Genomic DNA, 55,067 nt, shown 5'->3' with positions numbered 1-55,067 from the left:
TTCGAAAAGCAGGTCAAGGAGGCGCCGCCGGCCGTACCCGGGCTGCCGCCCGAACTGGCCATACTGCTAGGGGCACTGCTGGAGAAGCGGCCCGAGAACCGCCCACTGGACGCGGCCGAGCTGTACCAGCGGCTGGAGCCGCATGCGGTGGGGCTGCCCATGCTGCCCGGGTTCCTGGCGCCCGACCCCAGTCCGGGCCGCATGTACGCCCGCATGGTCGGCCGCACCCTGACCCGCTGACCCACCCCCTGCTCGCCTGACCCCCTGCTTGCCTGGCTGACCCACTGCCTGGCTGACCTACTACCCCGGCTGCCCGGCTGACCTACTGCCCGGCTGACCTACTACCTGGCTGACCCACTACCCGGCTGACCCACTACCCGGCTGGCCCGTCAGGCTGGTGGGTCTGAATTGGGTCGCCCCGAGCCGCCCCGTCTGGTTACCGTGGCCTTCCGCTGCGGACGCCGACGATTTTCTGTCGGTGCCTAGGTCAATAGTGGTGTCCATCACACTCTCCGAGGAGATCCGCACCATGTCCGAACCGACCGTCAACGAACAGGGCGCGCGCTGGCTGCGCGGCCCGCTGCGCCCGTTCCAGCACGGCCAGTACCGTCTGCTCGCCGGCTCCCTGACCGCGTCCGTGCTGGGCGAGGGCCTGTGGCTGATGGCCATGGTGTGGCAGGTGATCGCCCTCAAAGGCCAGGCGGGCGAGTTGTCCGTCGTGGCGACCGCCTCCGCGGCGGGCATGCTGGCCACGGTCCTGCTCGGCGGGGTGATCGCCGACCGCGTCTCCCAGCGGCGCGTCCTGATGATCACCGAGCTGACCCTGACCGTCACCGCCACGGCCATCGCCGCCCTGTCCCTGACCGGCGTGATCGAGCTGTGGCACCTCGCGGTGGTGGCGTTCGTGCGCGGCGTGGGCAGCGGCTTCTACTACCCGGCCTATTCCGCGATGCTCCCGTCGATCGTGCCCGCCGACCACCTCCTGGCCGCCAACGGCGTGGAGGGCGTGCTCCGCCCGGTCGTCATGCAGGCCGCCGGTCCCGCCATCGCCAGCTTCCTCGTCTCCGCGCAGGGCCCCGGCGCGGCCCTCGCCGTAGGCGCCGGAACCCAGCTGGTGGCCATGGCCTTCCTGGTCTTCATGCGCCCCGTGCCACTGCGCCGCGACCAGTCGGCGGAGGAACCCCGCCACCCGGTCAAGTCCATGGCCATCGACCTGCGCGACGGCTTCGTCTACATGCTGCGAACCCCTTGGCTGCTGGCCACGCTCCTGTTCGCCTCCCTGATGATCCTGGTGATCATGGGCCCCATGGAGGTCCTGATCCCGTTCGCGGTCAAGGACGGCACCGGCGGCGGCCCCGAGGAACACGCGATGGTCATGACCGCCTTCGGCATCAGCGGCGCCGTGGCCTCTCTCTTCATGGCCTCCCGCAAGCTCCCCCGCCGCTACCTCACGGCCATGAACCTCATGTGGGGCGTGGCCTGCCTGCCGTTCATCTTCATCGGCGTGGCCGGCAACATCTGGCTCATCGTCGGAGCAGCCTTCCTCACCGGCGCCCTGTTCAGCGCCCCGATGGTCATCTGGGGCACCCTCCTGCAACGCCGAGTCCCCCCGGAGCTGCTGGGCCGCGTCTCCAGCCTCGACTTCTTCGTCTCGTTGGTCTTCATGCCCCTGTCGATGGCCCTGGCCGGCCCGGTGAGCGAACTGATCGGCCTGGCCCCGACCTTCATCATCGCCGGCATCATCCCTCTGCCCATCGCCATCCTGGCCATCGTCCTGGCCCGCATGCCCGCCGACGAACTAGCCCACCCCCTCGACCACACCGACTCCCCCGAGCCCGCCCAAACCCACCCCTGAACCCCACACAGTCCGCCGCCCCGGGCTTCCCCACGGGAGACCGCCCAGGGTGGGGAGGCGCGAGAAGAGCACCTCAACCCGGGCACGCGGGAAGACCGCCAACCCCAGGTCCGGCCGAACCGGGCCTGGGGCGGGAACTGGGGTGGCTGGGACGGGTGGCCGGGGACGGGCGGCTGAGGGACGAGGTGAGCCCGGGGAGAAGATCTGCCTCGGCCGAGTCGGTCGTAGACCGGATCGGGTGTGGGCGGATCGAGTGTGACCGGATCGGGTGTGGGCGGTCCGGGTGTGGGCGGTCCGGGTGTGGGCGGTCCGGGTGTGGGCGGTCCGGGTGTGGGCGGTCCGGGTGTGGGCGGTCCGGGTGTGGGCGGATCGGGTGTGGGCGGTCCGGGTGTGGGCGGATCGGGTGTGGGCGGTCCGGGTGTGGGCGGATCGGGTGTGGGCGGTCCGGGTATGGGCGGATCGGGTGTGGGCGGTCCGGGTATGGGCGGATCGGGTGTGGGCGGTCCGGGTATGGGCGGATCGGGTGTGGGCGGGGACGAGGTGAGCCGGAGGGGGAAGCTGCCCCGGGCCGGCTGGCCGGGCACCAGGTTGCCGGCCGCCGCGCCGCTCCACCAGCCCCGGCCCGGGGAGGTGCCGCGGTAGCCCGCCTCGGCGACCAGGTCGGCCGAGGGAAGGTGATCGGCCCAGGGGGCGGAGGCCAGGTCCGGAGGATGGTGGCCATCCGGGTGGGAGTGGAGTCCGGCCCCCGGCGATAGGCGGTTGGGTGACGGCCCCTGGACCGGGGTGATGGAGCCCGGGCCGAGGTGACAGAGCCGCCAGGTGGTGGGGGCTCCCAGCGGTCGGGGCCTCCCAGGTGGTGGGGGCTCCCAGGTGGGGTGGGGGCTGCCGGGTGATCGGGGCCTCCCGGGTGGTCGGTGCCTCCGGGTGGTCGGTGCCTCCGGGCGGTGGGGCTTCGGGCGGTGGGGCTTCGGGCGGTGGGGCTTCGGGCGGTGGGGCTTCGGGCGGTGGGGCTCCGGGCGGTGAAGGTTTCCGGGGGCAGTTGGTTGGCGTGGGTCCGGTCTTCTGGGGCTGTGCCGGACCGCTCACGGGTTTGGGCTGTGAGAGCGCTCCCAAAGGGCGGACACCCCGGGCTTCACCTGCGGGAACGCCTTGAGAGACATGAGAGAGCGTTCTCTCATCAGCGTCAGATCGTTATCTAAGTTCCGTTGACGAGCTGCGGTGAGCGGCGGGATAACTCTGAGAGAGCGCTCTCTCACCTAGTTCCCAGGAAAGCTTGGAGGGTTTCCCATGACCCCTCGTGTGCGACTGCTCGCCGTACCACTCGTCCTTGCCCTTGCCACCGCCTGCGGAGGCGGAGGCGCGACCGGCGGCGGGGGTGCCGCGTCCGCTCAGCCTGCCGAGAAGGTCAAGCTCACCATCGGCCTCTTCGGCGACTTCGGCTTCAAGCCGCTCTACGAGGAGTACAAGAAGACCCACCCCAACGTCGAGATCGTCGAGCAGGTCACGCAGTTCAACGACCACCACAACAACCTGGTCAAGCGGCTGGCGACCAACGCGGGGGCGGCGGACATCGAGGCCGTGGAGGTGGGGTATGTCAGTACGTTCACCGCGCTGCCCGGCAAGTTCCACGATCTCAAGCAGTTCGGGCTGGACAAGCGGCAGGGCGACTACCTCGACTGGAAGTGGCAGCAGGGGCTCAGCAAGGGCGGGCAGCAGGTGCTCGGGCTCGGCACGGACGTGGGCGGGCTGGCCATGTGCTACCGCAAGGACCTGTTCGAGAAGGCCGGGCTGCCCACTGACCGGACCGAGGTGGCGGGGCTCTGGCCCACCTGGGAGAGCTACATCGAGACGGGCAAGAAGTTTGCCGCGGCGAAGGTGCCGGGGGCCAAGTTCGTGGATGCGCCGGGTGAGATTTTCCGGGCGATGGTCAACCAGGCTCCGGTCGGGCTGTACGACGCCCAGGACGCGATCATCGTGGGGTCCAACCCGGCCGTGAAGAAAGCCTGGGATCTGGCCAATCAGATCTCCCAGAACGAGCTGTCGGCGAAGCTGGCCGCGTTCACGCCGCCGTGGAACACCGGGTTCGCCAAGGGGTCGTTCGCCACGATCATCTGCCCGGCGTGGATGACGGGCTTCATTCAGGAGCAGGCCAAGAACGCCTCCGGCAAGTGGGACATCGCGGCGGTGCCCGGTGGGTCGGGGAACAGCGGCGGGTCCCACCTCATGCTGCCCAAGCAGGGCAAGCACCCCAAGGAGGCGGCGGAGCTGATCGACTTCCTGACGTCCAAGGAGAGTCAGGCGAAGGTGTTCAAGGAGGAGGGCACGTTCCCGTCGATTCCGGCGCTCTATGACGATCCGTCGATCCAGTCGTTCACCAAGCCGTTCTTCGGTGACGCGCCGATCGGCAAGATCTACTCCGACGCCGCCAAGGCGCTCAAGCCCCAGCACCTCGGGCCGAAGGAGGCCGACGTGCGCACGGCGATCGGCAACGGGCTGGGCCGGGTCGAGCAGGGCAAGCAGACTCCGGACGAGGCGTGGGCCCAGGTGCTCCAGGACGTCGCGACGATCAAATGAGCGCCATCCCCTTGACGCTGCTCCGAAGGCGCAGGTACGCGGCCGGCGCGAAGGTGTCGCCCTACGCCTATGTCGCGCCGTTCTTCCTGCTATTCTGCGCCTTCGGGTTGTTCCCGCTGATCTACACCGCGTGGGTGTCGCTGCACGAGTGGACGCTGTTGTCCGACGAGCACACGTTCATCGGGCTCGGGAACTTCGGGACGCTGCTCGGCGACCCGTACTTCTGGAACGCCACCTTCAACACGCTGTCCATCGGGATCATCTCGACGGTGCCGCAGTTGCTGCTGGCCATCTGGCTGGCGCACCTGCTGAACCGGCCGCTGCGGCTGCAGACGTTCTTCCGGGTCAGCCTGCTGCTGCCGAACGTGACCAGCGTGGTGGCGGTGGTGGTGATCTTCAGTCAGCTGTTCGGCCGGGACTTCGGGCTGATCAACTGGGTGCTGGGCGGGTTCGGGGTCGGCGCGATCGACTGGGCGGCGGGTACGGCCAGCTCGCACGTCGCCATCTCGGTCATGATCATGTGGCGCTGGACCGGCTACAACGCGCTCATCTTCCTGGCGGCGATGCAGGCCGTACCCAGGGACCTGTATGAGGCGGCCACGATCGACGGCGCGTCCAGCTTCACGCAGCTGCGGAAGATCACGGTGCCGATGATCCGGCCGACGATCGTCTTCGTGGTGATCGTCTCGACGATCGGCGCGATGCAGATCCTGGCCGAGCCGCTGTTGTTCGGCGGCTCGCTGGTGACCGGCGGGCCGGATCGGCAGTTCCAGACGCTCTCGCTGTTCGTCTACGAGCACGGCTTCAGCAAGTTCGACTTCGGCTACGCCTCGGCGGCCTCCTGGGTGATGTTCCTCTTCGTGGTCCTCGCGGCCGGGGTGAACTACCTGCTCACCCGCCGGATGAAGGGAGGGCTGCGATGAGGTTGCGGTATCTGACGCTGATCGCGGTGGCCTTCTTCTCCGCCTTCCCGCTCTACTACAGCGTGGTGGTGGCCTCGCGGCACAACTCGGCGCTGGCCGAGGTACCGCCGCCGCTGCTGCCGGGCGGGAACTTCTTCGCCAACGTCCAGCGGGTCTTCGACACGGTGCCGTTCGCGCTGGCGCTGGTGAACTCGGTGCTGGTGGCCGGGGCGATCTCGGTGGCGGTGATGTTCCTGTCGACGCTGGCCGGGTTCGCCTTCGCGAAACTGCGCTTCCGCGGCCGCAACGCGATGTTGCTGATCACCGTCGGCACGATGATGGTCCCGGCCCAGCTCGGGATCATCCCGCTCTACATGCTCATGGTGAAGCTGGAGTGGACCGGCACGATGTACGCGCTGGTCGTGCCGGCGCTGGTCAACGCGTTCGGGGTGTTCTTCATGACCCAGTTCCTGGAGCGGGCGCTGCCCAACGAGCTGCTGGAGGCGGGGCGGGTCGACGGGGCCGGCACGTGGGGGCTGTTCTGGCACGTGGTGCTGCCCGTGGCGCGGCCGGCGATGGCGGTGCTGGGGATGCTGACGTTCATGTCGGCGTGGAACGACTATTTCTGGCCGCTGGTGGTGCTCACGCCCGACAACCCGACGGTGCAGGTCGCGCTGTCGACGCTGGCCAGCGGCTATGTCAACGACTACGTGCTGGGCCTGGCGGGGACGGCGATCGGCACGCTGCCGCTCGTCCTGGTCTTCGCGGTGTTCGGCAAGCAGATCATCGGCGGAATCATGCAAGGAGCTGTTAAGGGATGACTTTCCCGGAAAACTTCGTCTGGGGCGCGGCCACGGCCTCCTACCAGATCGAGGGGGCGGCGAAGGAGGATGGGCGCGGCCCGTCGATCTGGGACACCTTCTCGGGTACGGCCGGCAAGGTCCACAACGGCGACACCGGCGCCGTCGCCTGCGACCATTACCATCGCTACGCCGACGACGTGAAGCTGATGCGCGAGCTCAACCTGGCCGCCTACCGCTTCTCGATCGCCTGGCCGAGGATCCAGCCGGACGGCAGCGGCCCCATCAACCCCGCGGGTCTGGATTTTTACGACAGACTCCTGGATGAGCTACTAAAGGCCGAAATTTCGCCGTACGTGACGCTGTATCACTGGGACCTCCCCCAAGCCCTCGAAGACCGGGGCGGCTGGGCAGAACGCGACACCGCCCACCGCTTCGCCGACTACGCGGCAGCCGTACACGCCAGGCTGGGTGACCGGGTCGAGCAGTGGGCCACGCTCAACGAGCCCTGGGTCGCCGCCTTCCTCGGGTACGGCAACGGCGTCCACGCCCCCGGCCGCAAGGACGCCGCCGCCGCCATGCGCGCCGCCCACCACCTGCTGCTCGGCCACGGCCTGGCCGCGCGGCGGCTGCGCGAGCAGGGCGCCCGGAGCCTCATGCTGGTGGTCAACTCCGCCCCGGTCCTGACGCCCGCCCAGGTCGACGACCCGGCCGCCGCCCTGTCGGAGGAGGACGCGGCAGCCGTACGGACGATCGACGCGCTCCTCAACCGCCAGTTCCTCGACCCCGCGCTGCGCGGCGAGTACCCCGCGGAGGTGCTGGCGGCGGCCGAGCGCAACGGCGGCACCGCGCACATCCGCGACGGCGACCTGGCGATCATCAACGCCCCGATCGACCTGATCGGGGTGAACTACTACAACCCCTGCGTGGTCCGGGCCGCGCCGGGCACGCCCGCCGACCCCGCCTGGCCCGGCTCGGAGGACGTGGGCTTCGCCGCCGCCGACGCGCCGGTCACCGCGATGGGCTGGCCGGTCGTGCCCACGGGCCTGTCCAGGCTGCTGGTACGGCTCTCGCACGACTATCCGCAGGCCGGTTTCATGGTCACGGAGAACGGCGCCGCCTACGACGACGTGCTCGAGGGCGGCCGGGTACGCGACGCCGACCGGCTGGCCTATCTCGACGGGCACCTGCGCGCGGTCGATCTGGCCATCAAGCAGGGCGCCGACGTGCGCGGATACCTGGTGTGGTCGCTGCTGGACAACTTCGAGTGGGCCGAGGGCTACCGGCGCCGCTTCGGCATCGTGCACGTCGACTACGCCACCCAGGCGCGAACCCCCAAGGACAGCGCTCTGTGGTACCGCGACGTCATCGCCAGGAACGGACTGTAGATTCCTAGCGTGATAAAACGTCCGACGTTGGAGGCGGTCGCGGCGCGGGCCGGAGTGTCACGTGCCACCGCCTCCCGGGTCGTCAACGGGCAGACGACCGTGGCGCCGGGAATCCGCGACGCGGTGTTGCGGGCCATCGACGAACTCGGGTACGTGCCCAACAGCGCCGCCCGCAGCCTCGTCACCCAGCGGACCGACTCGATCGCGCTGGTCGTCTCGGAGCCGCCGTCCCGGGTCTTCGCCGACGACCCGTTGTTCTCCACAGTGATCAGGACGGCCAGCGTCGAACTCGAGGCGGCCGACAAACAGGTCGTGCTCATGCTGGCCTCCTCCCCCAAGAGCCACGCGCGGGTGGAGCGCTACATCGCCGGCGGGCACGTCGACGGGGTCATGCTCATCTCCATGCACGGCGCCGACCCCCTGCCCGCCGCCGTCTCCCGGCTGCGCGTGCCCGTCGTCTCGTACGGCAGGCCGGCCGTACCCGTCGACATCCCGTTCGTCGACAACGACAACGTGGGCGGCGCGGAATCGGCGGTCCGGTACCTCCTGGACACCGGCCGCAGGCGGATCGCCACGATCGCCGGCCCCCTGGACATGATCGGCGGCCAGGACCGGCTGACCGGCTACCGCAACGTGTTGCGCGAGTCGGATCGGCGCTCGATCGTGGCGGTGGGCGACTTCACCCGCGAGTCGGGCGCGACCGCGATGCGCCAGTTGCTGCGCGACGACCCGGAGCTGGACGCGGTCTTCGTGGCCAACGACCTGATGGCGGTCGGCGCGCTGCAGGCGCTGCGGCAGGCGGGCCGCCGGGTTCCCGGCGACGTGGCGGTGGTGGGCTTCGACGACATCGAGGCGGCCAAGTACACCGAGCCGCCGCTGACCACGGTCCGGCATCCCGTCTTCGACCAGGCGGCGGCGATGGTCCGGCTGCTGTTGTCGTTGTTCGAGAACGGCCCTCGGGAGCCGATCATCCTGCCGACCGATCTGATCATCCGGGAATCCGCGTGAACCGGGTGCAACCGGCGGGAGCCCCCCGGTAGCAGTGACGGATCTGACGAAGGGCGCGAAGGTGGTCGTCGCCGATTCCCGTTACGTGCATGACGGGTTCCCGCGGACGAGGCCCTGAAGCCGGTCTCCCCCGCGCCCTCTCCTTGCCTGACGGCGTTCGTCTAGACGCGGAAGACCCGCAGCTGGAGGGCCAGGGTGCGGTAGTAGCCGACCAGCGTGGTCAGCTCGAACACCACCTGCTCGGGCAGCAGCGCGTACTCCTCCTCGTCCAGGTCGCCCCTCGTGACCAGGGCGCGGACGATCCGGTACACGGCCCGCTCCCCCGCGTCGTCGAGGTCGGGCGGCGTACCGGCGCGCAGCGCGTCGAGCTGCTCGTCGGTGAAGCCGAGCGGCCGGGCCAGCGCCTCGTGGGCCCGCCGTTCGAAGGCGCTGTCCATCGAGTTGGCCACGACCAGCGTGGCCAGCTCGCGGCAGCGGTCGGTGAGCCGGGAGTGGTAGCGGACGGCCGCGCCGAGCGCCTGAAGGGCGTCGCCGAGCGGCGGGCTGAGCAGCATCGCGTTGAACGGGCCGATCAGCGTCCCGTCCGAGGAGGTCACCGAGGCGCCGCGCGGCCCCGAGGTGATCGTGTCGTAGACCGCGCGGGCCGCCGGATCCAGCCGGTCGGGCGGAAAGGGGATGAGTCGGGTCACGTTTGCCGATCGTAGAGCCAGGCGGTGGTGTCCGCAGGGAGGTGTCCATCGGTCAGCGGGCCGCTGGTCAGGACGGGGTCGCCGGGCGGGAGCCGGACCGGCTCGGCGCCGAGGTTGGTGACGCTGGTCAGGCCGGAGTCCCGGGTGAACGCCAGCACGCCGGGGCCCAGGTCCAGCCAGGTCATGGTGCCGTCGCCGAGCAGTTCGCGGCGCAGGCTCAGGGCCCGGCGGTAGAGGGTGAGCATGGAGCCCGGGTCGGCGCTCTGGGCCTCGGCGGTCAGCGCGGCCCAGCCCTCCGGCTGGGGGAGCCAGGTGGGCGCACCGCCGAAGCCGTAGGGAGGTTCGGCGCCGGACCAGGGCAGGGGGACGCGGCAGCCGTCACGGCCCCGGTTGGCGCCGCCGGAGCGGGCGTACATGGGATCCTGGCGGGCGGCGTCGGGCAGGTCCTCCACCTCGGGGAGGCCGAGTTCCTCGCCCTGGTAGACGTAGACGCAGCCGGGCAGCGCCATGGCCAGCAGCGCCGCCGCCCGTGCCCGGCGCACCCCGAGCACCGGGTCCGAGGGGCTGCCGTGCAGGGCGCCGCCGTGCGCGAAGGACGTGTCGGCCCTGCCGTACCTCGTGACCGGGCGGGTGACGTCGTGGTTGGCCAGCACCCACGTCGGCGGCGCGCCGATGGGGGTGTGCGTGGCGAGGGTCAGGTCGATGACGCGGCGCAGCTCGGCGGGCTCCCACGGGCAGGACAGGAAGTCGAAGTTGAAGGCGGTGTGCAGCTCGTCGGGGCGCAGGTAGCGGGCGAAGCGCTCCTGGTCGGGCAGCCAGAGCTCGCCGATGAGGATCCGGTCGCCGTACTCGTCGGCGATCTCCCGCCAGCGCCGGTAGACGTCGTGGACCGGGTCGAGGTCCTCCCAGCGCGTCTCGTCCTTGACCAGCAGCGCGGCCGAGTCGACGCGGAAGCCGTCCACCCCGCGCTCGAACCAGAAGCGCAGCACGTCCTCGAAGTCGGCGCGCACCTCGGCCGAGTCCCAGTTGAAGTCCGGCTGTTCCGGGGCGAACAGGTGCAGGTACCACTGCCCGTCCGCGACCTGCGTCCACGCGGGGCCCCCGAAGATCGACTGCCAGTCGTTCGGCTCGTCGCGGAACCAGAACCGCTCCCGCGCGCCCGGGTCCGCGAGCGCCTCCTGGAACCAGGCGCTCGCGGTGGAGCTGTGGTTCGGCACCACGTCGATGATCACCTTGATGCCCAGCCCATGCGCCTCGGCGATGAACTTCTCCGCCTCGCCCAGCGTCCCGAAGACCGGCTCGATCCCGCGGTAGTCGGCCACGTCGTAGCCGCCGTCGGCCATCGGCGACGGGTACCAGGGGTTGAGCCAGATCGCGTCCACACCAAGGTCCTTGAGGTACGGCAGGCGTCCCCGGAGCCCGGTGAGGTCGCCCGCCCCGTCCCCGTTGCCGTCGGCGAAACTACGCAGGTACACCTGGTAGATCGCGGCCCCCCGCCACCACGCTTGCGACATGTGGTTACCCCTTGATGCTTCCGGCGGTGAGGCCCGCCATGATGTGCCGCTGGAACAGGAAGAACACGATGACGGCCGGGATGCTGGCGATGACCAGGCCGCCCATGATCGCGTTCTGGGTCACCTGGCCGGCCGTCTGGGACAGGCCCACGGAGACCGTCATCTTGTCGCTGTCGGACAGGACGAGGAACGGGTAGACGAAGTCCCGGAAGACGTTGACCACGGTGAAGATGGAGACGACGCCGAGGATGGGCCGCGAGACGGGCAGCACGACCGACCACAGGAGGCGCAGCGGGCCGCCGCCGTCGATTTCGGCGGCTTCGAGCAGCTCGCGAGGGATCGAGTCGAAGAACCGCTTGAGCAGGAAGATGTTGAACCCGTTGACCGCGGCCGGGAGCCAGATGGCCCACGGCGTATTGAGCAGGCCGAAGTCCACGACCGTGACGTACAGCGGGATGAGCACGACCATCGGCGGGATCATCAGCGTGGCCAGCATCGCGCCGAGGATGAATCCGCCGAACACCGGCCGCAGCTTCGACAGCGCGAACGCCGCGGTGACGTCGATGACCATGGTGAAGGCCCAGGCGCCGAGCGCGTAGACGCCGGTGTTGCGCAGGAGCGTGCCGATGTCGAACAGCTCCCACGCCTCCAGGAAGGCGTCCAGGCTCGGGCTGGCCGGGAAGAGCGTGGGCGGCATCTGGGCGATCTCCTCGCCCGTCTTCATCGCCCCGGTGATCATCCAGTAGAGCGGGAAGACGAACGCGAGCGTGAAGGTCACCAGCACCGTGATCAGGACCAGCCAGTACAGGCGGCGGCCCCACCGGGAGTTGAGCTGGAGGGGCGAGATGATCGTGCGCGTCGTCATCGCCGCTCCTGGCGGGTGAGACGCAGCTGCACGACGGCGAAGGCGAGCAGCACGGTCATGAGCATGAGGCCGAGCGCGCCGCCGGCGCCGTAGTTGCCGCCGTAGACGAAGGCGTACTGGTACATGAGGTAGGCGACGGTCAGCGTGGCGTTCTCCGGGCCGCCGAGTGTGAGCATGAACGGCTCGATGAACACCTGCATGGTGGCCACGATCTGCAGCATCAGCATGAGCAGCAGGATCAGCTTGGTCTGCGGGATCGTGATGTGCCGGATCCGCCGCCAGATCCCGGCGCCGTCCAGTTCGGCGGCCTCGTAGAGCTCGCCGGGGATGTTCTGCAGCGCGGCCAGGTAGATGAGCGTGCCGCTGCCCAGGTTCATCCAGGTGGAGACGATCACCAGCGAGATCAGCGCGGTGCCGGTCGAGTCGAGCCAGGCCGCCCCGGGGATGCCGAAGACGGCCAGGATCTGGTTGAACAGCCCAGGCCCCGGGTCGAAGAACCACCGGAACATCAGCACCGAGACGATCGGCGGCAGCATGACCGGCAGGTAGACCACGAAGCGCAGGTAGGCGCGGGCGTGGCGCAGCTCGTTGAGCACGATCGCGATCGCGAACGGCACCACGTACCCGCACAGCAGGGCCAGGACGGTGAACTCCAGCGTGTTGAGCCAGGCTTCGCCGAAGGCGGGGTCGGCCACCACGGTTCGGAAGTTCTCCAGCCCCACCCAGGCCGGCTCGTCGATGAGGTTCGTCTGCTGGAAGCTCAGGATGAACGTGCGCACCATCGGATACCAGGCGAAGACCGCGAAGCACGCCAGGGCGGCGCACAGGAATCCGTAGGCGGTGAGGTTGCGCCGGAGGGAGCGGCCGAGGCGCGACGGCACGTGCGCCCGCCGCCGCGTCCCGGCATCGGCGATCAGCATCAGTTCTTGGCCAGGATCGTGTTGGCCTTGCTCGCCGCGTCGGCCAGCAGCTTGTCGATGTCGGCGTCCCTACGGCTGAGCACGGCCGACATGGCCACGTCCAGGATGGCGTAGAGCTCCTGCGCCTTGGGCGGCTCCAGCTTGGCGGGAATGGCCGCCGAGCCGTCCGTGAACGGCTGGAAGTTCGCCACCGGCAGCGTGGCGAACTGCTTCTGCAGCTCGGTGATCTTCTTGCCGGAGGGCGAGTCGCCGAAGAGCGTGTTGTTGGGCAGGCCGACGGGGTTGCCGATGGTCTTGGCCCGCTCGTAGTCGAAGACGCCCCGGCCGGGCGTGGTCCAGTAGAAGTCGATCCACTGCAGCCCGGCCTTGGCCTCTTCGGGGGTGGCCTTCGGGTTGATCATGAAGCCTTCGCCGCCGGACAGCGACGCCTTCCCCTCGGGGAAGGGCCCGATGCCGTAGTCGGCGAACTGGCCGCTGAACTTGTTGACCAGATCGGGCACGACGTCGGGGGCGCCGAGCATCATGCCGGTCTTGCCGCTGCCCATGGCCTGCATGAGCGACTCCCAGCCGACCAGGAGCTTGGTGCCCATGCTGTTGTCGCTCCAGCGCAGGTCCTTGAGGAACTGCAGGACGGCCTTGCCTTCGGGGCTGTTGAAGGCGGCCTGCTTGCCATCCGCGGTGACCATCTCGCCGCCGCGGCCGTAGATGGCCTGGTTGAAGTGCCAGCCGCCGGTGTTGCCGCCGCTGTACTCGCCGTAGCCGACGTGGCCGGGGCCGAGGGCGGCGATCTTCTTGGCCGCCTCGCGCACCTCGGCCCAGGTCTTGGGCGGGGTGTCCGGGTCGAGCCCCGCCCGCTGGAACAGCGTACGGTTGTAGACCAGGCCGACGCTGTAGGTGCTGGTCGGGATGCCGTAGATCTTCCCGCCCGCGCTGTAGGGGGTCATGGTGGCGGGCGAGAAGTCGCCGAAGTTCTTGATCTCGCCGGTCAGGCCGGTGATGTCGCGGGCCTGGCCCTTGGCGATGACGTCCTGGGTGTTGGTCACCGGGACCCGGAAGACGGTCTCCATCTGGCCGCCGGCCAGCTTGGGCCCGAACGTCTTGGGGTCGAAGCACGGCTGCTGGTCGGTGCTGACGACCGTGACGTCCGGGTGCAGCTTCTGGAAGGCGGCGACGTCGTCGTCCCAGACCTTGCGGTTGCGGGGGTCGCTCTTGGCGGGCTGGCACGCCACCTTGATCGTCACCTTGCCCTCGGTGGTCGCCGAGGGGGTTGTCGTGCCACATGCCGCCGGTCCCGCCAGTCCTGCGACGAGAAACAGCGCCATGGCTCTGCGAGTGCTGTGCATGGATCTGACCCTTCTGGTGCGATCCCGTGGTGTGGCCCACACGATAGGTTCGCGGACAGAAGGCTGCAATAACTCGACAGATATATGCAAGATAACGATTAGGCGCGGGCGGTCGAGGCCCTCACCACGAGCTCGGGCTCGAACAGCAGCTCGTCGGCGGGCACGGCGGCCTTGCCGATCTGCGCGACCAGCAGGTCGACCGCCGCCCTGCCCATGGCGTCGATGGGCTGGCGCACGGTGGTCAGGGGCGGGTCGGTGCAGTTCATGAGCGCCGAGTCGTCGAAGCCGATGACCGAGACGTCCTCGGGTACCGAGCGGCCCGCCCGCCGCGCCGCGCGCACCGCGCCCAGCGCGAGCAGGTCGCTGGCGCACACGATGCCGGTCACCTCGCGCCCGACCAGCCGCGCCGCCGCCGCGTGCCCGCCCTCCAGCGAGAACATCGTCTGCTCGACCAGCGCGGGGTCGCCGCCGCCGTCGAGGAAGGCGGCGAGCTTGCGCCGCGAGGGGACGTGGTCGGCCGGGCCGAGCACCATGCCCACCCGCTCGTGGCCGAGCGCCCGCAGGTGGCCGAGCGCCATCTCGGCGGCCACGGTGTCGTCGCAGGAGACCTGCGGGAAGCCGAGGTGCCCGACGGCCGCGTTGACCAGCACCGTGGGCAGCTTGCGCTCCAGCAGCAGCTCGTAGTGGCCGTGCGCGGCGTCGGCCTGGGCGTAGAGGCCGCCGGCGAAGACCACGCCGCTGACCTGCTGCTGCAACAGCAGATCGACGTACTCCGCCTCCGTCACCCCGCCGACGGTCCTGGTGCACAGCAGCGAGGTGAACCCCTGCTGCGCCAGCGCCCCGCCGACCACCTCCGCGAAGGCGGGGAAGATCGGGTTCTGCAACTCGGGCAGCACCAGGCCGACCAGCCTCGCCCGGTCGCCGCGCAACTGGCTGGGCCGCTCGTACCCGAGCACGTCGAGGGCGGTCAGCACCGCCTCCCGCGTCGCCTCCGACACCCCGGGCTTGCCGTTGAGCACGCGACTCACGGTCGCCTCGCTCACTCCGACCTTCTTGGCCACCTCTGCCAGTCGTCGCGTCATGCGCAAATCATACGACGATCAGCGCAAGAAATTACCATCGTTTGCGTTCACTTGCGGCGGCGCAGCAGCATGATGTCACCCGCGGCCACCAGCGCCACGGCGGCGGCGATCACCGCCTCCCAGCTCCACACCTCCTCCCCCGTCACCTTCGCCCTCCAGGCGAAGAAGGCGGCCAAGGCCACCCCCGCCACCAGGGCGATCACCGACAGGATCCGGCGAAGGCGCACCGGGCTGCGCGCGTTCACCGGCTCCGTACCCTCCCTGTCACGCAACCACATGATCGGCCTCCCTTCAGGCCAGGCACCGCAACGCCTCGGCGAGCCGGGGATCGGTCTCCGGACTCGCTCTGCCCACGGTCGCGTTGACGAACTCGGGGTAGGACAGCCCGGCGCTGAGGTCGCCCGCGTTCACCCAGATCTGGTCGGCGGTCTGTTCGACCTGAATCTTCGTGTCGTGCTCGGCCAGGGCGAAGCGGCCCACCGCCACCCGCCACAGCGTCCGGTCGTGGAACTCCTCCTCGCCGACCGGAGCACCGATGTCGTCGGCGTGGGTGGCGTACTCCGAGTCGTAGTGGAAGGTCTGCGAGCCGACCGGGTAGGGGCCGACGAGCGTGTCGAGGGTGGCGTCACGGCCCAGGGCGCGCATGCGGGCCCGCGTCTCGCCGTTCTTCTCCCGCCACTCCGCCAGGACCTGGCCCACGGGCACGCCGCGGCGCTGCCGTACACACCACTCGTTGAACTCGTTGAAGCCCGTGATGCCCTCGGCCGCGAGACCGGCCATGAGCTGCTGGACGATGCCGTCCAGGGCGGCGTGGTTGTACAGTTCCTCGCCGGCCAGGTGGGCCAGCACGTCGCGCACCGACCACCCCGCGCAGCGCGTGGGCCGCTCCCAGTCCGCGGCGTCGAGGCCGGAGAAGAACACGTCGAGCCGGTCGGCCTCGGCGTCGAAGATGGCGAACGGATCGTAGTCCTTGAGCAGGTCCATAACTGTGTGCTACCGCACAGTGGCCCTCACGAACCTTTACGCGCCTGTCCATGCGAAGAGCCCGGCCCCTTCCGGGACCGGGCTCTCACAGGTGACTATCGGGGCTTAGTGCCAGCGCACGACCCGCACGTAGTCGCGGCCGCTCTCGGAGCTGTTCAGCTCGTCGCTGCCCTCGTAGACGGCCTTGAAGGTGCCGGACTTCCAGGCACGCGTCTTGGCGTAGAACTTGCCGCCCCACTGCGTCTTGCCGGAGGCGACCCACTTCCAGCCGCTGTGGCCGTTGGCGCGGTAGTAGATGTCCACCTTCTCGCCGCGGACACCCTCCCAGCCGTCGTCGTCGACCTGGAGGCGGCCGGAGAAGTAGATGTTCTTGCCCTTACGGACCTTGTACGGGTCGGCGTTGAACCGGGTGATCCGGGTGTCGGACTTGCCGCCCTCCTCGACGTCGACCGAGAAGTACGCGGTGTCCTCGGCGACCTTCTTGCCGTCCTTGTTGAACGCCTCGGCGATCGCGCTCCACTTGCCGTCGTAGTCGTTGTCGTTGAAGACGGTGGAGAAGCGCCAGCTCTGGTGGTTGACGGTCTTGTCGGTCAGCGCGCGGAAGGTGTTGCCCTCGGGGCGGACCTTGACGGTCACCTTCTCGATGTCGCTGCTGGCGTTGACCTTGATGTAAGCGGTCGTCTCGCCGCCCTTGGGGACTACGACAGGGTTGGGCGAGATGTCCTGAATCTCGACGGAAGCCGCCCGCGTCTGGGCGGTTGCAGTGCCCCCGGTCAGCAGCATCGCCCCACCGACCATGGCGGAAACGACGCCGACTGCGATCTTCTTCATGAGGGTGCTAATCCTCTCAGTGCTCTGAAACCGTCTCGGGATAGCCGGTTTCCTCACTTACTTGGAGGCGTGAAGCGAGAAGAAAGTTGGCCAAAGTGACAAGAAACTTTTGACCATGCGGTTGACCTGGGGTGGAGCAGAAAAATCCGTTATGGGCGGCTACAGTCGGGCCCCATGAGCGATGTGTACACCCTGGGCGCCGCCATGGGTGTCGTCTCCAGCGGCCGGGTCCGTCATGACAGCGAGGCCAGGCTCGACGTGTGCGGGCCGGAGTTCTCCCTGGCCGTCGGGCTGGCACGGCTCGGGCACCGGGTGGCCTTCCTCGGCAAGGTGGGCGCGGACGAGCTGGGCGCGCGGGCGCTGTCCGTGCTGCGCGGCGAGGGCGTGGACATCGCCGACACGCGGGTGGACGACAGCGCCACCACGGGGTTGCTGCTGAAGGAGTCCAGGGTCGGCTACCCCGGCCTGACCTCCTACTATCACGGCGGCTCCGCCGGAACCCGGCTGGCGCCGGGCAACGTCCCCATCGACCGGATCGGGTCCGCGCGGCTTCTGCACGTCACCGGCACCACCGCGGCGCTCAGCCACGACTGCCTGGAGGCGGTCCGCATCGCGGTCAACGCCGCGCGCAACGCCGAGGCGCTCATCTCCTTCGCGGTCACCTACCGGCCCTCGCTGTGGCCGTCGGTGCGCACGGCCGAGGAGGTGCTCGGCGAGCTGGCCTGCGCCTCCCACCTGCTGTTCGTCAGCCAGGACGAGCTGGACCTGGTCAAACCCGCGCTCACCGCGGAGCGGGAGGTGGTCGTCAGCCGGGGCGCGAAGGGCTTCAGCGTCCGGGCCGACCGCATGCGCTACGACGTGCCGCGGACACAGGTGCCGATCGTGGACGTGGCCGGGTCGGAGGAGGCGTTCGCGGCCGGCTACATCTCCGCCGCGCTGGACGGGCTCACGCCGCCGGAACGCCTCCAGCGGGGCGCCGCGCTGAGCGCCGCCGCCACCACGGGAGCCAGCGAGTGGGAGACGCTTCCCACCCGGTCGGACCTGGGGCGGTTCGCCCCGTGACTCACTTCTTGCCGTAGCGCTGCTGGAAGCGCTCGACCCGGCCCGCGGTGTCCAGGATGCGGCCGCGGCCGGTGTAGAAGGGGTGGCTGGCCGAGGAGACGTCCACGTCCACCACCGGGTAGGTGTTGCCGTCGGTCCACTCGATCGTCTGCTCGCTGATGCGGGTCGACCGGGTGAGGAAGGCGTAGTCCGCGCTCTTGTCACGGAAGACGACGGGACGGTACGCGGGGTGCAGGTTCTTCTTCATGGCCGCCTCAACCACGTGGCAATGGTTTTCATTCCCGTGCTTCGGGGTCGAATCCGAGGGCCGTCCTGCCGCCGTCCACCGGGACCGTCGCGCCGTTGACGAACGAGGCCGCCTCCGACAACAGGAACGCCACCACCCGCGCGATTTCATCCGCCTCGGCCACCCTGCCGATCGGGTGCAGGCGGGCCATCTCCCGCTCCACCTCCGGGGTGACCAGGCGCGCGTACCTGCCCGTGGCCACCGAGCCCGGGGCCACGGCGTTGACCCGGATCCCGCGCCTGCCGTACTCCACCGCCAAGGCCCTGGTCAGGCCCTCGACGGCGGCCTTGGCCGTGGCGTACGGCAGGGCGCCGGGCACCGCCCGCGCGGCCTGGTGGGAGGTCAGGTTGACGATGGCGCCGGCCGTACCCTGGGCGAGGAAGGCCCGGACCGCGATCGCGCAGCCCACGACGGCGAGGTCGAGGTTGGCGGCGATCAGGCGGCGGACCTCCGCGATCGGCGCGTCGTGCACCGACGCGTCGCCGAAGACGGCGGCGTTGTTGACCCAGCCCTCGAGGGGGGCGGCTCTGGCGGCCGCTTCCATGGCCGTCCGCTCGTCGGCGGCGTCGCCGACGATGGTGGTCACGCGGTCGTCCCGCTCCGCCGGGAGGGCGCGGTCGATGACGACGACCCGGCCCGGCAGCCGGTGGACGATGGCCAGGCCGATGCCGTTGCTGCCGCCTGTTACGACGTAAGCCATAGTGTGCTCTATCTCACCACATGGACGGATTTATCCGGGGGCAGGGTTCTTTACGTGATCGTTGAGGATCGGCGCGGGTTTGCGCGTTCCGCACGGCCGGCGCTTCCCGAGCCCGAAGGAATGCGGATGATCGCCGCGCTGGCGATCACTCAGACCGCTGGTTTCGGCGTTCTTTACTACGCTTTCTCAGTCTTTATTACGCCGATGTCGGCGGAGCTTCGGGCGAGCGTGCCCCAGCTCGCCGGCGCGCTCACGCTCTCCGTGCTCGTGTCCGGGCTCGTGGCGCCGCTGGTCGGCGGCTGGCTCGACCGCCACGGCGGGCGCGGCCTCATGACGCTCGGCTCCGCCCTCGCCGCGGGCGCCGTGCTGGCCTGGTCGCAGGTGCAGAACCTGCCGCAGCTGTACCTCGTCTGCGCGGTGCTCGGGCTCGCGTCGGGAATGGTGCTCTACGAGGCCGCCTTCGCGGTGATCGTCGCCTGGTTCGACGCGGCGCGGCGGCCGCGGGCCCTGCTCGCCGTCACGATCGTCGCCGGCTTCGCCTCCAGCATCTTCCTGCCGGTCACGGGCTTCCTCGTCGACCGGTACGGCTGGCGGACGGCACTGGTCGTGCTGGCCGTCGGGTACGGGCTGCCGGCCGTACCCCTGCATTGGTTCGCGGTGCGCAGGCGGACCGTGGAGCGGCCGCCGCCCACCCGCGCGGCCGTCGGCGCGGCCCTGCGCGAGCGCCCGTTCTGGCTGCTGGTGGTGGCGTTCCTGGCGCAGACGGGCGCGGTGGCCGTGATGGGCGTGCTGCTCGTGACCTACCTGATCACGCTGGGCCACCCTCCGCTCTTCGCCGCCACCGTCGCCGGGCTGCTCGGTGTGCTCTCGGTGACCGGTCGCGTGGTCACCACCGGATTGCAGGGCCGCTACCGCATCGCGCTCGTGGCCGCCACCGTCTTCGCCCTGCAGGGCGTGGCCGCGCTTCTGCTGCTCTTCCTCGGCCGCAGCACCTCCGGCGCGATCGCCGCGGTGGTCCTGTTCGGGCTGGGCTTCGGCGTCGCGACCCTCGCCAGGCCCGCCCTGCTCGCCGAGAGGTACGGCACGGCCGCCTACGCCTCCATCAGCGGGGCCCTGGCCCTGCCGATCACCGTGGCCAAGGCGGTGGCACCACCGCTGGCGGCGCTGATGGGGTTCGAGCTCGCCATGGGGGCCGTCGCATTCTGCTGTATCGCCGGAACTGTCGGGCTGATCGCCTACGATCGCCGTGGGCGAACGCCCTGACCCCGTCCCCGTCGTCACGTAAGGTAGCCGCATGGATACGCCCCTGGAGGTTCTGCACCGCGTCTTCGGCTACGACTCCTTCCGGCCCGGCCAGCAGGAGATCATCGAAACCGTCGTGGCCGGCGGCGACGCGCTCGTCCTCATGCCGACCGGCGGCGGCAAGTCGCTGTGCTACCAGATCCCCGCCCTGGTCAGACCGGGCGTGGGCGTGGTCGTCTCCCCGCTGATCGCGCTGATGCAGGACCAGGTCGACGCCCTGACCGCGCTGGGCGTGCGCGCGGGCTTCCTCAACTCCACCCAGGACTTCGGCGAACGCCAGGAGGTCGAGGCCGCCTTCCTGGCCGGCGACCTCGACCTGCTCTACCTCGCCCCCGAGCGGCTGAGGGTCGACTCCACGATCCGCCTCCTGGAAAAGGGGGAGATCGCCCTGTTCGCCATCGACGAGGCCCACTGCGTATCCCAGTGGGGCCACGACTTCCGCCCCGACTACCTCATGCTCTCCGGCCTGCACGAGCGCTGGCCCAACGTGCCCCGCATCGCGCTGACCGCCACCGCCACCCCGGAGACCCATCAGGAGATCTCCAGCCGCCTCGGCCTCGACGCGGCCCGCCACTTCGTGGCCAGCTTCGACCGCCCCAACATCCAGTACCGCATCGCCCCCAAGAGCGATCCGAAACGCCAGCTCCTCGACTTCATCCGCACCGAGCACCCCGACGACGCCGGAATCGTCTACTGCCTGTCCCGCTCCTCCGCCGAGAAGATCGCCGAGTTCCTGTCCGACCACGGCATCGCCGCCATCCCCTACCACGCCGGTCTCGACGCCCGTGTCCGCGCCCTCCACCAGGCTCGCTTCCTGCGCGAGGAGGGCCTGACCGTCGTGGCCACCATCGCCTTCGGCATGGGCATCGACAAGCCCGACGTGCGCTTCGTGGCCCACCTCGACCTGCCGAAGTCGCTGGAGGGCTACTACCAGGAGACCGGCCGCGCGGGCCGCGACGGCCTGCCCGCCACCGCCTGGATGGCGTACGGCCTGCAGGACGTCGTCCAGCACCGCAAGCTGGCGCTCGAAGGCGACGAGGCGCACCGCCGCCGCCAGGCGCTGCATCTCGACGCCATGCTCGCCCTGTGTGAGACCGTGACCTGCCGCCGCGTGATGCTGCTGGACTACTTCGGCGAAAAGGGCACCGGCCCGTGCGGCAACTGCGACACCTGCCACAGCCGGCCCGAGACGTGGGACGCCACCGTCCCCGCCCAGAAGGTGCTGTCCACGGTCTACCGGCTGGCCAAGGAACGCGGCCAGAAGTTCGGCGTGGGCCAGATCGTGGACATCCTGCTCGGCAAGAAGACCGCCAAGGTGGAGCAGTTCGGTCACGACAGCCTGACCGTGTTCGGCGTGGGCCAGGACCTGTCGTCGGCGGAGTGGCACGGCATCGTCCGCCAGCTCCTGGCCCAGGGCATCCTGGCCGTCGAACCCGCCCACGGCACCCTGGTCCTCACCGACAGGAGCGGCGGCGTCCTGCGTGGCCAGGATCAGGTGAACCTGCGCCGCGACCTGAAACCCCGCCCGGCCGGCCGTGGCGTGAAGGCCAAAGCCGCCGCCCGCCAGGCCGACCTCCCCGCCGAGGCGGGCCCCGTCTTCGAACGGCTGCGTGCCTGGCGCGCCGCGACGGCCAAGGAGCAGGGCGTGCCCGCGTACGTCATCTTCCACGACGCCACGCTGCGCGAGATCGCCACCCTCAACCCCACGACCCTGCCCGAGCTGGGCACGGTCAGCGGGGTCGGGGAGAACAAGCTGGCCAAGTTCGGCGCCCAGGTGCTCGCCACCCTGCACGAGGAGGAATCCGCCGATGGCTGACTCGACGGACGGGGGCCGGATCCGCCGTTAGCGTCGTTCTCGACGTGGGTGACGCACGATCGTTGGGGAGGCGAGGTCATGGCACCGGTTGCGGCCTGCCCGGGGCCGCCTGTCCCTCGTCCAGGCCGACGCCGAGCGGCTGCCGCTCCGGGATGGGTCGGTGCCCACGGTCATCGCCATGATGGTGCACACGGACATGCCCGGATATCCGCAAGCGGTGAGCGGGCTCCTCAGAAGTCGAACTCGCCCTTCCTGGCGCCGTCGACGAAGGCCCGCCACACCGACCCGCTGACCACGAAGGGCCCGATCTCGGGGTGCTCCGAATCCCGGATGCCGACGCGGCCGCCGGGCAGAGGCGCGACTTCCAGGCAGTCCCCGGCGTCCCCCGAACGAGTCGCCCTGCGCCACGTCGCGTCGCGCAACTGCTCCGGGGTCACGTCCATCGGCGCTCCATCTCCTTGATCAGCTGCAGCGAGGCCCGGCGGGACAACGCGTCGCCGTGCAGCACCTCGAACCTCGACTTGGTTTCCAGCACGTATGCGGCGTCCGCGGTGATCTGGCTCAAGGTAATCGACTCTATGTACGCCATATCCGGCATTCCAGACATGCTGGCGAGGATGAACGACCCTTGCAGGCCGGTGGTCACCCAGGAATCTCGCGGAAGGACATGGATGTTGACTCGTGGATGCTCGTCCATCGCCGCGAGGTGCGCCATCTGCTCCGCCATCACGGCCTCGCTGCCGATGGGCTGGGTCAGCACTCCCTCGTCCAGGACCACGCGCAGGATAGGCCCACTTTCCGCTTTTATGATGCTTTGTCGCTCCATTCGGGTTGCAACATCCTTTTCCACGAGATCAGGGGTGGTGCCCGGTTTGCCGCGGAAGACGGCGCGCGCATATTCCTCCGTCTGGAGCAGCCCCGGCACGAGAAGGGGCTGCCAGACCCGGAGCATGTCCGCGCGCTGCTCGATCTCGACCAGCCGCGCCACCCAGACCGGCCAGCGCGCGGCGGAGTCGGCCGTCTCCCGCCAGAGCGCCAGCAGCGCCCCGCCCGCCTGCAGCGCGCGGTCGGCCTGCCTCGCGAACTCCTCGTCGGCCGGACGTTCGCCGCGCTCCACCATGCTGATCTTCGACAACGACCAGCCCAGCGCGTCAGCCAGATCCTTTTGTCGCATATCCACCGCCGTTCGGTATTCGCGGAGATATGCGCCGAATTTCCGCCGGGGGGACCTGAGAACGGGTTCTGGATCTCGCATGGGATCACCGCCTCCCTTGCCGCACGGGCAATACGCACCGCCCGTGCAATAGCGCGCCACGTTCATGTACCGAACGTCTTTCGGGACAATCCCCAGAAAGCCACGAATTCTGAGATTCTCACATCAGACGGCAAACCGTCGAGGCCACTGGCGAAATCCCCTGATTACACGCACCCATTCCAGTTAACCGTGCACCCAAAACCGCCCCAACATATCCCGATTTGTACGCAGAAACCCACCCCTGCCCCCACCCATCTCTGCCAGCCCGGACGCTCAACTCCGCCCGCCCGGGCGATCCACGAGCCGCCCGACCACCCGGGCCACGTCCTCACCCACCCAGCCGAGCAGCGCCGAGCCACGACTGCGCTGGAACGGCAGGCCGGCATACACCAGACCGGGGATCGGGCTCACGCCCTCCTCGTGCACCGGAAGCCCGTCCGACAGGGCGCCGGCCACCTGCAACCACGAATAGTCGGAACGGTAACCCGTAGCCCAGATCACCACGGCCGGCGCCAGCCGCTGCCCATCGGCAGTGCGCACGAACCGCCCATCGACGGAAACCACCCGCCCGGTAACCCGCACCCCCCGCCGCCGCAGGTGCCGGGGACCCATGCCGATCAGGGGATCACGCTTCCTCATCCACCGCCCGACAGCACCCGAGACCGGCGCCCTGACCAGGCCGGACAACGACAACCAGGTGAAGATGTCGGCCCCCATCACACGCTGCGGCGCCACGGCCTGCCGCCCCCCGGCCGCGAGCGTGACCGTCCGGGTGGCGGCCAGTTCGGCGGCGATCTGCACCCCCGAATTCCCCGCGCCCGCCACCAGCACGGGGCCGTCCGGGAGTTGGGCGGGGCCGCGGTAGGCGCTGCTGTGCAACCCGGTGATCGTCTCGGGCAGGGCCAGGTCCGGCACGTGGGGACGCTGAAAGGGTCCCGTGGCCACCAGGACCCCGGACGCGGTGAAGCGATCGTCCACCCTCCCGACCTGAACCTCGAACAGACCGTCCGCGGTACGGCGCAGCCGAGTGACCGGGCTGCCGAGACGAATGGGGAGGCCGAAGTGCGCCGCGTACACCTCCAGATAGGCGGCCACCTCGTCCTTGTCCGGGTAGTGGCCGGGGGCAGCGGGAAAGGGCAGACCGGGCAACGCGCTGAAGCGGGCGGGAGTGAACAGGCGCAGGGAATCCCAGCGGTGTCGCCAGGTCTCGCCGAGCCGGGACCGCGCCTCCAGCAGAAGCACCTCATGTCCGGCCAGCCGAAGCTCCCGCCCTGCCGCAAGCCCCGCCTGACCGGCGCCAATCACGATAATCACGCTGGTCAGATTGCCCGTCTCGGCCACCGGCAGGCTTGAACGAACCTGCTATCCCCGCGACGGGAAGGGGAGCCAGCGGACGCCGGTGGCCAGGGCCGAAGGGGTGTCGCCCATCATGCGGCGGACGGTGCGGGTCAGGTGGGCCGCGTCGGCGAATCCGGCTTCGTGCGCGGCCGTGGTCAGCGAGGCGCCCTGGGCCGTGGAGGTCAGCGCCACCCGTAGCCGCTCCCACAACACGTAGGGGCGGAAGGGCAGGCCGAGTTCCCCGGTGAACAGGTGTGCCAGCCGGCTCTCCGACAGGTGTACGGCATGGGCCACGGCGGCCAGCCGTACCGGTGCGGGCAGGGTACGGGCGACGACCTCCAGAGCGGCCACGAGCGCGGGGTGCCGCCCGCCCGGCGGCGTCCCGGTCAGGTCGTCCACCAGAGCGATAAGGGCCGGCAGGTCGAAGCGGGTGGGCGGGTCGAGATCGACCGCCCAGGAGGCGGCGGAATGTCCTTCCGGCGGTCGCCCGTCCCGGGGAGGCCCGCCGCGCGGGTCTCTCAGCCACCCTGGCACGCCTGTCTGGGCGGGGTCGATCAGGGCGAGGAGGCCGGTTGACGTACCGGAGACGATGGCGTGGGGTGTGTTGGCCGGGATGAGGGCGGCGGGAAGCGGGCGGGAGTCGCCGGCGGCGTCTCGCAGGACCAGTCCGGGGCCGATGAGCAGTTGGGCGGCGTAGTGGGTGTGGAGGTCGCCGGGGGTGATCCGGCCGCCGTAGTAGAGGCGGCCGGGGGCGATGGAGACCCAGCCGCGGTAGGTCATGAGCAGCGGGTGCCGGGCCGGGCCGGGGGCGCGGCGACCTGCGTGCGGACACCGCCGTTCATCACCATGTGGCGATGATAGCGATGATGAATCACTGGTCCGCGGGAAAGGATGCAACCTCGGCGGGTGCCGGTGTGTCCTTGGGGACGTGGACGACACGGTGACGTTCGAGAGCTTCGTCGCGGACCGGCTGGGGGCGCTGTTCCGCTACGCGCTCGTGCTCACCGGCGATCGGCACGATGCCGAGGACCTGGTCCAGGAGGCGCTGACGCGCACCGGACTGTCCTGGCGGCGAGTACGGCGCAAGGACGACCCGGAGGGCTACGTGCGCACCGCCATGCTGCGCATCATGGCCAACCGCTGGCGCCGCCCCCTGCGCGAGGTCAGCGTCGCGGCGCCGCCCGAGCCCGCGCGCGAGGACCAGGCGCTGGAACTGGTACTGGCCGACGCCGAACTCCACACGCGGCTGGCCACGCTGCCGCCGCGGATGCGGGCCGTACTCGTGCTGCGCTACGTCGAGGAACGCAGCGAGCAGGAGATCGCCACCCTGCTGGGCTGCTCACGGGGGACGGTCAAGAGCCAGGCGTCCAGAGCCCTGGCGAAGTTACGGGCGGCTATGGAGCGCGAGGAGGCCGGTCATGGATGATCGCGAGTTGTTCGCCCGGCTCGGGCGGCTCAGTGAGGTGTACGGCGAGCCGTCCCCCTCACTGGCACACCGGGTGCACCGGGAGGTGGCGGCACGGCGCCGGCGGCGCAGGATGCTGGTCGCGGCGGCGGCCGCGGGCACGGCGGTGCTGGTGGCGGCGATCCCGGTCACGCTGAACCAGTTGGCCGCCGACCGCACGTCCAGCGCGGCCATCACGTCGGCGACACCGCCGTCTTCCCCCGCCTCCCCGCCTCCGTGCATCACCCTCCCGACCATCACCGCCACCGAACCTCCCCCGAACACCTTCTCGCCCGACCCGACCCCTCCGCCGAACCCGACCCCACCCACGACTCCCGCCGACACCACCCCACCGCCGCCACCAACCACGACTCCCGCCGATATCACCCCACCGATCCCGCCCTCGAAGAAGCCCACCTCCACCACGGATCGCTTCCTCCCGCCGGCGGCGGAAGCCACCTTCACGATGCTGCCCGACGTGGTGGAGAGCACCATCGACCCGGCCGACCTCCCGACGATCACCCTCAACGCCACGAGACAACCCCCCGACGACTGCCCGCCCCTCCAGACGACGCCCCCGGCGGGCACCCCCTCCCCCGGCCCCACGACCACGATCCAGGCGACCACTCCCACCGGTAAGCCCTTCGTCCCCGACTTCCTGGGCGAGGACGGCACCGTGGTCGGCCGTACACCGGACGGCGAGTTGTGGGAGGCCGCTCCCGGCGACGGCCGCCTGACCCGCATCAGCGCCGGAAAGTCCGAAACCGGCACCGGCGTGGCAGCGGGACCGGGCGGGGTACGCACCTGGGCCCGGGACTTCGATCTGCTCTGCCGCGACGCCCAGGGCCAGATGCTGACCATCAGCCCCCAGGGTGTGGCGAAGGACTCGGGGGTGTGGGTGAGCAAGGGCGTCATCGTCGCCCACGACCCGATGCTGCAGCCCTGGGCGGCCAAGGGCTGCGCGCGAGGGGCGCTTCTGCCCGACCACGGCAAGACGGTGCTGGGCGAGGTGGTCGCCGTCGACCACCCGGAGGCGTTCGTCGTCGAGCCGTCGAACGACAAGGTGGTCCGCGTGCTCAACCTGGAGACCGGGCAGATCATCACCGAACGCCCGATCCAGGAGGACATGTCCGGCCGTGACTGGCGGGCCGCCGTCAACCGGCACATCTTCGCCTGGGCCAAGAACGACATGCTGCACAGGCTCGACCGGACGACGTGGAAGCCCCGCCCGAGCCTCGGCGTGCCGGACGGCCCGGCCAGGCTGACCGCGGGGGCCAACCTGGTCGTCTACTCCACCGATCGGGCGGCCGTGGTGCTGGATCCCCGTATCGACACGGTCCGCGAACTGGACGGCCCCGCCTGGGCCGCCGGCGACTGGTTCCTGTACGGCGGGGCCGGCGCCTACCACCTGGGGAAGGCGGACTAGGAAAGCGCCTCCAGGAACGCCTTCCAGACCCTGGCCTCCTCCTTCGGGTCGTCGCCGCCGAACAGGTGGACGGCCAGGTCGACGCCGTCGCCCTTGCCGTAGAAGCGGTAGAAGGCGTCCGGGGAGCGCACGCCCAGGAGGAAGCCCGCGTCCCCCTCCCGGACCACGTAGTCGGTCACGCCTTCGGCTCCTGTGGGCGCCAGCCGTACCGGATCGCCCGGAGCGACGTCGGCGGGGACGCCGAGGGCGGCGCTGAGCCTGGGCCACGGGTCCTTCACGCCCTTGGGGCCTTCGGCCAGCACGTAGGCGGCGGTGCGGCCGGGGAAGTGCAGGAAGTACTGGGCGAGGGTGAAGAAGTACTGGTCCCAGCCGCTGCCGAGGTTGGCGAGGTACTCGTCGCCCCAGCCGTCGCCCAGGTGGCCGGAGTGGATGAAGCGCAGGACGGTGGTGCCGCCGTCGCGGCCTTCGATGAGGTACTCGTAGGCCATGACGGTGCCGTCCTCGCCCTCGCTCCCCCGTACGGCGAGGCGGTGCGGCGGGTCCCAGCCGGTGATGGCGGATTCCTCGGTGTAGTCCTCGAGGTCGAGGCGCATGGTGCCGCCCACGCCGGGTTCGACGGCGAAGGGGAACATCCACGAGCTCAGCCCGGGGCCGGTGGCTATGGCGTCCCAGACCTGCTCGGGGCCGGCCTGAAGCTCGGCTTCCTTCTCGATCCTGAAATCCTTACCCATGCTCTGGCTCCTTGACGGCCGGGTGGACGGCGATCAGCAGCCGGTGATCGCGCCCTTCTTGACTGTGGTACTTGCCGATGAGGACGGCTGCCGCCTGCGCGAGTTCCTCGGTGAAGGCGGCCCGATCGGCCGCGGAGGCGAAGCGCACCTCCGCGTCCAGGGCGAAGGTGGCCACGCGCTTCCTGGCCTTGGCGGCGCCGGTGAGCAGCGCGCCGACCTCGCGCACCATGCGGGCGCCGAGGGCGAGCAGCCAGCGGGCCGAGAGCTGGTCGGGTGCGTGGGCCGGGTCGGGCTGGACGGCGCTGAGCGCGCTGGGCGAGATCACGTAGGAGGCCGCGGAGGCCCGCATGACCCGTTCGGTGAAGTTGCCCTTCTTGCGCTCCTCGACGAGTTCGACGAGGCCGTGCTTCTCCAGCGTCTTCAGGTGGTAGTTGACCTTCTGCCGGGCGAGCCCGACCTTGGCGGCCAGTGTGGTGGCCGATCCGGGCTCGGCCAGTTCGGCCAGCAGCCGGGTGCGCATCGGGTCGAGCGACGCCTCGGCGGCGGCCGGATCTTCGATCACCGCGATGTCGTGCATGCCTCACAGGGTGGCCTTGAAAAATATATTTGTCAAGGCGACCGGCCGAGGAAGCCGAGTAAACGATCGGACGAAGTCGCAGGTGAGGCCGGCCGTACCGGCGGATGGAAGCGGTGCGGGCGGTCGTCGTCGGCGACGAACACCACGGCGAGTTCCAGCAGCTCGCGCGCCAGCCGATCGGGCAGCGGGCGGTCACCGCCGCAGGCGCGGGCCACGTCCCAGCCGTGCACCGCCACCTCGAGGGCGCCCACCCCCGCCACCACCTCCCGCGCCAGCCACGCCTCCCCGACCCCCACCGGCATCGGGCACCGGGCGCTCTGCGACCACGCGCCGATCAGGCGGCAGGCGCGCCACCGCAGGCGCGCCACCGGATCGCCGCCGGAGCCGCCCAGGCGCGAGCCGACGCCACCGAGCCGGCCGTCACCACGCAGGCCGCCACCAAGCAGGCCGTCATCGAGCCGGCCGTCACCAAGCACGCCGTCACCAGGCAGGTCATCGCCGCCCGGCAGGTCGATGTGGCCCAGGTCGGCGGCCTCGGCCAAGGCCAGCAAGGAGTCGTCCATGTGCGCCAGCAACGCGCGCAGATCCCACTGCGCGCAGGGTGTCCGGTTGCCCATCGCCGCCGGCTCGGCCAGCACCAGGCTGCCGAGGGTGTAGCTGACGGCTCGCTCGAGCAGGGCGACACTCACATGAAGGTAGACCGGCCGAGCGCCGAAAAGTCATCTACGGCAGGATGCGATCCACGAACGCGGTGACCCCGGCCAGGATCTCGTCCTTGTTGGTCTCGTTGAACACCTCGTGCCGCGCGCCGGGGTAGATCCGCTCGGTCAGGTCGTCGCCCTTGATCGCCTCGACCCCGCCCTTGCTGCCGCTGAGCGGCACGAGCTGGTCGTCCTCACCGTGGATCCACAACGTGGGCAGCGAACCCAGCGAACCGCCCTCGGCGATCTGCGTCAGCGCCCGCGCGAACGCCTCCAGCGTGGCCCGCTTGAAGGGCCCGTGCCAGACGAGCGGATCGGCGGCGTAGGCGGCTCCGACGGACGGATCGCGGGACAGGGTCGCGGGATCGATCGGGATGTCGGGCAGTTCGTCCATGGCCAGCAGGACCCCGATGACGTCCCACGCCCCGATGACGGGCCCGGACAGCACCAGCCCGGCCAGGTCGGCGCCGTAGCGCTGCGCGTAGCGGGCCGCGATCAGGCCGCCCATCGAGTGGCCGATCACCACGACGGGCACCCACGGGTGCGCGGCACGCGCGTGCTCCTCCAGCCGGTGTACGTCGGTGACGACCTCGTCGAAGTCGTGGATCAGGACGCGTTCGCCCGCCGACTTCCCGTGTCCCATGTGGTCGACGGCGTAGACGGCGGCGCCGTGCCGTACCAGGAGATCGGCGACGTGCTCGTAGCGTCCGGCGTGCTCGCCGTACCCGTGGACGAGGACGGCCAGATAGCGCGGGCTGGGGTGCGGCCACTCGCGGGCGGTGAGGGCGCCGCGGGTGCCGGGGTAGGTGTGCTCACGAGAGTCCGCCATGCGCCCTCCAGACCGGGAACTGCGGTGATCATATGCCCGGCCGGCTCACGCGACCAGCGATTCCTCGACGAACAACCGCTCCAGGTCCAGCAGGTACGCCTCGATGGCCAGCGGCGACAGCAGCCCCGTGTCGGCCCGGAGCGAGACGTCCATCCGGTCGGGTTCCCCGCTGACGTACAGGCGGAAGTCGGAGATGTTGCGGTCCATGGCGTCGGTCCAGGCCAGGTCGGTCTTGTCCATGGCCCGCCGGATCTGGCGCGCGTCCAGCTCGGGCGGCGGATCGCGGCGGACCGCGCGGCCGTCGTGGAAACGGCCGAACGAGCGTGCCCGTGACCCGGCCAGCGCCTCCTCCAGCGCGAACGGGTTGTACTCCGCCCGCCGGCAGGCCCTCAGCAGCGCCTGCGCACCCTGGTGGGCCAGCGCGCCGAAGTCGGGGGTGCCGGGCTCCAGCACCACCAGGCCCTCCTGGGCGAGCGTGGAGACGACGTCGTGCCGCCCGCCGGTGAAGCGGTTGTCGACGATCACCCGCATGCCGCAGGAGCGCTGCCCGGTCAGCCGCCCCACCAGGCTCAGGGCCCCGGTCAGCAGCGCCGCGGAGGAGGCGACCCGGCGCCGCGCCGCCACCGTCCGCACCGCCGCCGCCAGCGCCGTGGAGGTCATGGTCGCCTCCACGTACCGGGGCCGGTGCGGGCTCGCCGTCAGCTCGAACGGGTCGATGCGCGCGTACTCGGCCAGCCACCAGGCGACGGTCTCGTCGGAGTGCCCGCGCCCGTCGGCCGAGCCCTGCCAGCCGGCGAGGTCCCGCGGCCGGTCCGCCTGCAGAGGCGGCAGCTCGCCCCGTGACAGCAGCAGCCGGAGGTCACGCGCGACCAGGTCGGCGCCGAGCCCGTCGGCGGCCAGGGGGCAGAGCACCACCACGACCTGCCGCACGAACCCGTCGCCGACCACGAACGCCGCCCGCAGCGGCCACTCGCGCCAGTAGTCGAACGGCTTGGCCGACAACCGCTCGGAGACCCGATGAGCCCGTTCCCCCTCCACGATCTCCAGGTACGGCGTGGCCGTCTCGGCGACGAGCTGCCGGGGCGCCTCCCTGGGACCGGTGAGCCGGGTGCGCAGCGCCTCGTGCCGGGCGACGAGCCGGTCCAGGGCGAGCCGGGCCTGCCTGACGGTGACCGGGCGTTTCGGCCCGGCGAACACGCGGGCGAGGTTGAGGTACTGCTCCTGCGGCTCCGCGGCCAGGACCGCACGCCAGACGTCCTGTTGCCCCCAGGTGAGCGGCGCTTCGATCAACGCGCGCCACCCGCGTCCCGGAGTCGGTCGTTCCGCACCGGCGTTCGCCCTCCGCTTATGGGAAACCAGCGGCCACTTTCACACCACGCAGTCCCCAAAAGCGGTCAGGCTCATGCGTCGTCCTCGGTGTCGATCTCAACGTAGTCGAACGCGTCGCCGACCGCGCGGCGGAGCTGGCGGTGGACCTTGTTCTGGTCGTCCTGCGGGCTCGGGACGTAGAACGGGCGGCCGTTGCGGCCGAAGGTGATCGCCGTCGGCCCCTCCAGGTCGCCCAGGTGGCCCTTGGTCAGCTCGAAGTCCTCGAACGACTCGAACCCGAGACCCTTGGCGTACTCCTCGGAGCCGTAGACGATCTGGCGGGCCAGCTCGATCGGGGCCTCCTGGTAGCCGGAGTAGTCGCTGAAGAAGAAGTCGCGGAACTGGCGCATGCCGCGCTCGTCCATGATCTCCGGGCCGTGGGTGACCTTCACGCCCAGGCAGTAGACGTCGGCCAGGTAGCCGCAGACGGAGACCCGGTCGTAGCCGTGCCGGCGCGCCACCAGCACGCTGACCAGGCCACCGGTGTCCGGCTCTCCGGCCGCCTCGTCCGTCCAGCCGTACGACGGGTCGATCGACAGGCCCGTGCTCCAGCCGGTGTTGATCCAGCTGCCGACCAGGGCGGGGCCGCCGCCGGTGACCGCCTCCGCGGCGATCTCCCGCACCAGCGGGGCCACCACGGAGGGCTTGACGCCGAGAGCCCGGGCGATCTCCTTGGGCGACCGGCCGGTGGCCCGTAGTTCCCGGACGCGTTCTTTAAGGTCTCCTGTCACGGTTCGACACCCTAGCGAACCGCAGCACCAGGGTGGCCTCCTGCGCCCGGAGCTCGTAGCGCGGCAGCACGCCGGGGCCGCAGGCGGCCGAGCCGACGCCGTGATGGGCCAGGTCCAGGTTGAGGTGCACGCGGTCGCCGGGCGTCAGGTCGGTCAGGTGCCGGGCGCGCTCCAGGTCGGCGGTGGTCCAGCGGCGGGCGGTCAGGCCGAAGGCGCCCGAGACGCGCAGCCCCTCGCCGGAGGCGTCGGTCAGCTCCGCCCAGCGGACGCCGGCGCGGTGGCCGTTCTCCTGCGGGTAGACGTACGGCGTCTGGAGCTCGTCCACCGTGGCGCTCCAGGTGCCGACCCGGGCGGCGAACCCGGTGTCCGGGTACGCCTCGCCGGGGCCGCGGCCGAACCACGTCACCCGGTCGAAGCCGCCGGGCAGCGCCATGGCCACCCCGAGGCGCGGGATCGGGTGCGGCCAGTCGCCCTCCGGGATCACGTGCACCTCGAGCTGGAGGCCGGCCGGCCCGCCGGTCCAGGTGTAGGTGGTGCGCAGGGCCAGGTCGGCGGCGGCCGGGGCGACCCGCGTGCGCACGACCAGGCGGCCGGCGGCGCGTTCGACGTCGTCCACGCGGTGGGTCAGGCGGTGCAGGCCCATGGTCCGCCAGTGCCAGTCGAGGCCGCCGAAGCGCTCGTTGTCGATCGGGGCGCGCCAGACCTCCAGCCGCGGGCCTTCGACCTCGACGCCGAACAACCGGGTCAGCCGCCCGGAAACCGCGTCGAATTCGCCACCGCCCAAGGCGTCCGCCGTAGCTCCCGCCCCCTCCGAACTGCCGGAAACGTCACCGGAAGGCGCCACGCAGACCTGACCCCAGGCCACCTCGTGCCCCGCCGGAGCCCACGCGCTGTCCTCGGCCAGCACCGCCCGCACGGTCAGCCAGGTCTCCTCCTCGAACGGCCCGGACTCCGGCAGCTTGACCGTCCCGCCCTCCGCCGGAACGTCGACGACGGTCGCGGACCCGCCCACGACGGCCTCGAACCGCAGGTGGGAAAGGTCGCGGAAGCCGTACCTGCTCGCGATCGCGACCTCCCCCGGTGACGGGAAGGTGATCAGGACCGGCGCGAAGATCACCTTGAGGTCGAGCAGCCCCGGCGAAGGCGTGCGGTCGGGAAAGACGAGGCCGTCGATGACGAAGTTGGAGTCGTGCACCGGCTCCCCGTAGTCGCCGCCGTAGGCGTAGCCGAGCTCCGGGTGACGCAGGCCGTGGTCGATCCACTCCCAGATGAAGCCGCCGGCCAGCCGGGGGTAGGCGTCGTACAGCTCCTGGTACTCCAGCAGGCCGCCGGGCCCGTTGCCCATGGCGTGCGCGTACTCGCAGTGCACGAACGGCATCGCCCGCCGCCGGGCGTCGAGAACGGGATCGTCCAGAGGCTCCTCGGTACCGCGGCCGATGGCCTCGACCTGCGCGACCGTGGCGTACATGAGGCTGTAGACGTCCGTGTCCGCGCAGGTCACGTCGCCCTCGTAGTGCAGCGGCCGGGACGGGTCACGCTCGCGCGCCCAGTCGGCCATGAGCCCGAGGTTGCGTCCGGTCCCGGACTCGTTGCCGAGCGACCACATGATCACGGACGGGTGGTTCTTGTCCCGCTCGACCATGCGCCGCATGCGCTCGACGTAGGCGGCGGCCCAGGCGGGGTCGTCGCTGGGGTTGCGCCGCCAGCCGACCTGGCCGAAGCCGTGCGTCTCCAGGTCGCACTCGTCGACCACCCACAGGCCCAGTTCGTCGCACAGGTCCAGGAAGCCGGGGTGGGGCGGGTAGTGGCTGGTCCTGACCGCGTTGACGTTGTGCCGTTTCATCAGCAGCACGTCCGCGCGCATGGTCTCGTACGGTACGGCCCGCCCGTGGTCGGGGTGGAACTCATGCCGGTTGACCCCGCGCAGCTTCAGCGGGACGCCGTTGACCAGGAGCACGCCGTCCTCGATCGCGACCGTGCGGAAGCCGACGCGCAGCCGCGCGGTCTCGGTCGTGGTGGTGAAGACGGCGTCGTAGAGCCGCGGGGTCTCGGCGCTCCACGGCTCGGCGGGCACCGTGACCTCCACGCGCGGCCGCAGGCCGTCGACGCCCAGCTCCGGCAGGCTGAGCACGCCCTCGCCCGCGAAGCTCAGCCGCCCGTCCGCCTCCGCGCGCACGAAAAGGTCGGCGGTGGAGCGGGTGAGCGTGACGTCGCGGAAGATGCCGGGCAGCCACCACATGTCCTGGTCTTCCAGGTAGCTGGCCGCCGACCACTGGTGCACGCGCACGGCCAGCACGTTGCGCCCCGGCACGAGGTACGGCCCGGCCGTGAACTCGGCGGCCAAGCGGCTGCCGGTGGTGTATCCGAGCTCGTGCCCGTTCAGCCAGACCCGGGCATGGGACTCGACGCCGTCGAAGCGCAGCACCGCGTCGTCCCAGCCGCCGGGAACCTCGAAGACGCGCCGGTAGTCGCCGGTCGGGTTCTCGTCCGGCACGTGGGGCGGGTCGATCGGGAAGGGATAGGAGACGTTGGTGTAGGCGGGCCTGCCGTACCCGTGCAGCGGCCAGTGCGCGGGCACCGGCAGGGTGTCCCACGCGGAGTCGTCGTAGGAGGGGTCGGCGAAGTCGAGCGGCGCGTGGACGTCCGGGGAGAACCGGAAGCGCCACGCGCCGTTGAGGTCGATGGCAGGGGCGTCGCTGCTCAGGGCCGCGCGAGGATGGCGCAGCCCCGAGCTCGGGGCATGATCGAACACCCCAACATCCTTCCCCAAAAGCCATCAGACTCGCACTATTTCCCCCTTGATCTCCTGGGGGTTCCTGATGAGGTTGAGGATCGGGCAGACGCGCTCCACCTCGGCATGCAGCCTGGCCAGATCCTCGTCGGAGGCCGGCGAGTCGATCTTCACCTCGTAGCGGAAGTTCTGCGGATAGACAGGGACATCCGTGTTGCCCGGAAGCTGGGCCCGAGGGTCGTACTCAGCCCGCACGTCCACCGCAAGCGAGTCCAGCGGCACCTCCAGCTCGGCCGCCTTGATCAGGAAGATGTGCGTCACACAGCTCCCCAGCACCCCGGCCTGGAGCTCGGGCGAGCCCGGCCCCAGGTCGTACCCGGCGAAATCGGCCCGGCTGTCGCTGAGGATCTGATGCTCACGGATGCGAATGCGCCGCACCCCGCTGCGCCCCTCGGCGGTGACGGTCGCGTGCAACGGCACCGGCCCGTCAGAAGCCGCCGCCCGGCGCTCCAGCAGGGCGGCCCGCTTCTGCTTCAGGTACTCCCGCAACGTGCTCATACCAGCTCCACCGCACCCTCACGCGTGCCCAGCACAGCCCGAAGCCCCACGGCCCCGGCCACCACGTCGGCATGCACCCCAACAGCCTTGAGGGAAGCCGTCACCGCCGCCGGATCCGGATGAACGATGCTGAAAGCCTCCAGGGAAAGCTGCGGCAACCCCGCAGAAGACGGATGCTCTGTGCTCCCCCAGTCGATGAGGAACGGCACCGGCCGCACCCCGGCCGGGTCCTCGCGCCGGGTCAGCCGCCACTCCAGCAGCGTCCCGTCCGGCTTGCGGCGCGAGAGCGGCTGCACGTCACCCGGGTCGTACCCGGCCTGCCGGGCCTGCCGTACCTGCTCGTCGATGTCGTCAGGACGCACCGCCCAGGCGGCCAGCACGGGCGCGGTCAACGTCTCCAGCCCGAACGCCCGGGGCCGGGCTCCGGCGACGTCCGGGTCCGGCCCGATGATCTCCAGATAGGCGCCCTCCCCCAGCCCGACCAGGTAGTTGGCGGTGCCACCGGGATGCGCGCCACCCGCCACCGGGTGCACCCCGGTCCGCTCGGCGAACCCGGCCACCCCCTCCAGCAGGTTCGGCACGGCGTAGACAAGGTGGTCAAGAGTGCTCATTCGGGTTCTCCCAGGGACAGCATGAGCCGGTTGGCCCAGTTGAAGAAGGCGGCGGAATGGATGACGTCGCTGATGGCCAGGTCGTCGAGGCCGGCCTCGCGCAGCGCGGCCACGTGTTTCCCGGTCAGCGCGCCCGGCGTGGCGGCCAGGGCGACGGCCGCGTCGATGACCGCCCGCCAGCGCGGGTCCTGGTGCGCGTCCACGCCGTCGTCGAGCAGGCGCTGCACGTCGTCCGCGCGCTTGGCGTGGTGGCTGGCGAAGCGGGCGTGCACCGAGGCGCAGAAGACGCAGCCGTTGTGCCGCGAGACCGCGGTCGCGGCCAGTTCGCGCTCGGCGCGCGGGAGGCCGCCGTCGGCGTTGTGGAAGATGTCGAGGTCGGTCTTGGTGCGCGCGTGCAGGATGTGCGGGTCGCGGGCGAGCAGCAGGAAGTACGGCGAAGCCGCCCGCCCCTTGTCGACCAGCGCTTCCCAGTGCTCGTCGGTCAGCTCCTCCTCGGCCAGCGGCGCCAGCCACGGGCGCCAGCCGAGGTGGTCCTGGGTGAACTTCATGCGGCGGCTCCCAGCAGGCGCAGGCCCGCGATGGCGCGGATCTGGAAGGTGAGGAAGGCGACGAGCTGAGAGAGCGTGACGATGCCGGTGGTGCTCCATCCGGCGTCGAGCAGGGCTTGGAGGCTTTCCCTGCGGGCTTCGCGAGGGCGGAAGACCAGCAGGTGGGCGTGGTCGAAGGCGGCGGCCAGGCGGCCGTCGAGCGCCGAGCGGTGCACGGGGCCGGCGGTGTTCTCGGCGGCCAGTTCGGGCTCGGCGTAGACGCCGTAGGGGCCGGAGGTGAGGCCGGCGGAGATCTCCTCGCGGACCCGGGCGAGCAGGTCGGGGGCGAGTTCGCCGAGCCGGTCGGCGTAGAAGTCGGTCACGGCGGCGTCGCGGTGCAGCCCCGCCACGAACGCGGCGACGGCGTCGCGCTCGATGAGCGTGACCTCGTCCTCCGATTCGGGGCAGAACAGCGCCTCGTAGCTGCGCTGGGCGTGCTCGCGCGCCTCGGGGCGGCGCTCGCGGAGCTTGTCGAGGGGTGATCCCGGCTGGATGCCCGCCAGCCGGTCGATCACGTCCAGGGTCATACCGTGGTTCCTTCCAAAGCGGGGGCGACCTCGGTGGCGAGGAGTTCGATGGAGCGCAGGGTCTGCTCGTGGGGCGGGTCGATGGAATGGACCTGGAAGACCAGGTCGGTGACGCGTTTGAGGGTCGGGTCGGCCTTCAGGCTGGCCACGACGTCCTCGGGGGTGCCGACGTGGGCGTCCCAGGCGGCGATGAGCTCGTCCACGCCGCCGCCGTCGGGCTGGGGCAGGCCGGGTCTGGCCAGCCCCCTGGCCGCCCAGCGCAGCGCCTCCTCGCGGGTCTCGGCGACGAACGCGGTGCGCGAGGCCATGATCCGCGGGGCCACCCCGGCGGGCAGGGCGGCGTAGTAGGCGTCCACGATCGGCTTCTGGATCTCGGCCAGCGACAGCCCCGGCCGTCCCTCCGGGCGCGGCTGGGTGCGCGAGAGCATCAGCCCGTGCCCGGCCTTGCCCGCGCGTTCGCCGCCGCTGACCGAGAACGTCGCCTCCCAGATCGCCTCCAGCAGCCGCGGCGCCTGCGGGTAGAGCCGCTTGCCGCCGCCCAGGTCGCCGCCGGACCAGGCGTCGACCAGCACGGCCAGGTGCTCGGCGTAGATCTCGTTGCGTCGGGACGGGTCCTTGCCGAACGCCTCGAACGCCGAGGGCGTGCCGCCTCCAGCCACTCCGACCTCCAGCCGCCCGCCGGACAGCAGGTCGAGCACGGCGGCGTCCTCGGCCACCCGGACCGGGTGCTCCAGCGGCAGCGTGATGATCCCGGTGCCGATCCGGATCCGGGAGGTGCGCGCGGCCACGTGGCTGAGGAAGACGAGCGGCGCGGGCAGCCCGCCCTCGTCGCCGTCGAAGTGGTGTTGCGCCACCCAGGCGGTGTCGAAGCCGAGGCGTTCGGCGTGCACGATCTGCTCCAGCGCCAGCCGGTAGCGCTCGCGGGGCGGGACGTCGTCGAGGAGCCGGGTGAAGAAGCCGAGCCGGGTCATCGCACCGCCTCCGGCACCGCGGCCAGCAGCTCGCGCGTGTACTCGTGCCGCGGGCTGTCGAAGATCTGTTGGGTCGTCCCTGATTCCACGATGCGTCCCTTGTTCATGACGGAAACGGTGTGAGAGATCTGGCGCACCACCGCGAGGTCGTGCGAGATGAACAGGTAGGTCAGGCCGAGGTCGCGCTGGAGGCGCTCCAGCAGTTCCAGGATCTGCGCCTGGACGGTCACGTCCAGCGCGGAGACCGCCTCGTCCAGCACCACCACCTGGGGTTCCACGGCCAGCGCGCGGGCGATCGCGACCCGCTGGCGCTGGCCGCCGGACAGCTCGCGGGGCCTGCGCGCCAGCAGCGTCTCGGGCAGCGCGACCCGCTCCAGCAGCTCTTTCACCTTGGTACGGCGGGCCGCCCGGTCACCGAGGCGGAAGTTGCGCAGCGGCTCCTCGACGATCTCGGCCACGGTCTGCCGGGGATCCAGCGAGCCGTAGGGGTTCTGGTACACGAGCTGCACGCCCCGGCGGAACTCGGTGATCCCCGGGATCTCCACGACCCCGGAGGTGGGCTCGGCGAACCGGGTGACCATGCGCGCGGTGGTGGTCTTGCCGGAGCCGGACTCCCCCACGAGCGCGTGCGTGCTGCCCCGGGTCACCTCGAAGCCGATCCCGTCCACGGCGCGGAACCCGCCGAATTCCTTGACCAGGTCCCGCACGACGATCGCGGGCTCGCCGGCCGGGGGCTGCTTGAAGGACCGGGTGCTCAGCGCGGGCGCGTCCTCCAGCAGCCTGCGGGTGTAGGCGGCGGCCGGGGCGGCCAGGACCTCGCGGGTGCCGCCGCTCTCCTCGACCACGCCGTCGCGCATGACCACGAGCCGGTCGGAGCGGGCCGCGGCCACGCCCAGGTCGTGGGTGACCAGCAGGACGGCGGTGCCGTACTCCTGCCTGAGGTCGTCGATGAGGTCGAGGATGCGGCGCTGCACGGTCACGTCCAGGGCGCTGGTCGGCTCGTCGGCGATGAGCAGGCTGGGGCGCAGCGCGATGGCGGCGGCGATGAGCACGCGCTGGCGCATGCCGCCGGACAGTTCGTGCGGGTACTGCCCGGCGCGGCGGGCCGGGTCGTCCAGGCCGACGCGTTCCAGGAGCTCCAGGACCCGGCGCCTGCGTGCGGATTTGTCCCCATGCTTGTGGATGAGGAGGGTCTCGGCGATCTGGACGCCGACCTTCTTGACCGGGTTCAGCGAGTTGGCCGGATCCTGGGGGACGAGGCCGATGCTGGTGCCGCGGATCTCCCGCAGGCGGCGCTGGGACCAGCCGGCGATGTCGGTGCCGTTGAGCAGGATCTGGCCGCTGTCGGCCGGGTGCAGGCCGATGACGGCGTTCGCCGTGGTGGTCTTCCCCGAGCCCGACTCGCCCACCACCGCGACGAACTCGCCCTCCTCGACGCGCAGCGAGACGCCCTTGACCGCCTCGTGCCCGCCCTGCCGCCGCAGGCCGCGCGCCTGCGGGTAGGACACCCGCAGGTCCCTGACGTCGAGCAGAGTCATCGGATCTCCTTCGAGATACGGCCGGCGGCCAGCACCACGGCGACCACGACCGCGCCGGGCAGCGTGGTCAGCCACCAGGAGGTGGCCAGGTAGTTGCGGCCCTCGGAGATCAGCAGGCCCCATTCGGGCGTGGGCGGCTCGGCGCCGTACCCGAGGAAGCCCAGGGTGGAGATGGCCAGGATGGCCACGCCGAACTGCAGGGCGGCCAGCGCGACCACGGGGCCGAGGGAGTTGGGCAGCACGTGCCGCCAGAGGACTCCGGCGAAGGTGCCGCCGCTGCCGAAGGCGGCCTCCACGTAGTCGCTGCGCCGTACTCTGACCACCTCGGCGCGGGACAGGCGGGCGAAGGCGGCGACCGAGGCGATGCCCACGGCGATGGCCACGTTCACCGTGCCGGGGCCGAGCAGGATGATCACGGTCAGCGCCAGCAGGAGGCCGGGCACCGAGAGCAGCACGTCCACGCCTCGCATGATCACTTCGTCGGCCGCCCCGCCCGCGGCGCCGGCCAGCAGGCCGAGCAGCGTGCCCAGCACCAGCCCGACGCCGACCGCCACGAACGCGCCCGACAGCGAGTGCACCGAGCCGTGCACGACGCGGGCGAACACGTCGCGGCCGACCGCGTCGGTGCCGAACCAGTGGGCGGCGCTGGGCGGCTGCAGCTTGTCGGCCGGCACGCCGGCCAGCGGATCGTGGCCGGTGAACACCCACGGCACGATCGCCCAGAGCACGACGACGGCGATCGTCAGCCAGGAGAGCACCTTCATCGCGCCAGCCTCGGGTCGAGCACCGGAAACAGCACGTCCACCACCAAGTTGACCAGGACGAACACGGTCGCGGCCAGCACCACGACGGCCAGCAGCACGGGTGTGTCCTGGGCGTTGACCGCCTGCTCGGTGAGGCGGCCGATGCCGTTGCGGCCGAAGACGGTCTCAGTCACGACCGATCCGGCGATCAGCTCGCCGAAGGTGAGCCCGGCGACGGTCAGCGTGGGCGGCAGCGCGTTGCGGACCACGTGCCGCCACAGGATCCACGAGCGCGAGGCGCCCTTGGCGGCCACGACCGGCACGAACGGCTGGGTGAAGACCTGGTCGAGGCTGCGGGCCAGGACCTGGGCGATGGGCGCGGAGATCGGCACGGCGAGCGTGAGCACGGGCAGGACGAGCTGCTGGATCTCGCTGCCGCCGATGACCGGCACCAGGCCGAGCCGGAAGGAGAACACCTGGATCAGCAGGATGCCCAGCCAGAAGGCCGGGATCGAGATGAACAGCGCGGGCACCGCCAGCAGCAGGCCGCGCAGGCGGGAGCTGTGACTGGCGGCGACCGCGATCAGCACGGCCAGCAGCACGGCCAGGACGAAGGCGGCGCCGGCCAGCTTGGCCGTCTCCGGAAGCCCTTCTGCCAGCCGCTCCAGCACCGGGGTGCCGGTGTCGACCGAGTAGCCGAAGTCGCCGCGCACGAACCCGAGGACGGTGTGCAGGTAGCCGCCGGCGTCGTAGTACTGGCGAATCTGGGCGATCTGCTCGGGTGACAGGCCCAGCTCCGGGTTCTGGAACTTGATCAGGATGGAGTCGCCGGGCATGGCCTGGAGCAGGAGGTAGGCGGCGGTGAAGGCCGCCCAGAGCACCAGGAGCGCCTGCCCCACCCGCTTGGCCAGATATTTCCTCATTTATCCAGCCAGACGGAGTAGAAGCTGGGCCGGGCCACCGCCTCGAAGGCCACCCCCTGGACGTACGGGGCCACGCCGTACACCTGGGGCTCCTCGAACAGCGGGATCGCGTACGCCTGCTCGATCAGGTACCGCTGGATCTCGGCCACCTTGGCGTTGCGCCGGTCCACGTCGGGCAGGGCGGACTGCTCCTCCAGCAGCCGGTCGAGCTTGGCGTCGTTGGACAGGATCACGTCGCGGTTCTTGCTGTGGAACTGGCTCTTGATCACGTCCTGGTCGGCGCGGCCGACCATGCTGTGCGAGACCGCGGTCTTCTCCGCGTTCTTGATGTCCACGGCCTGGGTGCCCGCGTCGGCGGGGCGGATCTCCAGCTTGACGCCGAGCTTGGCCCACTGCTGGGCGACGAGTTCGAGCGTCTGCTTGGACAGCGGCTGCGGCCCGGCCACGAAGACGCCGAGGTTCAGCTTGACGCCGCCCTTCTCCCGGACGCCGTCGGCGCCCTGGACCCAGCCGGCCTCGTCCAGCAGCTTGTTCGCGCCGTCGGGGTCGTGGACCAGTTCCTTCGACAGGTCCGCGTACCCCTGGGCCAGGTGACTGAGCACCGAGGTGGCCTGCGGGTAGTTCTCGGTGAAGAGCGTGTCCACGACCTCCTTGGCGTTCGTGCCCTTCAGCAGCGCCCGGCGGACCCTGATGTCCTTGAGGATGCTGTTGGCCGGGCGCAGGTACAGGCCGTTGTTGACGCCGCGCGTGGGCTCGGCCCTGACCGTGAAGCCGGCCGACTTGACCGTCTGCTCGTCGTACGCCTGCACGTAGCGCACGTAGTCGGCCTGGCCGGAGGTCAGCGCGCCCACCCGGACGTTGTCCTCGGGCGTGACGATGATCTTGATCAGGTCGAGGTAGGCGCGCCCCTGATGCTTGGCGGACGGCGGCGCCCAGTTGTAGTCCTTGCGCGCCTGAAGGTCGATCTCCTTGTCCACGACCTGCTTGGCCACGGTGAACGGTCCCGAGCCGATCACGTTCTTGAGCTGGCACTGCTCCTCGTACGGCAGGCCGATCGTCTTCTTGGCCACCAGCCCGGCCCCGATCACCGAGGTGCCCTGGAGGAAGCCCGGGGAGGGCTTGTCGAAGAAGAACCTGACCGTCTTGGCGTCGACGACTTCGGAGCGCTCATAGTTGTTGACGAACTCGGCCGGCGGCAGCTTGAGCTTCTCGTCGCCCTTGCCGTAGACGTCGAAGTTGGCCGCGACCGCCGCGGCGTCGAGCGGGCTGCCGTCGCTGAAGGTCACGCCGTCGCGCAGGTGGAAGGTGTACTCGGTGGCGTCGTCGTTGACCTCCCACTTGGTGGCGATCCACGGCTCGATCTTCAGGGTCTCGGGGTTCTGCCAGGTGAGCTTGTCGGTGAGCTGGTTGAGCACGCCGCCGTTGGGATAGAACCCGGCCGCCGGGAGGTAGAGGCAGGTGGGCGGCTGGTGCTCCAGGTAGGTGAGCGTGCCGCCGTACTTCGGCTGGCCGCCGGCCGCTTTGGCCGCCGCCCCCGTGCCGCCGCCACCACAGGAGCTCAGCAGCCCTACGACGGCGAGCATGGCAACGCTGAGAATCGCGGGTCTGGTTGAGGACATGGGGCGACAACCCTTCACTTCCGGGGGCTTACGCGACAAAACGATAATACCTACCTGAATAGTAGGCAAATGTAAGATCGGAGGTGTGTTAGCCGCGGCCTTCCTCCACCGCCCCGAGGTGTTCTCCGACGTCTACGCTCCCGTCCTCGACCGCATCCGGGCCAGAGCCGAGATCGTGTACGGCCCCGCCGCGCACGCCGACCCCGCCCGGCTCGGCCCTGTCGAGGTTCTGTGCACGAGCTGGGGCGCGCCCGTGCTCGACGCCGCCCTCCTGGACGCCATGCCGCGGCTGAAGCTCGTCCTGTACGCCGCCGGATCGGTGCGCAAGCTCGTCACGCCCGAGTTCTGGGCGCGGGAAGTCCCGCTCGTCTCCGCCTACCGGGCCAACGCCGTGCCCGTCGCCGACTTCACCTACGCGCAGATCGTCTACGCGCTCAAGGGCGGCTGGCGGTACGCGCTCGGCGCCCGGGCCGCCGGCGCGCCCATGACGCGGGTGCCCCAGCCCGGGTTGTACGGCTCGCGCGTCGGGCTTCTCTCGCTGGGCGCGATCGGGCGGCTGGTCGTGGACCGGCTGCGGGCGCTGGCCGTGGACGTGGTGGCCCATGACCCGTTCGCCGGGCCGTACGACGGGGTGCGGATGGTGGAGCTGGCGGAGCTCTTCGCGACCAGCGACGTGGTCAGCGTGCACACCCCGCTGCTGGACGAGACCCGCGGGCTGGTGGGGCGGGAGCTGCTGGGCTCGATGCGGCAGGGGGCCACGCTGATCAACACCGCCCGCGGCGCGATCCTCGACGAGGCCGCGCTGGTCGAGGTGCTGGCCGGGCGGCCCGACCTGTTCGCCGCCCTGGACGTCACCGACCCCGAGCCGCCGGTGCCGGGCTCGCCGCTGTTCACGCTGCCGAACGTCGTGCTCACCCCGCACATCGCGGGCAGCCTGGGAGCCGAGCGCGGGCTGCTGGGCGAGCTGGTCGCCGGGGAACTGGAGCGCTTCGCCGACGGGCTGCTGCTGGAGCACGCGCTGACCCGCGAGGCCGCCGAACGTCTTGCCTGAGGGCCGCGCGTGAGCGGGGCCTCACAGGCCACACTGGAGGCATGGACCTTCCCTGGCTGGAGCTGGGCACCGGGCATCCACTGGTAGTGCTGCGCTGGTTCACACCCGAGCACTCCGCCAAGCTGAGCCCCGGAGAGCTGCCGGTCCTGACCGCGCTGGGCACGCGCTTCCGGGTCTACGCGGTGAACCGGGCGCCCAACATGCCGCCCGGCACCACGATGGCCGACATCGCCGAACAGCACGCCCTCGACCTGCGCAAGCGCTTCGGCCAGCCGGTGGACGTGCTGGGCATGTCCTCGGGCGGCTCCCTGGCCCTGCAACTGGCGGCCGACCATCCGGGCGTGGTCAACCGCATGGTGGTGGCGGGCGCCGCGTACACGCTGCCGCCGCACACCCGCCGGGCCCAGCGCCGCTACACCGAGGCCGTCGCCGCCGGGCGCCGGGGCGCGCAGCACCTGGCGCCGCTGGCCGGGGGCAACCCGGTCACCCGGGCCTTCTTCACCGCGCTCATGTGGCTGGCCGACCCCGCGATCCGGCCCGCCAACCCCCACGACATGCTGCACTTCGCCCAGGCCGAGGACGCCTTCGACGTGCGCGAGCGGCTGCCGGCCATGCAGACGCCCATCCTGGTCGTCGGGGGCGAGCGCGATCTGGCCTACACGCCCGAGCTGTTCCGGGAGACCGCGGACGGCCTGCCGCACGGGAAGCTGCTGGTCTACCCCGGGGCCAGTCATCTCCGGACGTTCCGCCACCCGGACTTCCCCGCCGACGTCGAGGCGTTCCTTAAGCCGGCCTGAAGGGGACCGTAAGTGCCCGCGCGCACCGTGGAGGCATGGAGTACTCCGTCGAACGCGCCCTCGCCGCCCCGCCCGACCAGGTCTACGCCGCCTGGACCACCCCCGAGCGCTTCGCCCGCTGGTTCGGCCCGCGCATCTTCACCACGCCGCCGGGCCGCGTCGTCCTGGACCCTCGGCCGGGCGGCGCCTGGCAGGCCACGCTCGTCGGCGAGCACGGCTTCGAGGCCACCCTGGGCGGCTTCTACCAGGAGGCCAGCGTGCCCGACCGGCTGGTGTTCACCTCCGGTGCCGCGCTCGTCACCGTCACCCTGCGGGGCGAGCGCGACGGGACCGTCCTGCGGTTCCAGCATCTCGGTGCCGCCGAGGAGCACGTGCGGGCCGCCTGGCTGGAATCGCTGGACCGCCTCGCCGAACATCTCGGCGTCCGTCCGTGAATCGCAAATTCCCTCCCACCGTTGGGCAATCCGCGCGCCTGCCGTACCGGAGTGGGGCACCTCCAGAAGAGGCGAAAGGGGAGTGAGATGGCCATGCACTACACAGAGCCCGGCCACTCCGGCTGGCTCGGATTCGCCGGCATGCTCGGCGTCATCCTCGGGTTCTTCCATGTGATCCAGGGCGTCATCGCCTTCTTCCGGCAGGACGTCTACCTGACGCCCGGCGGGCAACTGCTGGTGCTCGACTACAACACCTGGGGCTGGATCTGGGTGATCATCGGGCTGGCGCAGATCGCGGTGGCGCTCGGCATCCTGGCCGGGAAGACGTGGGCGCGGGTGCTCGGCATCGTGTTCTGCGGCCTGTCCATGATCGGGCAGTTCGCCTTCCTCGGCGCCTACCCGGTCTACTCGGTGATCAGCATCGCGATCAGCGTGCTGGTGATCTACGGGCTGATCGTCGCACCGCGCCGGGCGAGCGCCTGATCAACCGTTCGTCCATCACCCGTCAATGGCGGCCGGGGATCGTCCTTCCCACTTCATCACCTACGGGAAAGGCGCTCCCCCATGGCCTCCAAGTCCTGGATCGTCACCGCCGCGCTCTGCTTCTTCCTCGGAGCCCTCGGCGTCCACCGCTTCTACGTGGGCAAGATCGGCACCGGCGTGCTGCAGCTGGTCACCATCGGCGGGCTGGGCATCTGGGTGCTGATCGACTTCTTCATGATCCTGGTGGGCAAGTTCACCGACAAGGAGGGCAGGCCGCTGGCCAAGTGAGGATGCCGGGGGCCGGGCCCCCGGCACGGCCGTCAGCCCTTCACCTCGCGCAGGCGGCCGGTCTCCACCTCGTAGACGAAGCCGCGCACGGCATCGCGATGCGGGATGAACGGGTCGGCCCTGACGCGCGCGATCGACTGCGCGACATCGCCTTCGAGGTCGGAGAACGCCTCGGCGGACCAGTCCGGCTTGATGCCGGTCTCGGCCCGGATGGCCTCCTTGAACGCGTCGTCGGTGAACGTCAGCATGCCGCAGTCGGTGTGATGGATGAGGATGATCTCGGTGGTGCCCAGGAGCCGCTGGCTGATCGCGAGGCTGCGCCGCTCGTCGGCGGTGATGACACCGCCGGCGTTGCGGATGACGTGCGCGTCCCCTTCGCGCAGGCCGAGGAGGCCGTAGACGTTCAGACGCGCGTCCATGCAGGCGACGACGGCGACGCCTTTGCCGGGTGGCAGCGGCAGGTCCCCCTTGTCGAAGGTGGCGGCGTATCGCTCGGCGTTGGCCAGCAGCTCGTCGGTGACGCTCATCGAGGCTCCTCCGTGAGGTCGGGCCTTCAGAATTACCCTAAATCCCTATGGATTCAATAGGGTTTACTCACCTTGGGCGGCGGGATGTGGGCCAGGCACGAGGTGTCACCCAGCCGCTCGTCCCTGATGAACCCGGTCACCACGGAGATCGCACAGCCCGTGGCGTCCATCTCCGGGGCGTGCCCGGTGTTCGGCACCACCAGGAACGTCGCCCGCGGGAACTGCGCGGCGTTCAGCCTGCTGTTCTCCTCCGGGGTGTTGTTGTCCAGGTCGCCGGCGAGCACCAGCGTGGGCACGTCGGGCAGCTTCCCGGTCAGCTTGTACGGCCGGGCCGTCCCCTCCTTCGGCCACTCGATGCACGCGTCGCCGCCGTCGGGTGCGCTGGAGGCGAAGCTCTCCCTGCTGAAGGCGCCGAACCCGGCCGGGTCCGCGGCCCTGACCGCCCGGTCGAACTGACGCCGGCGCGTGCGCAGCGGCGCGTCCACCGACCAGGCGCGCGTGTAGTCGTTGCAGACCACGGTGAGCGTCAGGGAGTTGTCCCCGCCGGCCGCCGTGTCGGCGTACTCCTGGAAGGCCGCGGTGAGCTCGGCGGCCAGCGGCCGCACGTCCCCCCTGGCCGCCTTGTGGAGGTGGGCCGGCATCCGGCCGATCAGCGGCACCACGTCGGGAGAGCCGCCCACACCGCCGCTGGCGGCGAAGGTGAGGACCATGGCGAAGAGGCTCTCGTCCAGCGTCATCGTGTGCGGGCGGCCGCCGACCGTGATGGTCAGCTCGACCGGCCTGACGCGTAGCCGCGCGTTCACCTTGCGCAGGTCCCGCACCGTGGCCGCGCCGTCGCAGGCGCCGCTGCGCGCGCAGATGCGGCGCAGGGTCAGAGAGATCTGCCGGGCGCTCGGGCCGCCGAGCGAGTCGAAGGTGACCGGGAAGGCGGCCGACACCACGATCGAGCGCACGGAGTCCGGGTGCCGCTCGGCGTAGATCGGCATCAGGTAGGTGCCGTAGGACACGCCGTACAGGACGACCTTGCCCAGGCCGAGCCTCTGCCGGACCGCGTTGAAGTCGTCGGCGGTGGCGGCCGAGGTGTAGCCCTCGGCCCGCGGGCCGAGGTTGGCTCCGCACTGGGCGGCCATGCGCCGCAGCTCCGCCCGGCCGTTGAGGATGAGGTCACCGATGCCGCAGCTCAGCGTGCCCGACTGGCCGGTGCCGCGCGGGTCGATGAGCAGCAGGTCGTGGTCGGCGCGCAGCGGGGCGGTCAGCGCCGCGTACCACGCGGCGATCGCGATCGGGGCGCCGCCGGGGCCGCCCGGGTTGACCATGACGGTGTTCTTGGCCGGAGCCGCCTCGTTCTCGCGGCGGACCAGCGCGTAGGCCACGTCGATCGTGCCGAGTTCCGGCTTGCCCGCCACCAGGGGGCGGGACACGGTGCCGCACTCGGCCCGGCGGCCGGGAAGCGCGGGACACCAGGCGGGGGCGCCGGGCTCCGGGGTGCGCGGGGCCGCGGAGGTGGTCTTCTCCAGGCCCGGCGGGAGCGGGAAGGGTACGGGAGCCGCCGGGTAGGGCCAGCTCTGCTGCGCCGCGGGGGGCGACGGGGTCGGAGGGGTCGGCGCTAAGACCGACAGGCCAGTGGTCACCGCCAGAAAAGCGGAAATCAACGACATGTCAGAAAGCTTGATCGACCGGTCTTCTCTCCCACCAGAGACCAAAGGACAGACCTCATCCTGCCGCCGCCCCAGCGCTTCCCTCCTCCTCAGGAAGGAGGAGACCCCGAAAGCTCGGGGAGGTGGGGAACCCGGAAGCTCGGGGAGGAGGAGAACCCGAAAGCTCGGGGAGGTGGAGAACCCAGAAGCTCAGGAAGGAGGAGACCCCGAAAGCTCGGGAGGGAGGAGAACCCGGAAGCTGCGGAAGGAGGAGAACCCGAAAGACCGCAAGGGGCGAGTTCCCCTTGCGGTCAGCGGGTGATCCTTCACGCGGCGGCCGGCACCGGCTCCGCCCTGACGCCGCGCTCCCGCAGCACCACCACGGTCAGCACGGCCAGGCCCAGGAAGACCAGGGCGCCCAGGCCGGAGACCGCGTGCAGGCCCGAGGTGTAGGCCGCCCGCGCCGCCTCCAGCAGCAGCGGCTGGTGGGCCGTCTCGGCCGCCGCACCCGCGATGGTGTCCGCGGCGATCCCCTCCGGCAGCCCCGCCCGGAAGACCGCGGCGGCCAGGCTGCCCAGCGCGGCCACGCCCACCGCCACCCCGAACTCGCCGCTGGTCTCGGCGATCGCGGCCGCCGAACCCGCCTTCTCCGCCGGGGCGGCGGCCATCATGATCCCGTTGCTCAGGCTCATCGGCAGCGCGATGCCCGCCTGGGCCACCACCAGCCCGAGGATCACGAAGGCCACGCCGTTGCCGGGGGTGGCCAGCGTCATCAGCGCCATCCCGGCCGCGCCCAGCACCAGGCCGCCGGCCATCACGTAGGCGGGCTGGACCCGCCGGGCCAGCATCGGACCGGCCGACAGCGCGACGATCATGATCAGGCTCGGCGGCACCATCCACAGCCCGGCCGCCAGCGGGGACAGCCCGGCCACCGACTGCAGGAACGTGGTGGCCGTCAGCGTGATCCCGGCCATCACCACGCCGCCGAGCAGCATCAGCGTCAGGGAGGAGGCGAAGGCACGGTTGCCGAACAGGCGCAGGTCGAGCAGCGGGTCGGCCAGGCGGCGCTGGCGGCGCACGAACACGGCGCCGAGCGCCAGGCCAGCCACCAGCGCGGCGACGGGGACGAGCTGCCAGCCGCCCCGGGCGACCTCCTTGAGCCCGTAGATGAGCGGCAGGATCGCGGCCAGCGACAACACGACGCTCACCGGGTCGAGGCGGCCGGCTGTACGGTCGCGGTACTCCGGCAGCACGGCCGGACCGGCGAGCAGCACCACGAGCATGAACGGCACGCCGAGCAGGAAGGCCGAGCCCCACCAGAAGTGCTCCAGCAGCAGCCCGCCCACGAACGGGCCGACGGCCATGCCGCCCATGAAGCAGCTGAACCAGATCCCGATCGCCGCCCCCATCTGCTTGGGGTCGTGGAAGATGTTGCGGATCAGCGCCATCGACGACGGCATCAGCGTGGCCCCGGCGACGCCCAGCAGGGCCCGGGTCACGACCAGCATCTCGGCGCTGGCGGAGAAGGCGGCCACGACGGACAGCACGCCGAAGGCGGCGGCTCCGGCCAGCAGGAGCCTGCGCCGGCCGATCCGGTCGCCGAGCGTGCCCATGGTGACGAGGAAGCCGGCCAGCATGAACGAGTAGATGTCCATGATCCACAGTTGCTGCGGGCCGGTGGCGCCGAGCTCGGCGCTCATGTGCGGCAGCGCCAGGTACAACACGCTGACGTCGATGGAGAGCAGCAGCGCGATCGAGCTGAGGACTGCCAGGGCGATCCAGGCGCGCCGTCCGGCGGCGGAGTTCGTGTTCATGGCTCCACCGTGCCGGGCTCCGCTTCTGGTCTCCTTTCCAGCGCCTTAAGGTGCTTCGTATGCGTTTTGGAGTGCTCGGGCCGCTGACCGTATGGACCGAGGCCGGAGAGGTCGTGACGATCCCCGGTCTCAAGGTCCGCACGCTGCTGGCCGACCTGCTGGCCCACGACGGCCGCGTGGTCTCCACCGACCGCCTGGTCGACGACCTGTGGGGCGACGACGCGCCGGCCAACCCGGCCGCCGCGCTGCAGGTGCGCGTCTCGCAGCTGCGCAAGGCCCTGGAGGACGCCGAACCCGGCGGCAAGAACCTCGTCGTCTCCCGCGCCCCCGGCTACCAGTTGCAGGTCGCGCCGGACGCGGTGGACGCGCTGCGCTTCGCCCGCCTGACGGGCGAGGGACGCCTGGCCGAGGCCCTGGAGTTGTGGCGCGGCTCGCCGTACGCGGACTTCTCCGACATGGAGTTCACGCGCGCCCCGATCACCAAGCTCGAGGAGCAGCGGCTGACCGCGGTCGAAGAGCTCGCCGAGGTACGGCTGGCCGCCGGCGAGCCCGTCGACGTGGCCGAACTCGTGACCGAGCACCCGCTGCGCGAACGCCTGCGCGCGGTCCACATGCAAGCCCTCTACCGGGCAGGACGGCAGAGCGAGGCCCTGGCCGCCTACGGCGAGCTGCGCGAGCGGCTGGCCGACGAGCTCGGCCTCGACCCGTCGCCGGAGCTGGCCGAGCTGCAGGCCAGGATCCTCCGCCAGGACCCGGAGCTCAGCGGGCCCGGCCGGCGGCCGGCCACCAACCTGCCCGCGACCGTCAGCGACCTCATCGGCCGCGCCGGCGCGGTCGGCGAGGTGCGGGACCTGCTCGGCACGAGCCGCCTGGTCACGCTGACCGGCTCCGGCGGCGTCGGCAAGACGCGCCTGTCCCTGGCCGTCGCCGGCCGGCTCACCGGCGCCTACCCGGACGGCGCCTGGCTGGTGGAGCTGGCCGCCTACGACCGGGACACGGCCTCGCTGGCCGACGCCGTCCTGACCGCGCTGGACATCCGCGACAGCGCGGGCCCGGGCGACGCGCTGGACCGGCTGGCCGACGCGCTGCGGGGCCGGCGCATGCTGCTCGTGCTGGACAACTGCGAGCACGTGATCGACCAGGCGGCCAAGCTGGCCGACACGCTGCTGCGGGCGGCGCCGGGGCTGCGGATCCTGGCCACGAGCCGGGAGCCGCTGAGCGTGGCGGGCGAGGTGCTGTGGAGCGTGCCCCCGCTCGGGCTGCCCGACGTGGAGGATCTCGACGCGGTCGCGAACTCCGACGCGGTGCGCCTGTTCATGGCGCGGGCCACGGCCTCGGCCCGCGCCTTCGTGCTGGACGCGGGCAACGCGGCGCCCGTCGCCCAGCTGTGCCGCCGGCTCGACGGGCTGCCGCTGGCGCTCGAGCTGGCCGCCACCCGCGTGCGCTCGCTCGGCGTGCACGAGCTGCTGGCCCGGCTCGACGACCGGTTCCGGGTGCTGTCCGGCTGGCAGCGCGGGGTCTCCGACCGGCAGCAGACGCTCATGGGCATGATCGACTGGAGCTGGACCCTGCTCACCGACGACGAGCGCGTGGTGTTGCGGCGGCTGGCCGTACACGCCGACGGGTGCACGCTGGACGCGGCCGAGGCCGTCTGCGGCGACGGCGGGCTCGACGTGATGGAGCTGCTCGCGCGGCTGGTCGACCGCTCGCTGGTGACCGTGGCCGAGGGGGCCTCCGGGATGCGCTACCGGCTGCTGGAGTCGGTGGCCGAGTACTGCCGGCGGCGGCTGGACGAGGCGGAGGAGGGCGACCGGGTCCGGCAGGCGTTCGCGGCCTACTACACCGACCTGGCCGAACGCGCCGGGGCGCACCTGCGCGGCGGCGAGCAGGTGCGGTGGATGCGCGCGCTGGACGCCGACGCGGGCAACCTGCGCGCGGCCCTCGACCTCGCCCCCGCCGGCCTGGCCCTGCGGCTGGTGAACGCGCTGGCCTGGCACTGGTACCTGCGCGGGCGGCTGCACGAGGGCCTGCGGTCGCTGGACGCCGCCCTGGCCAAGCCGGATGCGGCGGCGCCGGCGGACCTGGAGCGGGCGCGGGCCTGGCGGGCCGGGTTCGCGATGCTGCTCGGCGAGAGCGTGGACTGGCAGGCCGCGCTGGAGATCGCCGACCCGGCCGACCGGGCCAGGGCCGAGCTGTTCGTGCAGTACGGGCTGACCGACATGGCCACCGCGACCGCGGTCGTGGCCCGGGCGCTGGCCGCCTGCCGCGAACTCGGCGACACCTGGGGCGTGGCGGTGGCGCTCAGCCGGCAGTCCAGGGACGCCTTCACCCTGCGCGAGCTGGAGCGGCTGGACCAGATCGGCAACGAGAGCGCCCGGCTGTTCCGCGAGCTGGGCGACCGGTGGGGTGTGCTCCAGGCCAACGAGTGGCTGGGCGGGCTCAACGAGATCACCGGCGACTACGACGAGGCGGCCCGGATCTTCACCGAGGACGCCGCCATCGCCGAGGAGCTGGGCCTGTGGCCGGACAAGGTCCGGCGGCTGTGCTGGCTCGGCTGGATCGCCGGCTACCGGCGTGACTACGACCGCGCGGTCGACACCTGCCTGGCCGCGCTCCGGCTGGCCGAGGGCCAGGGCTACCAGGAGGGCACGATCTTCGCCCGCATGGGCCTGACGATCGCGGCCCGGCGCTCGGGACGGCTCGAACTGGCCGAGGAGCACCTCAACGCCATGCTGGCCGGGGTGCCCCGCGATCCGGACGCCGACCCGCTGCTGTTCATGCCGACCGTGCTGATGGAGCTCGGCCACGTACGGCAGGCGCAGGGCGCGGAGGAGGCGGCCCGCTCCCTGTTCGAGGAGGCGCTGGGGGTGGCCAGGAAGATCGGCGACCCGCGCACCCTCGCCGCGACCTTCGAGGCGCTGGCCACGGTGGCCGGGCCGGAGGAGGCGGCCGGGATGCTCGGCGCCGCCGCGGCGGCCCGGGCCGCCCATGCCACCCCCGCCTCGCCCGGCGAGCTGGACGACATCGAACGGGCCACGCAGCGGGCTCGGCGGGCGCTGGGCGAGGACGCGTTCGCCGCCGCCTACGCCGAGGGAGAGAAGCGCCCTCTGGACTAGACCCTCTCGGGTGTCGTGGCAGACCGCTACGCTTCCCCAGGTGTCCGACATTTCGCTGCCCGGGTACGAGATCCGTGGCGTCATCGGCCAGGGCGGGTTCGGGATCGTCTACCTCGCCCTGCAGTCCGCGGTCGGCCGTGAGGTCGCGCTCAAGGTCGACAACCGGGTCCTGCTGTCAGAACGCGACCGGCGGCGCTTCCTGCGCGAGGTCACCGCCGCCGGGGCGCTGTCCGGGCATCCGCACGTCGTGCCGGTCTACGACGCCGGGCTGCTGCCCGACGGCCGGCCGTACATGGTGCTGGAGCTGTGCCCGGGCGGGTCGCTGGCGGGAAAGCGGCTCTCGCCGGCCGAGGTGCGCGATGCCGGCGTGCGAATCGCCGACGCGCTCGCCGCGGCGCACGCGCAGGGGGTGCTGCACCGCGACGTCAAGCCCGGCAACATCCTCATCAACCGGTACGGGCACGTCGCGCTGTCCGACTTCGGGCTGGCCACGATGCCGGAATCCGGCCCCGACGCCTCGGTCACCCGCGAGTCCCTGACCCCCGCCTACGCGCCCCCGGAGGCATTCGAGCTGGCCGGGCCCAGCCCCGCGGGCGACGTCTACTCGCTGGCCGCCACCCTCTACGCGCTGCTGTCGGGCCGGCCGCCGCGCTTCCCCGAGTCCGGCATCGCCAACCTGGCCGCGATCCTCGCCCTGCACCGCCTGCCCGTGCCCGACGTGCCGGGCGTGCCGCCGCAGCTCACCGCCGTCCTGCGCGACGCGCTCGCGACGGACCCGGCCCACCGCACCCCCAGCGCCGCCGCCCTGCGCGACGCCCTGGCCGCCGTCCACGTCGACCCCGCCACTCCGGTACGGCAGGCCGCCCCCTCACCCGCCTTCCAACCGGCCCCTCCCGGCTATCCCGGAGTCCCGTCCCAACCGGCCACCTCCCCTCCCGGCTATCCCGGGGTCCCATCCCAACCGGCCACGTCCCCTCCCGGCGACGCCTCCACCCGGTCCTCCAGGCGGGCCGGGCGGAAGCAGGCGCGCAAGGGCGTGGGGCTGGTGGCCGCGCTGGTGGTGGCGGTCGGGGCCGGGGCGGCCGTCGGGGTCTACGCGCTGCGCGGCCCGGGCGCCACGACCCTGCAGCCGGGGCCGTCCTCCTCCGCCAAGACCGGCCAGGCCAGTCCCGCCGCCTTCCCCGGCCTGGACACCTACACCGAGAACTGCCCGGCCGCCAAGGTGAAAGGCGCGGGCGCGGCGTGCGTGAAGGAGTCGGAGTGCTGGGGCGGCCTGGCGATCGTGGCCGGGGACACCCGGGCCAGGCGGCTCGGGTGCGAGGAGAAGCACAGCTGGGAGACGTTCGCCGTGGGCCGCATCCCGGCCGACTCCGAGACCTACGACCAGCAGGACCTCGAACGCCACCCGACGATCAAGAAGGTCTGCGGCGTGGCGACCATGCTGGCCTCCCGTCGGGGCAAGGAGCAGGTCGAGCGCAGCCGCTGGATGACCACGGTGCTGCCGCCGAGCGCCGCGCGGTTCGAGAAGGGCGACCGGGTGTATCGGTGCGTCGGCGGCGTCACCGGCCGGGAGGCGCCCGGGCAGTTGTTCCGTTAGCCGAGGACCCGCAGCGGGGTGATCGTCTGCCGGTGGACGATCACGTCGAACCACTGCGGGAGCGTGCCGCCGTACATGTAGTAGTCGAAGGGCCGCTTGGGGTCGTACCCGCCGATCCCCCGCATCCTGGCCGGCCGGTAGAGCTGGGACGGGGTGCCGACCCGCAGGTCGAGGACGTACTGCCGCAGGCCGGC

At 71.2% G+C, this 55,067-nt stretch carries 55 protein-coding genes (2 of these 55 cut by a window edge); 20 read left to right on the top strand and 35 right to left on the bottom strand.

Annotated features, from left to right (window positions below):
• From FVE25_RS26730 to FVE25_RS26690, 8 genes are all read left to right on the top strand, one after another.
• On the top strand, window positions 1–240 hold the 3' portion of the coding sequence (locus FVE25_RS26730; RefSeq protein WP_157249828.1) for a serine/threonine-protein kinase. It extends 657 nt beyond the left edge of the window; only the last 240 of its 897 coding nucleotides appear in the window; the start codon falls outside the window, past its left edge; its stop codon occupies window positions 238–240.
• A 157-nt stretch (window positions 241–397) separates the two neighbouring features.
• Window positions 398–1,855, top strand: coding sequence for an MFS transporter (locus FVE25_RS26725; RefSeq protein ID WP_343046161.1), 1,458 nt, complete (start codon window positions 398–400; stop codon window positions 1,853–1,855).
• Between the two features lie 268 nt (window positions 1,856–2,123).
• On the top strand, window positions 2,124–2,399 hold the full coding sequence (locus tag FVE25_RS26720; RefSeq protein WP_157249826.1) for a hypothetical protein: 276 nt from the start codon (window positions 2,124–2,126) through the stop codon (window positions 2,397–2,399).
• A gap of 743 nt (window positions 2,400–3,142) precedes the next feature.
• Window positions 3,143–4,429, top strand: coding sequence for an ABC transporter substrate-binding protein (locus tag FVE25_RS26710; protein WP_157249824.1), 1,287 nt, complete (start codon window positions 3,143–3,145; stop codon window positions 4,427–4,429).
• Window positions 4,426–5,352 carry a carbohydrate ABC transporter permease gene (locus FVE25_RS26705; protein WP_157249823.1) on the top strand — a complete coding sequence of 309 codons (927 nt, stop codon included), beginning with the start codon at window positions 4,426–4,428 and terminating at the stop codon, window positions 5,350–5,352. The genes FVE25_RS26710 and FVE25_RS26705 overlap by 4 nt, the downstream gene beginning before the upstream one ends.
• Window positions 5,349–6,152: a carbohydrate ABC transporter permease gene (locus tag FVE25_RS26700; RefSeq protein WP_157249822.1), complete on the top strand. Its 804-nt coding sequence runs from the start codon at window positions 5,349–5,351 to the stop codon at window positions 6,150–6,152. The genes FVE25_RS26705 and FVE25_RS26700 overlap by 4 nt, the downstream gene beginning before the upstream one ends.
• Window positions 6,149–7,519 carry a GH1 family beta-glucosidase gene (locus tag FVE25_RS26695; RefSeq protein ID WP_157249821.1) on the top strand — a complete coding sequence of 457 codons (1,371 nt, stop codon included), beginning with the start codon at window positions 6,149–6,151 and terminating at the stop codon, window positions 7,517–7,519. Before FVE25_RS26700 ends, FVE25_RS26695 begins: the two co-directional genes overlap by 4 nt.
• A gap of 12 nt (window positions 7,520–7,531) precedes the next feature.
• Window positions 7,532–8,527 carry a LacI family DNA-binding transcriptional regulator gene (locus FVE25_RS26690; RefSeq protein WP_157250178.1) on the top strand — a complete coding sequence of 332 codons (996 nt, stop codon included), beginning with the start codon at window positions 7,532–7,534 and terminating at the stop codon, window positions 8,525–8,527.
• A 161-nt stretch (window positions 8,528–8,688) separates the two neighbouring features.
• Here FVE25_RS26690 and FVE25_RS26685 read toward each other — a convergent pair whose 3' ends face one another.
• The 9 genes from FVE25_RS26685 to FVE25_RS26645 all read right to left on the bottom strand — a co-directional run bounded on the left by FVE25_RS26685 (window position 8,689) and on the right by FVE25_RS26645 (window position 16,755).
• Window positions 8,689–9,216 carry a carboxymuconolactone decarboxylase family protein gene (locus FVE25_RS26685; RefSeq protein WP_246267493.1) on the bottom strand — a complete coding sequence of 176 codons (528 nt, stop codon included), beginning with the start codon at window positions 9,214–9,216 and terminating at the stop codon, window positions 8,689–8,691.
• Window positions 9,213–10,730 carry a glycoside hydrolase family 13 protein gene (locus FVE25_RS26680; protein ID WP_157249820.1) on the bottom strand — a complete coding sequence of 506 codons (1,518 nt, stop codon included), beginning with the start codon at window positions 10,728–10,730 and terminating at the stop codon, window positions 9,213–9,215. The genes FVE25_RS26685 and FVE25_RS26680 overlap by 4 nt, the downstream gene beginning before the upstream one ends.
• A gap of 4 nt (window positions 10,731–10,734) precedes the next feature.
• Window positions 10,735–11,595: a carbohydrate ABC transporter permease gene (locus tag FVE25_RS26675; RefSeq protein ID WP_157249819.1), complete on the bottom strand. Its 861-nt coding sequence runs from the start codon at window positions 11,593–11,595 to the stop codon at window positions 10,735–10,737.
• Window positions 11,592–12,515: a carbohydrate ABC transporter permease gene (locus FVE25_RS26670; protein ID WP_157249818.1), complete on the bottom strand. Its 924-nt coding sequence runs from the start codon at window positions 12,513–12,515 to the stop codon at window positions 11,592–11,594. Before FVE25_RS26670 ends, FVE25_RS26675 begins: the two co-directional genes overlap by 4 nt.
• Window positions 12,515–13,858 carry an ABC transporter substrate-binding protein gene (locus tag FVE25_RS26665; protein ID WP_157249817.1) on the bottom strand — a complete coding sequence of 448 codons (1,344 nt, stop codon included), beginning with the start codon at window positions 13,856–13,858 and terminating at the stop codon, window positions 12,515–12,517. The genes FVE25_RS26670 and FVE25_RS26665 overlap by 1 nt, the downstream gene beginning before the upstream one ends.
• A gap of 98 nt (window positions 13,859–13,956) precedes the next feature.
• Window positions 13,957–14,940 carry a LacI family DNA-binding transcriptional regulator gene (locus FVE25_RS26660; RefSeq protein ID WP_157249816.1) on the bottom strand — a complete coding sequence of 328 codons (984 nt, stop codon included), beginning with the start codon at window positions 14,938–14,940 and terminating at the stop codon, window positions 13,957–13,959.
• Between the two features lie 47 nt (window positions 14,941–14,987).
• Window positions 14,988–15,218 carry a DUF6343 family protein gene (locus FVE25_RS26655; RefSeq protein WP_157249815.1) on the bottom strand — a complete coding sequence of 77 codons (231 nt, stop codon included), beginning with the start codon at window positions 15,216–15,218 and terminating at the stop codon, window positions 14,988–14,990.
• 13 nt (window positions 15,219–15,231) lie between these two features.
• A complete protein-coding gene (locus FVE25_RS26650; RefSeq protein WP_157249814.1) occupies window positions 15,232–15,924 on the bottom strand; it encodes a maleylpyruvate isomerase family mycothiol-dependent enzyme in 693 nt (230 codons plus the stop codon).
• 105 nt (window positions 15,925–16,029) lie between these two features.
• On the bottom strand, window positions 16,030–16,755 hold the full coding sequence (locus tag FVE25_RS26645) for a hypothetical protein (RefSeq protein WP_157249813.1): 726 nt from the start codon (window positions 16,753–16,755) through the stop codon (window positions 16,030–16,032).
• A 174-nt stretch (window positions 16,756–16,929) separates the two neighbouring features.
• Here FVE25_RS26645 and FVE25_RS26640 point away from each other — a divergent pair, with 174 nt between their 5' ends.
• Complete coding sequence (locus FVE25_RS26640; protein WP_157249812.1) at window positions 16,930–17,817, top strand: sugar kinase; 888 nt, start codon at window positions 16,930–16,932, stop codon at window positions 17,815–17,817.
• 1 nt (window position 17,818) lies between these two features.
• Here FVE25_RS26640 and FVE25_RS26635 read toward each other — a convergent pair whose 3' ends face one another.
• Both FVE25_RS26635 and FVE25_RS26630 read right to left on the bottom strand, forming a co-directional pair.
• Window positions 17,819–18,064: a type B 50S ribosomal protein L31 gene (locus FVE25_RS26635; RefSeq protein ID WP_157249811.1), complete on the bottom strand. Its 246-nt coding sequence runs from the start codon at window positions 18,062–18,064 to the stop codon at window positions 17,819–17,821.
• A 28-nt stretch (window positions 18,065–18,092) separates the two neighbouring features.
• Complete coding sequence (locus FVE25_RS26630; RefSeq protein WP_157249810.1) at window positions 18,093–18,803, bottom strand: SDR family NAD(P)-dependent oxidoreductase; 711 nt, start codon at window positions 18,801–18,803, stop codon at window positions 18,093–18,095.
• Window positions 18,804–18,923: 120 nt separating this feature from the next.
• Here FVE25_RS26630 and FVE25_RS26625 point away from each other — a divergent pair, with 120 nt between their 5' ends.
• Both FVE25_RS26625 and recQ read left to right on the top strand, forming a co-directional pair.
• A complete protein-coding gene (locus FVE25_RS26625) occupies window positions 18,924–20,066 on the top strand; it encodes an MFS transporter (protein WP_343046166.1) in 1,143 nt (380 codons plus the stop codon).
• A gap of 31 nt (window positions 20,067–20,097) precedes the next feature.
• Window positions 20,098–21,921, top strand: a complete 1,824-nt coding sequence (gene recQ / locus FVE25_RS26620) for a DNA helicase RecQ (protein ID WP_157249808.1) — start codon at window positions 20,098–20,100, stop codon at window positions 21,919–21,921.
• A 230-nt stretch (window positions 21,922–22,151) separates the two neighbouring features.
• Here recQ and FVE25_RS26615 read toward each other — a convergent pair whose 3' ends face one another.
• The 4 genes from FVE25_RS26615 to FVE25_RS26600 form a co-directional block, all read right to left on the bottom strand.
• Window positions 22,152–22,364 (bottom strand): DUF397 domain-containing protein, encoded by a 213-nt coding sequence (locus FVE25_RS26615; RefSeq protein WP_157249807.1) that lies wholly within the window; start codon window positions 22,362–22,364, stop codon window positions 22,152–22,154.
• A complete protein-coding gene (locus tag FVE25_RS26610) occupies window positions 22,355–23,176 on the bottom strand; it encodes a helix-turn-helix domain-containing protein (RefSeq protein WP_281367903.1) in 822 nt (273 codons plus the stop codon). Before FVE25_RS26610 ends, FVE25_RS26615 begins: the two co-directional genes overlap by 10 nt.
• A gap of 273 nt (window positions 23,177–23,449) precedes the next feature.
• Window positions 23,450–24,490: a flavin-containing monooxygenase gene (locus FVE25_RS26605; protein WP_219825653.1), complete on the bottom strand. Its 1,041-nt coding sequence runs from the start codon at window positions 24,488–24,490 to the stop codon at window positions 23,450–23,452.
• 48 nt (window positions 24,491–24,538) lie between these two features.
• Window positions 24,539–25,294 carry a helix-turn-helix transcriptional regulator gene (locus tag FVE25_RS26600; RefSeq protein WP_157249805.1) on the bottom strand — a complete coding sequence of 252 codons (756 nt, stop codon included), beginning with the start codon at window positions 25,292–25,294 and terminating at the stop codon, window positions 24,539–24,541.
• 148 nt (window positions 25,295–25,442) lie between these two features.
• Between FVE25_RS26600 and FVE25_RS26595 the strand changes: the two genes are divergently transcribed.
• The gene (locus tag FVE25_RS26595; RefSeq protein ID WP_246267480.1) at window positions 25,443–25,940 is read left to right on the top strand and encodes a SigE family RNA polymerase sigma factor; all 498 of its coding nucleotides are present in this window, start codon (window positions 25,443–25,445) and stop codon (window positions 25,938–25,940) included.
• Window positions 25,933–27,384 (top strand): hypothetical protein, encoded by a 1,452-nt coding sequence (locus FVE25_RS26590; RefSeq protein ID WP_157249803.1) that lies wholly within the window; start codon window positions 25,933–25,935, stop codon window positions 27,382–27,384. Before FVE25_RS26595 ends, FVE25_RS26590 begins: the two co-directional genes overlap by 8 nt.
• Here FVE25_RS26590 and FVE25_RS26585 read toward each other — a convergent pair.
• The 16 genes from FVE25_RS26585 to FVE25_RS26510 form a co-directional block, all read right to left on the bottom strand.
• Window positions 27,381–28,115: an SRPBCC domain-containing protein gene (locus FVE25_RS26585; protein ID WP_157249802.1), complete on the bottom strand. Its 735-nt coding sequence runs from the start codon at window positions 28,113–28,115 to the stop codon at window positions 27,381–27,383. The two genes, FVE25_RS26590 and FVE25_RS26585, sit on opposite strands and share 4 nt — an antisense overlap.
• Complete coding sequence (locus FVE25_RS26580; RefSeq protein ID WP_157249801.1) at window positions 28,108–28,692, bottom strand: ArsR/SmtB family transcription factor; 585 nt, start codon at window positions 28,690–28,692, stop codon at window positions 28,108–28,110. The genes FVE25_RS26585 and FVE25_RS26580 overlap by 8 nt, the downstream gene beginning before the upstream one ends.
• A 32-nt stretch (window positions 28,693–28,724) precedes the next feature.
• Complete coding sequence (locus FVE25_RS26575; protein WP_157249800.1) at window positions 28,725–29,381, bottom strand: DinB family protein; 657 nt, start codon at window positions 29,379–29,381, stop codon at window positions 28,725–28,727.
• A gap of 34 nt (window positions 29,382–29,415) precedes the next feature.
• Complete coding sequence (locus FVE25_RS26570; protein WP_157249799.1) at window positions 29,416–30,222, bottom strand: alpha/beta hydrolase; 807 nt, start codon at window positions 30,220–30,222, stop codon at window positions 29,416–29,418.
• A 45-nt stretch (window positions 30,223–30,267) separates the two neighbouring features.
• Window positions 30,268–31,512: a condensation domain-containing protein gene (locus FVE25_RS26565; RefSeq protein WP_157249798.1), complete on the bottom strand. Its 1,245-nt coding sequence runs from the start codon at window positions 31,510–31,512 to the stop codon at window positions 30,268–30,270.
• Between the two features lie 110 nt (window positions 31,513–31,622).
• The gene (locus tag FVE25_RS26560; RefSeq protein ID WP_157249797.1) at window positions 31,623–32,321 is read right to left on the bottom strand and encodes a helix-turn-helix domain-containing protein; all 699 of its coding nucleotides are present in this window, start codon (window positions 32,319–32,321) and stop codon (window positions 31,623–31,625) included.
• Entirely contained in the window at window positions 32,305–35,073 is a 2,769-nt protein-coding gene (locus FVE25_RS26555) for a glycoside hydrolase family 2 TIM barrel-domain containing protein (protein WP_246267478.1), read from the bottom strand. The genes FVE25_RS26560 and FVE25_RS26555 overlap by 17 nt, the downstream gene beginning before the upstream one ends.
• Before the next feature lie 24 nt (window positions 35,074–35,097).
• Complete coding sequence (locus FVE25_RS26550) at window positions 35,098–35,610, bottom strand: OsmC family protein (RefSeq protein ID WP_157249795.1); 513 nt, start codon at window positions 35,608–35,610, stop codon at window positions 35,098–35,100.
• Window positions 35,607–36,221 carry a VOC family protein gene (locus FVE25_RS26545; RefSeq protein WP_157249794.1) on the bottom strand — a complete coding sequence of 205 codons (615 nt, stop codon included), beginning with the start codon at window positions 36,219–36,221 and terminating at the stop codon, window positions 35,607–35,609. The genes FVE25_RS26550 and FVE25_RS26545 overlap by 4 nt, the downstream gene beginning before the upstream one ends.
• Window positions 36,218–36,769 (bottom strand): alkylhydroperoxidase domain protein, encoded by a 552-nt coding sequence (locus FVE25_RS55420; RefSeq protein ID WP_157249793.1) that lies wholly within the window; start codon window positions 36,767–36,769, stop codon window positions 36,218–36,220. Before FVE25_RS55420 ends, FVE25_RS26545 begins: the two co-directional genes overlap by 4 nt.
• Window positions 36,766–37,335: a CMD domain protein gene (locus FVE25_RS55415; protein ID WP_157249792.1), complete on the bottom strand. Its 570-nt coding sequence runs from the start codon at window positions 37,333–37,335 to the stop codon at window positions 36,766–36,768. Before FVE25_RS55415 ends, FVE25_RS55420 begins: the two co-directional genes overlap by 4 nt.
• Entirely contained in the window at window positions 37,332–38,306 is a 975-nt protein-coding gene (locus FVE25_RS26530; RefSeq protein WP_157249791.1) for a putative FMN-dependent luciferase-like monooxygenase, read from the bottom strand. The genes FVE25_RS55415 and FVE25_RS26530 overlap by 4 nt, the downstream gene beginning before the upstream one ends.
• Window positions 38,303–39,844, bottom strand: coding sequence for a dipeptide ABC transporter ATP-binding protein (locus FVE25_RS26525; RefSeq protein ID WP_157249790.1), 1,542 nt, complete (start codon window positions 39,842–39,844; stop codon window positions 38,303–38,305). Before FVE25_RS26525 ends, FVE25_RS26530 begins: the two co-directional genes overlap by 4 nt.
• The gene (locus tag FVE25_RS26520) at window positions 39,841–40,608 is read right to left on the bottom strand and encodes an ABC transporter permease (protein ID WP_157249789.1); all 768 of its coding nucleotides are present in this window, start codon (window positions 40,606–40,608) and stop codon (window positions 39,841–39,843) included. The genes FVE25_RS26525 and FVE25_RS26520 overlap by 4 nt, the downstream gene beginning before the upstream one ends.
• On the bottom strand, window positions 40,605–41,510 hold the full coding sequence (locus tag FVE25_RS26515; RefSeq protein WP_157249788.1) for an ABC transporter permease: 906 nt from the start codon (window positions 41,508–41,510) through the stop codon (window positions 40,605–40,607). Before FVE25_RS26515 ends, FVE25_RS26520 begins: the two co-directional genes overlap by 4 nt.
• Window positions 41,507–43,093: a TIGR04028 family ABC transporter substrate-binding protein gene (locus FVE25_RS26510; RefSeq protein ID WP_246267476.1), complete on the bottom strand. Its 1,587-nt coding sequence runs from the start codon at window positions 43,091–43,093 to the stop codon at window positions 41,507–41,509. Before FVE25_RS26510 ends, FVE25_RS26515 begins: the two co-directional genes overlap by 4 nt.
• A 121-nt stretch (window positions 43,094–43,214) precedes the next feature.
• On the opposite strand from FVE25_RS26510, the gene FVE25_RS26505 reads away from it, so the two are divergent.
• From FVE25_RS26505 to FVE25_RS26485, 5 genes are all read left to right on the top strand, one after another.
• Window positions 43,215–44,180 (top strand): hydroxyacid dehydrogenase, encoded by a 966-nt coding sequence (locus FVE25_RS26505; protein WP_219825652.1) that lies wholly within the window; start codon window positions 43,215–43,217, stop codon window positions 44,178–44,180.
• 41 nt (window positions 44,181–44,221) lie between these two features.
• Window positions 44,222–44,977, top strand: coding sequence for an alpha/beta fold hydrolase (locus FVE25_RS26500; protein WP_157249786.1), 756 nt, complete (start codon window positions 44,222–44,224; stop codon window positions 44,975–44,977).
• Window positions 44,978–45,012: 35 nt separating this feature from the next.
• Window positions 45,013–45,411: an SRPBCC family protein gene (locus tag FVE25_RS26495; protein ID WP_157249785.1), complete on the top strand. Its 399-nt coding sequence runs from the start codon at window positions 45,013–45,015 to the stop codon at window positions 45,409–45,411.
• A gap of 93 nt (window positions 45,412–45,504) precedes the next feature.
• The gene (locus FVE25_RS26490; protein ID WP_157249784.1) at window positions 45,505–45,894 is read left to right on the top strand and encodes a DUF7144 family membrane protein; all 390 of its coding nucleotides are present in this window, start codon (window positions 45,505–45,507) and stop codon (window positions 45,892–45,894) included.
• 81 nt (window positions 45,895–45,975) lie between these two features.
• Window positions 45,976–46,182, top strand: coding sequence for a TM2 domain-containing protein (locus FVE25_RS26485; RefSeq protein ID WP_157249783.1), 207 nt, complete (start codon window positions 45,976–45,978; stop codon window positions 46,180–46,182).
• A 32-nt stretch (window positions 46,183–46,214) separates the two neighbouring features.
• On the opposite strand, the gene FVE25_RS26480 is transcribed toward FVE25_RS26485, so the two are convergent.
• From FVE25_RS26480 to FVE25_RS26470, 3 genes are all read right to left on the bottom strand, one after another.
• A complete protein-coding gene (locus FVE25_RS26480) occupies window positions 46,215–46,709 on the bottom strand; it encodes a beta-class carbonic anhydrase (RefSeq protein WP_157249782.1) in 495 nt (164 codons plus the stop codon).
• 53 nt (window positions 46,710–46,762) lie between these two features.
• On the bottom strand, window positions 46,763–48,367 hold the full coding sequence (locus FVE25_RS26475) for an alpha/beta fold hydrolase (protein ID WP_157249781.1): 1,605 nt from the start codon (window positions 48,365–48,367) through the stop codon (window positions 46,763–46,765).
• 305 nt (window positions 48,368–48,672) lie between these two features.
• Complete coding sequence (locus FVE25_RS26470; protein WP_157249780.1) at window positions 48,673–50,160, bottom strand: MFS transporter; 1,488 nt, start codon at window positions 50,158–50,160, stop codon at window positions 48,673–48,675.
• A 59-nt stretch (window positions 50,161–50,219) separates the two neighbouring features.
• On the opposite strand from FVE25_RS26470, the gene FVE25_RS26465 reads away from it, so the two are divergent.
• Window positions 50,220–53,276 (top strand): AfsR/SARP family transcriptional regulator, encoded by a 3,057-nt coding sequence (locus FVE25_RS26465; RefSeq protein WP_157249779.1) that lies wholly within the window; start codon window positions 50,220–50,222, stop codon window positions 53,274–53,276.
• A gap of 40 nt (window positions 53,277–53,316) precedes the next feature.
• Complete coding sequence (locus tag FVE25_RS56405; RefSeq protein ID WP_219825651.1) at window positions 53,317–54,873, top strand: serine/threonine-protein kinase; 1,557 nt, start codon at window positions 53,317–53,319, stop codon at window positions 54,871–54,873.
• Here the strand turns inward: FVE25_RS56405 and FVE25_RS26455 are convergent.
• Window positions 54,870–55,067, bottom strand: partial view of an erythromycin esterase family protein gene (locus tag FVE25_RS26455; protein WP_157249778.1) — the end only. Its footprint extends 1,029 nt past the window's final position; 198 of the gene's 1,227 nt are visible here — the last part of the coding sequence; its start codon lies beyond the right edge, outside the window; it ends in the stop codon at window positions 54,870–54,872. The genes FVE25_RS56405 and FVE25_RS26455 overlap by 4 nt on opposite strands.

Source organism: Nonomuraea typhae (assembly GCF_009760925.1).
In the GTDB taxonomy this organism is placed as follows: domain Bacteria; phylum Actinomycetota; class Actinomycetes; order Streptosporangiales; family Streptosporangiaceae; genus Nonomuraea; species Nonomuraea typhae.
This window is presented reverse-complemented; position numbering and strand designations above follow the sequence as displayed.

Excerpts from the sequence above, each read along its gene's own strand:
- FVE25_RS26640 (WP_157249812.1), top strand. The coding sequence starts at position 16,930 with ATGAGCGATGTGTACACCCTGGGCGCCGCCATGGGTGTCGTCTCCAGC.
- FVE25_RS26645 (WP_157249813.1), bottom strand. The coding sequence starts at position 16,755 with ATGAAGAAGATCGCAGTCGGCGTCGTTTCCGCCATGGTCGGTGGGGCG.
- FVE25_RS26695 (WP_157249821.1), top strand. The coding sequence starts at position 6,149 with ATGACTTTCCCGGAAAACTTCGTCTGGGGCGCGGCCACGGCCTCCTAC.
- recQ (WP_157249808.1), top strand. The coding sequence starts at position 20,098 with ATGGATACGCCCCTGGAGGTTCTGCACCGCGTCTTCGGCTACGACTCC.
- FVE25_RS26600 (WP_157249805.1), bottom strand. The coding sequence starts at position 25,294 with ATGACCTACCGCGGCTGGGTCTCCATCGCCCCCGGCCGCCTCTACTAC.
- FVE25_RS26610 (WP_281367903.1), bottom strand. The coding sequence starts at position 23,176 with ATGCGAGATCCAGAACCCGTTCTCAGGTCCCCCCGGCGGAAATTCGGC.
- FVE25_RS26580 (WP_157249801.1), bottom strand. The coding sequence starts at position 28,692 with ATGCACGACATCGCGGTGATCGAAGATCCGGCCGCCGCCGAGGCGTCG.
- FVE25_RS26570 (WP_157249799.1), bottom strand. The coding sequence starts at position 30,222 with ATGGCGGACTCTCGTGAGCACACCTACCCCGGCACCCGCGGCGCCCTC.
- FVE25_RS26665 (WP_157249817.1), bottom strand. The coding sequence starts at position 13,858 with ATGCACAGCACTCGCAGAGCCATGGCGCTGTTTCTCGTCGCAGGACTG.
- FVE25_RS26670 (WP_157249818.1), bottom strand. The coding sequence starts at position 12,515 with ATGCTGATCGCCGATGCCGGGACGCGGCGGCGGGCGCACGTGCCGTCG.
- FVE25_RS26465 (WP_157249779.1), top strand. The coding sequence starts at position 50,220 with ATGCGTTTTGGAGTGCTCGGGCCGCTGACCGTATGGACCGAGGCCGGA.
- FVE25_RS26490 (WP_157249784.1), top strand. The coding sequence starts at position 45,505 with ATGCACTACACAGAGCCCGGCCACTCCGGCTGGCTCGGATTCGCCGGC.
- FVE25_RS26485 (WP_157249783.1), top strand. The coding sequence starts at position 45,976 with ATGGCCTCCAAGTCCTGGATCGTCACCGCCGCGCTCTGCTTCTTCCTC.
- FVE25_RS26710 (WP_157249824.1), top strand. The coding sequence starts at position 3,143 with ATGACCCCTCGTGTGCGACTGCTCGCCGTACCACTCGTCCTTGCCCTT.
- FVE25_RS26675 (WP_157249819.1), bottom strand. The coding sequence starts at position 11,595 with ATGACGACGCGCACGATCATCTCGCCCCTCCAGCTCAACTCCCGGTGG.
- FVE25_RS26700 (WP_157249822.1), top strand. The coding sequence starts at position 5,349 with ATGAGGTTGCGGTATCTGACGCTGATCGCGGTGGCCTTCTTCTCCGCC.
- FVE25_RS26520 (WP_157249789.1), bottom strand. The coding sequence starts at position 40,608 with ATGAAGGTGCTCTCCTGGCTGACGATCGCCGTCGTCGTGCTCTGGGCG.
- FVE25_RS26585 (WP_157249802.1), bottom strand. The coding sequence starts at position 28,115 with ATGGGTAAGGATTTCAGGATCGAGAAGGAAGCCGAGCTTCAGGCCGGC.
- FVE25_RS26630 (WP_157249810.1), bottom strand. The coding sequence starts at position 18,803 with ATGGCTTACGTCGTAACAGGCGGCAGCAACGGCATCGGCCTGGCCATC.
- FVE25_RS26510 (WP_246267476.1), bottom strand. The coding sequence starts at position 43,093 with ATGCTCGCCGTCGTAGGGCTGCTGAGCTCCTGTGGTGGCGGCGGCACG.
- FVE25_RS26615 (WP_157249807.1), bottom strand. The coding sequence starts at position 22,364 with ATGGACGTGACCCCGGAGCAGTTGCGCGACGCGACGTGGCGCAGGGCG.
- FVE25_RS26635 (WP_157249811.1), bottom strand. The coding sequence starts at position 18,064 with ATGAAGAAGAACCTGCACCCCGCGTACCGTCCCGTCGTCTTCCGTGAC.
- FVE25_RS26625 (WP_343046166.1), top strand. The coding sequence starts at position 18,924 with ATGCGGATGATCGCCGCGCTGGCGATCACTCAGACCGCTGGTTTCGGC.
- FVE25_RS26480 (WP_157249782.1), bottom strand. The coding sequence starts at position 46,709 with ATGAGCGTCACCGACGAGCTGCTGGCCAACGCCGAGCGATACGCCGCC.
- FVE25_RS26705 (WP_157249823.1), top strand. The coding sequence starts at position 4,426 with ATGAGCGCCATCCCCTTGACGCTGCTCCGAAGGCGCAGGTACGCGGCC.
- FVE25_RS26660 (WP_157249816.1), bottom strand. The coding sequence starts at position 14,940 with ATGACGCGACGACTGGCAGAGGTGGCCAAGAAGGTCGGAGTGAGCGAG.
- FVE25_RS55415 (WP_157249792.1), bottom strand. The coding sequence starts at position 37,335 with ATGACCCTGGACGTGATCGACCGGCTGGCGGGCATCCAGCCGGGATCA.
- FVE25_RS26475 (WP_157249781.1), bottom strand. The coding sequence starts at position 48,367 with ATGTCGTTGATTTCCGCTTTTCTGGCGGTGACCACTGGCCTGTCGGTC.
- FVE25_RS26650 (WP_157249814.1), bottom strand. The coding sequence starts at position 15,924 with ATGGACCTGCTCAAGGACTACGATCCGTTCGCCATCTTCGACGCCGAG.
- FVE25_RS55420 (WP_157249793.1), bottom strand. The coding sequence starts at position 36,769 with ATGAAGTTCACCCAGGACCACCTCGGCTGGCGCCCGTGGCTGGCGCCG.
- FVE25_RS26590 (WP_157249803.1), top strand. The coding sequence starts at position 25,933 with ATGGATGATCGCGAGTTGTTCGCCCGGCTCGGGCGGCTCAGTGAGGTG.
- FVE25_RS26470 (WP_157249780.1), bottom strand. The coding sequence starts at position 50,160 with ATGAACACGAACTCCGCCGCCGGACGGCGCGCCTGGATCGCCCTGGCA.
- FVE25_RS26550 (WP_157249795.1), bottom strand. The coding sequence starts at position 35,610 with ATGAGCACGTTGCGGGAGTACCTGAAGCAGAAGCGGGCCGCCCTGCTG.
- FVE25_RS26515 (WP_157249788.1), bottom strand. The coding sequence starts at position 41,510 with ATGAGGAAATATCTGGCCAAGCGGGTGGGGCAGGCGCTCCTGGTGCTC.
- FVE25_RS26530 (WP_157249791.1), bottom strand. The coding sequence starts at position 38,306 with ATGACCCGGCTCGGCTTCTTCACCCGGCTCCTCGACGACGTCCCGCCC.
- FVE25_RS26500 (WP_157249786.1), top strand. The coding sequence starts at position 44,222 with ATGGACCTTCCCTGGCTGGAGCTGGGCACCGGGCATCCACTGGTAGTG.
- FVE25_RS26680 (WP_157249820.1), bottom strand. The coding sequence starts at position 10,730 with ATGTCGCAAGCGTGGTGGCGGGGGGCCGCGATCTACCAGGTGTACCTG.
- FVE25_RS26525 (WP_157249790.1), bottom strand. The coding sequence starts at position 39,844 with ATGACTCTGCTCGACGTCAGGGACCTGCGGGTGTCCTACCCGCAGGCG.
- FVE25_RS26545 (WP_157249794.1), bottom strand. The coding sequence starts at position 36,221 with ATGAGCACTCTTGACCACCTTGTCTACGCCGTGCCGAACCTGCTGGAG.
- FVE25_RS26655 (WP_157249815.1), bottom strand. The coding sequence starts at position 15,218 with ATGTGGTTGCGTGACAGGGAGGGTACGGAGCCGGTGAACGCGCGCAGC.
- FVE25_RS26495 (WP_157249785.1), top strand. The coding sequence starts at position 45,013 with ATGGAGTACTCCGTCGAACGCGCCCTCGCCGCCCCGCCCGACCAGGTC.